Annotated in this window: 54 protein-coding genes (2 of these 54 running past the window's edge); 25 read left to right on the top strand and 29 right to left on the bottom strand. The window is 35.6% G+C overall.

All coding sequences use genetic code 11. The annotated features are described in order from the left end of the window. The 4 genes in view from ACH2AZ_RS02005 to ribB are tightly spaced (at most 21 nt apart) and all read left to right on the top strand, a layout consistent with a single transcriptional unit that may run on beyond the window. Positions 1 to 1,139, top strand: the end of a protein-coding gene (locus ACH2AZ_RS02005) for a DNA translocase FtsK 4TM domain-containing protein (protein ID WP_394906410.1). Its footprint begins 1,306 nt before the window's first position; the window shows 1,139 of its 2,445 coding nt (coding positions 1,307-2,445); the start codon falls outside the window, past its left edge; it ends in the stop codon at positions 1,137 to 1,139. Between the two features lie 13 nt (positions 1,140 to 1,152). Next, positions 1,153 to 1,794: an outer membrane lipoprotein carrier protein LolA gene (locus ACH2AZ_RS02000; RefSeq protein WP_394906409.1), complete on the top strand. Its 642-nt coding sequence runs from the start codon at positions 1,153 to 1,155 to the stop codon at positions 1,792 to 1,794. 21 nt (positions 1,795 to 1,815) lie between these two features. Then, positions 1,816 to 3,324 (top strand): LptF/LptG family permease, encoded by a 1,509-nt coding sequence (locus ACH2AZ_RS01995; protein WP_379044145.1) that lies wholly within the window; start codon positions 1,816 to 1,818, stop codon positions 3,322 to 3,324. Positions 3,325 to 3,343: 19 nt separating this feature from the next. Beyond that, on the top strand, positions 3,344 to 4,486 hold the full coding sequence (ribB, locus tag ACH2AZ_RS01990) for a 3,4-dihydroxy-2-butanone-4-phosphate synthase (RefSeq protein WP_394906408.1): 1,143 nt from the start codon (positions 3,344 to 3,346) through the stop codon (positions 4,484 to 4,486). A gap of 71 nt (positions 4,487 to 4,557) precedes the next feature. Here the strand turns inward: ribB and ACH2AZ_RS01985 are convergent, their stop codons facing one another. Beyond that, complete coding sequence (locus ACH2AZ_RS01985) at positions 4,558 to 5,187, bottom strand: NAD(P)H-dependent oxidoreductase (protein WP_379044151.1); 630 nt, start codon at positions 5,185 to 5,187, stop codon at positions 4,558 to 4,560. A gap of 176 nt (positions 5,188 to 5,363) precedes the next feature. On the opposite strand from ACH2AZ_RS01985, the gene ACH2AZ_RS01980 reads away from it, so the two are divergent. Then, entirely contained in the window at positions 5,364 to 7,310 is a 1,947-nt protein-coding gene (locus ACH2AZ_RS01980) for an endonuclease (protein WP_394906407.1), read from the top strand. A gap of 9 nt (positions 7,311 to 7,319) precedes the next feature. Here the strand turns inward: ACH2AZ_RS01980 and ACH2AZ_RS01975 are convergent, their stop codons facing one another. Both ACH2AZ_RS01975 and ACH2AZ_RS01970 read right to left on the bottom strand, forming a co-directional pair. Further along, positions 7,320 to 7,910: a pseudouridine synthase gene (locus ACH2AZ_RS01975; protein ID WP_394906406.1), complete on the bottom strand. Its 591-nt coding sequence runs from the start codon at positions 7,908 to 7,910 to the stop codon at positions 7,320 to 7,322. Then, complete coding sequence (locus tag ACH2AZ_RS01970) at positions 7,910 to 9,433, bottom strand: helicase HerA-like domain-containing protein (RefSeq protein ID WP_394906405.1); 1,524 nt, start codon at positions 9,431 to 9,433, stop codon at positions 7,910 to 7,912. The genes ACH2AZ_RS01975 and ACH2AZ_RS01970 overlap by 1 nt, the downstream gene beginning before the upstream one ends. A gap of 127 nt (positions 9,434 to 9,560) precedes the next feature. Between ACH2AZ_RS01970 and ACH2AZ_RS01965 the strand changes: the two genes are divergently transcribed. After that, entirely contained in the window at positions 9,561 to 10,409 is an 849-nt protein-coding gene (locus ACH2AZ_RS01965; protein ID WP_394906404.1) for a DUF2911 domain-containing protein, read from the top strand. A 45-nt stretch (positions 10,410 to 10,454) separates the two neighbouring features. Here the strand turns inward: ACH2AZ_RS01965 and ACH2AZ_RS01960 are convergent, their stop codons facing one another. Together ACH2AZ_RS01960 and ACH2AZ_RS01955 are read right to left on the bottom strand one after the other, a co-directional pair. Continuing rightward, entirely contained in the window at positions 10,455 to 12,131 is a 1,677-nt protein-coding gene (locus ACH2AZ_RS01960) for a sodium:solute symporter (RefSeq protein WP_394906403.1), read from the bottom strand. Positions 12,132 to 12,229: 98 nt separating this feature from the next. Further along, positions 12,230 to 14,734, bottom strand: a complete 2,505-nt coding sequence (locus tag ACH2AZ_RS01955) for a PIG-L family deacetylase (protein WP_394906402.1) — start codon at positions 14,732 to 14,734, stop codon at positions 12,230 to 12,232. Positions 14,735 to 14,786: 52 nt separating this feature from the next. On the opposite strand from ACH2AZ_RS01955, the gene ACH2AZ_RS01950 reads away from it, so the two are divergent. Continuing rightward, positions 14,787 to 15,284, top strand: coding sequence for a GTP-binding protein (locus ACH2AZ_RS01950; protein ID WP_394906401.1), 498 nt, complete (start codon positions 14,787 to 14,789; stop codon positions 15,282 to 15,284). On the opposite strand, the gene ACH2AZ_RS01945 is transcribed toward ACH2AZ_RS01950, so the two are convergent. The 5 genes from ACH2AZ_RS01945 to ACH2AZ_RS01925 all read right to left on the bottom strand — a co-directional run bounded on the left by ACH2AZ_RS01945 (position 15,281) and on the right by ACH2AZ_RS01925 (position 18,674). Next, positions 15,281 to 15,829: a mechanosensitive ion channel domain-containing protein gene (locus ACH2AZ_RS01945; protein ID WP_394906400.1), complete on the bottom strand. Its 549-nt coding sequence runs from the start codon at positions 15,827 to 15,829 to the stop codon at positions 15,281 to 15,283. The two genes, ACH2AZ_RS01950 and ACH2AZ_RS01945, sit on opposite strands and share 4 nt — an antisense overlap. 71 nt (positions 15,830 to 15,900) lie before the next feature. Further along, on the bottom strand, positions 15,901 to 16,491 hold the full coding sequence (locus ACH2AZ_RS01940; protein ID WP_394906399.1) for a Maf family nucleotide pyrophosphatase: 591 nt from the start codon (positions 16,489 to 16,491) through the stop codon (positions 15,901 to 15,903). After that, positions 16,491 to 17,420 (bottom strand): geranylgeranylglycerol-phosphate geranylgeranyltransferase, encoded by a 930-nt coding sequence (locus tag ACH2AZ_RS01935; protein WP_394906398.1) that lies wholly within the window; start codon positions 17,418 to 17,420, stop codon positions 16,491 to 16,493. The genes ACH2AZ_RS01940 and ACH2AZ_RS01935 overlap by 1 nt, the downstream gene beginning before the upstream one ends. Next, a complete protein-coding gene (locus ACH2AZ_RS01930) occupies positions 17,410 to 17,928 on the bottom strand; it encodes a KdsC family phosphatase (protein WP_394906397.1) in 519 nt (172 codons plus the stop codon). The genes ACH2AZ_RS01935 and ACH2AZ_RS01930 overlap by 11 nt, the downstream gene beginning before the upstream one ends. After that, positions 17,925 to 18,674 (bottom strand): Rossmann-like and DUF2520 domain-containing protein, encoded by a 750-nt coding sequence (locus ACH2AZ_RS01925; protein ID WP_394906396.1) that lies wholly within the window; start codon positions 18,672 to 18,674, stop codon positions 17,925 to 17,927. Before ACH2AZ_RS01925 ends, ACH2AZ_RS01930 begins: the two co-directional genes overlap by 4 nt. Positions 18,675 to 18,801: 127 nt before the next feature. Between ACH2AZ_RS01925 and ccsA the strand changes: the two genes are divergently transcribed. Further along, positions 18,802 to 22,041, top strand: a complete 3,240-nt coding sequence (ccsA, locus tag ACH2AZ_RS01920; RefSeq protein WP_394906395.1) for a cytochrome c biogenesis protein CcsA — start codon at positions 18,802 to 18,804, stop codon at positions 22,039 to 22,041. A gap of 9 nt (positions 22,042 to 22,050) precedes the next feature. Further along, positions 22,051 to 22,380, top strand: a complete 330-nt coding sequence (locus ACH2AZ_RS01915) for a DMT family transporter (protein ID WP_394906394.1) — start codon at positions 22,051 to 22,053, stop codon at positions 22,378 to 22,380. 100 nt (positions 22,381 to 22,480) lie between these two features. Here ACH2AZ_RS01915 and fumC read toward each other — a convergent pair whose 3' ends face one another. Further along, positions 22,481 to 23,875, bottom strand: coding sequence for a class II fumarate hydratase (gene fumC / locus ACH2AZ_RS01910; RefSeq protein ID WP_394906393.1), 1,395 nt, complete (start codon positions 23,873 to 23,875; stop codon positions 22,481 to 22,483). Between the two features lie 296 nt (positions 23,876 to 24,171). Here fumC and ACH2AZ_RS01905 point away from each other — a divergent pair, with 296 nt between their 5' ends. Further along, complete coding sequence (locus ACH2AZ_RS01905; protein ID WP_147862718.1) at positions 24,172 to 24,351, top strand: hypothetical protein; 180 nt, start codon at positions 24,172 to 24,174, stop codon at positions 24,349 to 24,351. 146 nt (positions 24,352 to 24,497) lie between these two features. Here ACH2AZ_RS01905 and ACH2AZ_RS01900 read toward each other — a convergent pair whose 3' ends face one another. From ACH2AZ_RS01900 to prfB, 5 genes are all read right to left on the bottom strand, one after another. Then, positions 24,498 to 27,002 carry a TonB-dependent receptor domain-containing protein gene (locus ACH2AZ_RS01900; RefSeq protein WP_394906392.1) on the bottom strand — a complete coding sequence of 835 codons (2,505 nt, stop codon included), beginning with the start codon at positions 27,000 to 27,002 and terminating at the stop codon, positions 24,498 to 24,500. 142 nt (positions 27,003 to 27,144) lie between these two features. Beyond that, entirely contained in the window at positions 27,145 to 27,498 is a 354-nt protein-coding gene (locus ACH2AZ_RS01895) for a hypothetical protein (RefSeq protein WP_394906391.1), read from the bottom strand. A 71-nt stretch (positions 27,499 to 27,569) separates the two neighbouring features. Beyond that, positions 27,570 to 27,995 (bottom strand): hypothetical protein, encoded by a 426-nt coding sequence (locus ACH2AZ_RS01890; RefSeq protein ID WP_394906390.1) that lies wholly within the window; start codon positions 27,993 to 27,995, stop codon positions 27,570 to 27,572. Positions 27,996 to 28,058: 63 nt separating this feature from the next. Beyond that, a complete protein-coding gene (gene arsC, locus ACH2AZ_RS01885) occupies positions 28,059 to 28,400 on the bottom strand; it encodes an arsenate reductase (glutaredoxin) (protein ID WP_394906389.1) in 342 nt (113 codons plus the stop codon). A 63-nt stretch (positions 28,401 to 28,463) separates the two neighbouring features. After that, a protein-coding gene (prfB, locus tag ACH2AZ_RS01880; protein ID WP_394906388.1) for a peptide chain release factor 2 occupies positions 28,464 to 29,565 on the bottom strand; the annotation gives its coding sequence in 2 pieces (ribosomal slippage) (positions 28,464 to 29,498 and positions 29,500 to 29,565; 1,101 coding nt in all). A gap of 93 nt (positions 29,566 to 29,658) precedes the next feature. Here prfB and ACH2AZ_RS01875 point away from each other — a divergent pair. Then, positions 29,659 to 30,690 carry a threonine aldolase family protein gene (locus ACH2AZ_RS01875; protein ID WP_394906387.1) on the top strand — a complete coding sequence of 344 codons (1,032 nt, stop codon included), beginning with the start codon at positions 29,659 to 29,661 and terminating at the stop codon, positions 30,688 to 30,690. A gap of 46 nt (positions 30,691 to 30,736) precedes the next feature. On the opposite strand, the gene ACH2AZ_RS01870 is transcribed toward ACH2AZ_RS01875, so the two are convergent. After that, the gene (locus ACH2AZ_RS01870) at positions 30,737 to 31,051 is read right to left on the bottom strand and encodes a YbaB/EbfC family nucleoid-associated protein (protein ID WP_394906386.1); all 315 of its coding nucleotides are present in this window, start codon (positions 31,049 to 31,051) and stop codon (positions 30,737 to 30,739) included. Between the two features lie 111 nt (positions 31,052 to 31,162). On the opposite strand from ACH2AZ_RS01870, the gene ACH2AZ_RS01865 reads away from it, so the two are divergent. The 3 genes from ACH2AZ_RS01865 (at position 31,163) to ACH2AZ_RS01855 (ending at position 35,749) form a co-directional block, all read left to right on the top strand. After that, entirely contained in the window at positions 31,163 to 33,226 is a 2,064-nt protein-coding gene (locus ACH2AZ_RS01865; RefSeq protein WP_394906385.1) for a S9 family peptidase, read from the top strand. A gap of 95 nt (positions 33,227 to 33,321) precedes the next feature. After that, positions 33,322 to 34,362, top strand: coding sequence for a PLP-dependent cysteine synthase family protein (locus tag ACH2AZ_RS01860; RefSeq protein WP_394906384.1), 1,041 nt, complete (start codon positions 33,322 to 33,324; stop codon positions 34,360 to 34,362). 127 nt (positions 34,363 to 34,489) lie between these two features. Beyond that, complete coding sequence (locus tag ACH2AZ_RS01855; RefSeq protein WP_394906383.1) at positions 34,490 to 35,749, top strand: aminotransferase class I/II-fold pyridoxal phosphate-dependent enzyme; 1,260 nt, start codon at positions 34,490 to 34,492, stop codon at positions 35,747 to 35,749. Between the two features lie 62 nt (positions 35,750 to 35,811). Here ACH2AZ_RS01855 and ACH2AZ_RS01850 read toward each other — a convergent pair whose 3' ends face one another. Further along, complete coding sequence (locus ACH2AZ_RS01850; protein ID WP_394906382.1) at positions 35,812 to 36,771, bottom strand: transporter; 960 nt, start codon at positions 36,769 to 36,771, stop codon at positions 35,812 to 35,814. Between the two features lie 97 nt (positions 36,772 to 36,868). Here ACH2AZ_RS01850 and ACH2AZ_RS01845 point away from each other — a divergent pair, with 97 nt between their 5' ends. Genes ACH2AZ_RS01845 through ACH2AZ_RS01830 form a run of 4 tightly spaced genes read left to right on the top strand, consistent with a single transcriptional unit; the run spans position 36,869 to position 42,347 of the window. Further along, the gene (locus tag ACH2AZ_RS01845) at positions 36,869 to 37,123 is read left to right on the top strand and encodes a DUF4834 domain-containing protein (RefSeq protein WP_394906381.1); all 255 of its coding nucleotides are present in this window, start codon (positions 36,869 to 36,871) and stop codon (positions 37,121 to 37,123) included. A 25-nt stretch (positions 37,124 to 37,148) separates the two neighbouring features. Beyond that, entirely contained in the window at positions 37,149 to 39,584 is a 2,436-nt protein-coding gene (locus ACH2AZ_RS01840) for a hypothetical protein (protein WP_394906380.1), read from the top strand. Then, entirely contained in the window at positions 39,577 to 40,869 is a 1,293-nt protein-coding gene (locus ACH2AZ_RS01835) for a glycosyltransferase family 4 protein (protein WP_394906379.1), read from the top strand. The genes ACH2AZ_RS01840 and ACH2AZ_RS01835 overlap by 8 nt, the downstream gene beginning before the upstream one ends. After that, the gene (locus ACH2AZ_RS01830) at positions 40,869 to 42,347 is read left to right on the top strand and encodes a polysaccharide biosynthesis C-terminal domain-containing protein (RefSeq protein WP_394906444.1); all 1,479 of its coding nucleotides are present in this window, start codon (positions 40,869 to 40,871) and stop codon (positions 42,345 to 42,347) included. Before ACH2AZ_RS01835 ends, ACH2AZ_RS01830 begins: the two co-directional genes overlap by 1 nt. Positions 42,348 to 42,360: 13 nt before the next feature. Here ACH2AZ_RS01830 and ACH2AZ_RS01825 read toward each other — a convergent pair whose 3' ends face one another. Both ACH2AZ_RS01825 and uvrA read right to left on the bottom strand, forming a co-directional pair. Then, on the bottom strand, positions 42,361 to 43,158 hold the full coding sequence (locus tag ACH2AZ_RS01825; RefSeq protein ID WP_394906378.1) for a hypothetical protein: 798 nt from the start codon (positions 43,156 to 43,158) through the stop codon (positions 42,361 to 42,363). Positions 43,159 to 43,327: 169 nt separating this feature from the next. Continuing rightward, on the bottom strand, positions 43,328 to 46,120 hold the full coding sequence (uvrA, locus tag ACH2AZ_RS01820; RefSeq protein ID WP_394906377.1) for an excinuclease ABC subunit UvrA: 2,793 nt from the start codon (positions 46,118 to 46,120) through the stop codon (positions 43,328 to 43,330). A gap of 235 nt (positions 46,121 to 46,355) precedes the next feature. Here uvrA and ACH2AZ_RS01815 point away from each other — a divergent pair, with 235 nt between their 5' ends. Together ACH2AZ_RS01815 and ACH2AZ_RS01810 are read left to right on the top strand one after the other, a co-directional pair. Beyond that, complete coding sequence (locus ACH2AZ_RS01815) at positions 46,356 to 46,943, top strand: RNA polymerase sigma factor (RefSeq protein ID WP_379044247.1); 588 nt, start codon at positions 46,356 to 46,358, stop codon at positions 46,941 to 46,943. A gap of 54 nt (positions 46,944 to 46,997) precedes the next feature. Beyond that, complete coding sequence (locus ACH2AZ_RS01810) at positions 46,998 to 47,153, top strand: hypothetical protein (protein WP_379044250.1); 156 nt, start codon at positions 46,998 to 47,000, stop codon at positions 47,151 to 47,153. An 11-nt stretch (positions 47,154 to 47,164) separates the two neighbouring features. Here the strand turns inward: ACH2AZ_RS01810 and nth are convergent, their stop codons facing one another. Further along, the gene (gene nth / locus ACH2AZ_RS01805) at positions 47,165 to 47,827 is read right to left on the bottom strand and encodes an endonuclease III domain-containing protein (RefSeq protein WP_394906376.1); all 663 of its coding nucleotides are present in this window, start codon (positions 47,825 to 47,827) and stop codon (positions 47,165 to 47,167) included. A gap of 30 nt (positions 47,828 to 47,857) precedes the next feature. Between nth and bcp the strand changes: the two genes are divergently transcribed. Further along, entirely contained in the window at positions 47,858 to 48,307 is a 450-nt protein-coding gene (gene bcp / locus ACH2AZ_RS01800) for a thioredoxin-dependent thiol peroxidase (RefSeq protein WP_379044256.1), read from the top strand. On the opposite strand, the gene aroB is transcribed toward bcp, so the two are convergent. Next, positions 48,308 to 49,375, bottom strand: coding sequence for a 3-dehydroquinate synthase (aroB, locus tag ACH2AZ_RS01795; protein ID WP_394906375.1), 1,068 nt, complete (start codon positions 49,373 to 49,375; stop codon positions 48,308 to 48,310). 92 nt (positions 49,376 to 49,467) lie between these two features. Between aroB and ACH2AZ_RS01790 the strand changes: the two genes are divergently transcribed. From ACH2AZ_RS01790 to ACH2AZ_RS01780, 3 genes are all read left to right on the top strand, one after another. Then, on the top strand, positions 49,468 to 50,658 hold the full coding sequence (locus ACH2AZ_RS01790; RefSeq protein ID WP_394906374.1) for a proline dehydrogenase family protein: 1,191 nt from the start codon (positions 49,468 to 49,470) through the stop codon (positions 50,656 to 50,658). A 6-nt stretch (positions 50,659 to 50,664) separates the two neighbouring features. Beyond that, entirely contained in the window at positions 50,665 to 51,633 is a 969-nt protein-coding gene (locus ACH2AZ_RS01785; RefSeq protein WP_394906373.1) for a YihY/virulence factor BrkB family protein, read from the top strand. A 114-nt stretch (positions 51,634 to 51,747) separates the two neighbouring features. Next, positions 51,748 to 52,296, top strand: a complete 549-nt coding sequence (locus ACH2AZ_RS01780; protein ID WP_394906372.1) for a type 1 glutamine amidotransferase domain-containing protein — start codon at positions 51,748 to 51,750, stop codon at positions 52,294 to 52,296. Between the two features lie 50 nt (positions 52,297 to 52,346). On the opposite strand, the gene ACH2AZ_RS01775 is transcribed toward ACH2AZ_RS01780, so the two are convergent. Genes ACH2AZ_RS01775 through ACH2AZ_RS01750 form a run of 6 tightly spaced genes read right to left on the bottom strand, consistent with a single transcriptional unit; the run spans position 52,347 to position 56,852 of the window. Continuing rightward, positions 52,347 to 52,673, bottom strand: a complete 327-nt coding sequence (locus tag ACH2AZ_RS01775) for a DUF6787 family protein (protein ID WP_394906371.1) — start codon at positions 52,671 to 52,673, stop codon at positions 52,347 to 52,349. Continuing rightward, the gene (locus ACH2AZ_RS01770; protein ID WP_394906370.1) at positions 52,670 to 53,035 is read right to left on the bottom strand and encodes a hypothetical protein; all 366 of its coding nucleotides are present in this window, start codon (positions 53,033 to 53,035) and stop codon (positions 52,670 to 52,672) included. The genes ACH2AZ_RS01775 and ACH2AZ_RS01770 overlap by 4 nt, the downstream gene beginning before the upstream one ends. Beyond that, positions 53,035 to 53,787: a septal ring lytic transglycosylase RlpA family protein gene (locus tag ACH2AZ_RS01765; protein WP_394906369.1), complete on the bottom strand. Its 753-nt coding sequence runs from the start codon at positions 53,785 to 53,787 to the stop codon at positions 53,035 to 53,037. Before ACH2AZ_RS01765 ends, ACH2AZ_RS01770 begins: the two co-directional genes overlap by 1 nt. Positions 53,788 to 53,789: 2 nt before the next feature. Next, complete coding sequence (locus ACH2AZ_RS01760; protein WP_394906368.1) at positions 53,790 to 54,749, bottom strand: NAD(P)-dependent oxidoreductase; 960 nt, start codon at positions 54,747 to 54,749, stop codon at positions 53,790 to 53,792. After that, positions 54,730 to 55,815 (bottom strand): 3-phosphoserine/phosphohydroxythreonine transaminase, encoded by a 1,086-nt coding sequence (gene serC / locus ACH2AZ_RS01755; RefSeq protein ID WP_394906367.1) that lies wholly within the window; start codon positions 55,813 to 55,815, stop codon positions 54,730 to 54,732. The genes ACH2AZ_RS01760 and serC overlap by 20 nt, the downstream gene beginning before the upstream one ends. Continuing rightward, complete coding sequence (locus ACH2AZ_RS01750) at positions 55,815 to 56,852, bottom strand: acyl-CoA reductase (protein ID WP_394906366.1); 1,038 nt, start codon at positions 56,850 to 56,852, stop codon at positions 55,815 to 55,817. The genes serC and ACH2AZ_RS01750 overlap by 1 nt, the downstream gene beginning before the upstream one ends. A 67-nt stretch (positions 56,853 to 56,919) precedes the next feature. Here ACH2AZ_RS01750 and ACH2AZ_RS01745 point away from each other — a divergent pair, with 67 nt between their 5' ends. After that, on the top strand, positions 56,920 to 57,270 hold the full coding sequence (locus ACH2AZ_RS01745) for a 4Fe-4S dicluster domain-containing protein (protein ID WP_394906365.1): 351 nt from the start codon (positions 56,920 to 56,922) through the stop codon (positions 57,268 to 57,270). Between the two features lie 75 nt (positions 57,271 to 57,345). Here the strand turns inward: ACH2AZ_RS01745 and ACH2AZ_RS01740 are convergent, their stop codons facing one another. Continuing rightward, positions 57,346 to 57,671, bottom strand: partial view of a hypothetical protein gene (locus ACH2AZ_RS01740; RefSeq protein WP_394906364.1) — the 3' portion only. It continues 160 nt past the right edge of the window; 326 of the gene's 486 nt are visible here — the last part of the coding sequence; its start codon lies off the right edge, out of view; it ends in the stop codon at positions 57,346 to 57,348.

Raw genomic sequence — 57,671 nt, 5'->3', positions numbered from 1 at the left:
TGCGTTCGGTAATCGGCTCGACTAAATTTCAAAATGCCGAGATGCAATTGCCTATTGCTTTAGGAAAAAATATCTCAAACGAGACTTTTGTTGCCGATTTGGCAAAAATGCCTCACCTTCTAATGGCCGGGGCAACGGGTCAGGGTAAATCGGTTGGATTAAACGCTATACTTACTTCATTGCTTTATCAAAAACACCCGGCCGAAGTGAAATTTGTTTTGGTAGATCCAAAAAAGGTTGAGCTTACTTTGTTTAACAAAATCGAGCGCCACTATTTGGCAAAATTACCTAATGCCGAAGAGGCTATTATTACCGATAATACCAAAGTAATTCATACGCTTAACTCGCTTTGTATTGAAATGGATAGTCGCTATGAGCTGTTAAAAGACGCTATGGTGCGTAACATTAAAGAATACAACGAGAAATTTAAAGCAAGAAAATTAAATCCGGAAAACGGACATAAATTTTTGCCTTATATCGTTTTGGTGGTAGATGAATTTGCCGATTTAATTATGACGGCGGGTAAAGAGGTTGAAATTCCTATTGCGCGACTAGCTCAATTGGCGCGAGCAATAGGAATACACCTGATAATAGCCACCCAAAGACCATCGGTTAACGTAATAACGGGTATGATAAAAGCAAACTTCCCCGCACGTATTGCTTTTAGAGTGACCAGTAAGATAGATTCGCGCACCATACTAGATACAGGAGGTGCCGATCAATTGATAGGAAAAGGAGATATGCTGTATACCCAAGGTAATAATTTGATTCGTTTGCAATGTGCCTTTGTGGATACACCCGAGGTTGAAAAAATAACCGATTTTATTGGTGCGCAAAAAGCTTATCCCGATGCGCACATTTTGCCAGAATATGAAGGAGAAGAAAATGGCACAGGTCTTGATATAGATGTGAGCGAGCGCGATAGTCTGTTTAATCAAGCCGCCGAAGTATTGGTTACCGCACAGCAAGGGTCTGCCTCTTTATTGCAACGTAAGTTAAAGATAGGGTACAATCGTGCCGGTAGAATTATTGACCAAATGGAGGCTGCGGGTATTGTGGGTCCTTTTGAAGGTAGTAAAGCCAGACAAGTTTTGATAACCGACTTAAACGCATTGGAAGAATTTTTAAATGAAGCATAAAAAAGTTAACAGCATGAAAAAATTAATGGTTTTTAGTCTAGCATTGCTAGCTATATTTAGTGTTAACGCTCAAAATTCAGCGAAAGCAGAGCAATTACTAAATGAAGTATCGGCCAAAGTGAAAGCTTATGACAATATGGTGATTCACTTCGACTATATTTTAGAAAACACCAATGAAAATATTAAACAAGAAACCCGTGGTGAGGTAAGTTTAAAAAATGAACTTTATCGTTTAAATTTAATGGGGATTACTCGCCTTTTTGATGGTAAAAAATTATATACTATTGTGCCAGAGGATGAGGAGGTTACCATCTCAAATTATAATCCTAACCAAGATGAAGGTATTACCCCATCAAAAATGTTAAGTTTTTATGAAGAGGGTTATACCTACAAATGGGATATTACTCAGAATATAAAGGGTAGAACAATACAGTTTATTAAGTTAACGCCTATTGACAGTCAAGCGGAAGTAAAAGAGATTCTATTGGGTGTTGATAAACAAACCAAACACATCTATAAATTAATTCAAATTCAAGATAACGGCACTAAAGTAACCATTAAAGTAAATCAATTTAATACCAACGAGCCCTTGTCGCAGTCTTTGTTTACCTTTGACAAAAACAAATATAACGGGTATTATATCAACCAGTTGTAAAACAAGCTAAAGCCTTTTTTCTTGAAAATTCTAGATCGGTATATTTTTACCAGTTTTGTACAAACCTTTTTTGCGGTTTTTGTAGTCTTGATGTTTATTTTTGTGCTACAAGGTATTTGGCTACATATATCAGAACTGGCGGGTAAAGACCTAGACTATTTTGTGATTGGCAGGTTTTTGTTTTACATTATGCCTAAAGTAATACCGCTGGTCTTGCCGTTAACTATTTTGGTTACCTCTATAATGACCTTTGGTAGTTTTGCCGAGAATTATGAGTTTGCTGCTATGAAATCATCGGGCATTTCGCTGCAAAGGGCAATGCGTAGTTTGATTTACTTTATCGGTTTACTAAGTATAATTGCTTTTTTCTTTGCGAACAATGTAATTCCTTGGGCCGAATTTAAGTCGATTAACCTGCGAAAAAATATATCTAAGCTTAAGCCCGCAATGGCTATTGTTGAGGGGGCCTTTAATGATATAGGAGATGTAAATATTAAGGTTACCGAAAAATCTGGCGATAACGATCAGTATTTACGAGATGTAATAATCCACAAAAAAAATCAAAAAAACAGGGGTAACTTTACCGTAATAAAAGCCAAAAGAGGAGAACTAGCCAGTAGTGAAGATTCAGACTTTTTGTCGCTGATATTGTTTGAAGGTAATTATTATGATGAAATTCAACCTAACGACTTTAAAGAGCGGCAGCGCAAACCATTTGTAAAAAGTTATTTTGACACCTACACCATAAATATCGACTTATCAAATTTTAATGACGTCGATTTAAACGAAGAGAAATACAATTACAGCTACAAGATGCTAGACAGTCAAGAACTTCGAGTGGCTTTAGATTCGCTTTCGGCGGATTACAATCAAGAGAAAATAAACTTTAATACCAATATCATAAACCGAAGTGGTGTACAGGCATATAGCGATAATTTTGGGGTAAGAAAAACAACCGCCAGTACTTTAAAAAATACCAAGGGTCTAGAAGTAAAGCAAACCGATACCTTGTCTTATCAAATTGATAGTTTAGAAGATCTATATGCGAGTTATAATCCCACCGAAACTCAACAAATTTTAAATATCGCCATAGGTACTGCACGCGGTTCATTGTCTAGTATTAAAGGGAAGAAAAATATTCTAAGACGCAAGTCAACCCGCATCAATAAAACCGAAATCCAATTGCATAGTAAATTTGCCTTGGCCGTTTCGTGTTTTATTTTGTTTTTTGTAGGCGCACCACTAGGAGCCATTATCCGTAAAGGTGGACTTGGGTTACCTATGGTAGTGGCAATTTTACTGTTTTTAACCTATCATTTTATTGGTATTTTTGCCACCAATAGTGCCGAGAACGGAGCTATTAGTCCGTTTTTAGCCAGTTGGTTATCTACATTTATAATGATGCCTTTGAGCATTTATTTAACTTATCGAGCGACTACAGACCAAGGATTTATAAATACAGATGCTATTGTTTTACCGATTAAGCGCCTATCGGCAAAGTTAGGTCTTACGCGTAAACCAAAGAAATAGTAAATTTGAAAAAAAAGCTATGACTAAAGAGAATAAAAAGAAAATTCAACTCGATACCATTCCCGAAGCTATAGAAGCTATTAAGCAGGGTAAAATGGTTATTGTAGTAGATGATGAAGACCGTGAAAACGAAGGCGATTTTATCGCTGCTGCCGAAGCGGTAACCCCAGAGATGATAAACTTTATGGCGAAACACGGGCGCGGACTTATTTGTGCGCCGTTAACAGAAGATCGCTGTGAAGAGCTTAATCTTGAAATGATGGTAAGTAATAATACCGTATTGCACCATACCCAATTTACCGTATCTGTAGATTTGATAGGGCATGGTTGTACTACAGGTATTTCTGTGCACGATAGAGCCAAAACCATAAAAGCCTTAGTCGATGAAAAAACCCAACCACACGAATTAGGAAGACCTGGCCATATTTTTCCTTTAAAAGCAAAAAATGGAGGTGTATTAAGAAGAACTGGGCATACAGAAGCTGCTGTTGATTTAGCACGTTTGGCCGGATTTAAATCGGCTGGAATCTTGGTAGAAATTTTAAACGAAGATGGTACCATGGCTCGCTTACCTCAATTGGTAGAGGTGGCCAAAAAATTTGATTTAAAACTTATCTCTATCGAAGATTTGGTGGCATACCGTATGCGTCATGATTCGCTTATCGAGAAAAAAGAAGATTTTACTATCAATACTCGCTTTGGAACGTACCGCCTAAGGGCATATAAACAAACCACTAACGATCAAGTTCATTTGGCGTTAACCAAAGGAGACTGGCAAGAAGAAGAACCGGTATTAGTACGGGTAAATTCTACCCTAGTGAATAATGATATATTAGGCACACTTACCAATAATGCCGATGAGAAACTCGATGATATGTTTAAAGCAATTGAAAAAGCACGATCGGGGGTAATTGTATTCATCAATCAAGAGCAGTCTACGCTGAATTTATTACATCGATTAGAAGAACTCAAAGAGCAGCAACAGCGCGGTATTATGAAAGCACCTAAACTAGAAATGGACCATAAAGATTTTGGTATCGGAGCGCAAATTCTACACGATTTAGGTATACATAAAATCAAATTACTCTCAAATACCGAGCAAACCAAAAGAGTTGGAATTATTGGTTATGGTTTAGAAATAACCGAATATGTAAACTATTAGTAGATTTTATTCAAAAAATAAAAAAAGCTTGTCGAATAAGACAAGCTTTTTTTTTAAATGATTGCTATAACTTACAACTCGATAATTGTTTCTTCGAGTGGTTTTCTCACTTTGGCCATCTGAGAAAAAGCATCATCATCGGCCCGGTAACCAATGGGTAAAAGCAATTTGGGTTTTAAATCATAGTCTTTTAACGAAAGTACTTCGCTTAGTATTTCTGGATTAAAACCTTCCATTGGGCACGAATCAATTGACTCAATGGCACACACCGTAAGTAAATTACCTAGCGCTAAATATACCTGGTTAGTAGCCCAACGCTCAATCTTTTCTGTAGTTGACTTCTTAAAATCGTCTACTAAAAAGTCTTGAAATGGTTTTAAGACGGCATCAGGAGTTTGTCGTATGCTTTTTACCAAATCAAAATAATTGCGTACAAATTGCTCATCTATGGTTCCAGGTATACCTAAAATCAAAATATGCGACGCCGTATTTACTTGTTTTTGATTAAAACACGCCGGCATCATTTTTTCTTGCAAATCCTTATTTTTTACAATGAGCATCTTTACTGGTTGCAAACCATAGGAGGTTGCCGTTAGGTTAAAAGCATTCTTAAGTAAGTTTATTTTATCGTCTTTCACCTGCTTTTCGGTATCAAATTTTTTAGTTGCATACCGCCAATTCAAGCTTGATAATACGTTCATAAGTTCTAATTTTCAAATAAGGCTAAATTACAAAGATAAAGGCAATCAAGAAACCTTTGGTGATTTATAAAATCTATAGGGCTATTAAAACATTAATTAATCTAAAAATCTAGATTAAGTCTGATTATTCAGCGTTTTTAGGTAAAAAGTGGCTTACCTTTGTAAAAAATATAAATATGCGCAATTTAATATTTGGTATTTCTCTATTACTTTTTTCTCCTTGGGTTAACGCTCAATTGACAATTAATGAGCTAGATTGTGATACCCCCAGTATAGATGACCAGGAGTTTGTAGAGTTAAAGTCGAATACGCCTAATTTTGATTTAACAGGTTTTGTTTTAGTCTTCTTCAACGGGTCTACCTCTGGAGGAAATACAAGTTATCTCACGCTAGATTTAAGCGGCTATACGACCGATGTAAATGGCATTTTATTAATAGGAAGCAGTACAGTTTCACCAGTTCCACAATACATTATTGCACCCAATCTTATACAAAATGGAGCAGACGCAGTGGCTATTTACCAAGCCGCTCCCACCGATTTTCCCGACGGGACCCTAGCTACAACTACCAATTTGATCGACGCTTTGGTGTATGGTACAAGCGACCCAACGGCCACCAGTTTGCTTAATCTGTTGGGCGAAACTACGCAAATAGATGAAAATGCAAATGGCAATAAAGACAACGAATCCATTCAGTTAAACAATCAAGGTGGTTATGATGTTAAAACACCTACACCGAGACAACTGAATGATGGCAGTGGCATTCTACTCAACGGAATACAAATGAGTTTTAGTAAAACTGAATTTCAAGAAGGAGAAAGCATTCAAATACAATTTACTACAGAACAAAATGTTACGCAAACTACTAGTTTTGGTATACAATTAGATCAAGGGGGATTTTCAAGTGCCGATTTCACAGGGAATATCCAGCTTAACATACCGGCAGGGAGCAATACCACGAGCACAACTTTACAAATAATAGATGACAATTTAGATGAAGGCGATGAAATTGCTCGTGTTCGCTTTGTAAATTTACCTCCTGAGTTGTTGGCATTAAATAATTTTATCGATTTGCGTGTTATCGATAATGATTTCAGCATATCTCCTTGGGGAACTCCTTTAAATCCGACTTATAATACGGTAAGCAGTACCGCGCCTTCGGGATATTATTCGAGTATCAATCAACTGGCAGGAAATTCACTAAGAGATGCTTTGCAGGCGATTGTTGCCGACCCTAACCTGGTACGAGCGCATACCTATAGCGATGTGATTGATATTTTAAAACAAGCCGATGAAAATCCTGAAAATAACAATCAAATTTGGCAAGTGTACACCGAGAGCGTAAAACAAAAAATAGATTTTCAGACCAGCTCTATCAACACTGGAACTTGGAATAGGGAGCACACTTTTCCTCGCTCTAGAGGCGGATTTTTTAGCATAGAAGAAGATGAAACAGCCGATGGCATATCGGTGTATTGGACAACCAATGCCGATTCTTTACGTCACGCCAACTCTGATGCACACGGATTGCGAGCAGTAGATGGCCCTGAGAACTCCGCCCGTGGAAATAAACATTATGGACAGTATACTGGGCCTATCAATAACCAAGGGAGTTTTAAAGGTGATGTGGCTCGTAGTGTTTTCTTTTTGGCATTGCGCTACAATGGTTTATCTATTGTTTCTGGCTACAGCCAAATTACGGGTGAATTAGGTGATTTAGACATTTTATTGAATTGGCATAGAAACGATCCGCCCGATGATTTTGAGATGAACCGAAATAATATCATTTATACTTGGCAAAAAAACAGAAATCCGTTTATAGATCATCCCGATTTAATTGAGTACATATGGGGTGATAAGCAGGGGCAAACTTGGAACAACCCGTTATCAAATACCAAAGTCTCTAATTCGGTGATACAGATTTATCCTAATCCGGCGCATAAGGCACTTTTTATAAAAGGTTTACAACAGCGTCGCGAATTTACACTATACTCCAGCTTAGGTAGGCTTGTTCAACAAGGGAATACCCAAGGAGAAATTAAGCTTGATTTGCCAAGCGGCATATATTTCCTGCAACTAGAAAGTGCCGATAAAAGCTTAAGATATAAAATTGTAGTACATTAAATTATAACCTTAGCGGGAAGCAAATTCCGCTTCAAGCGAAGAAGTGATTTCTTGCACCTCACCGGCATCCATCTGCTCTAATTTGGTATTTCCTACCCGTACCCTTACGAGGCGTAGAGTGGGAAAACCAACGGCAGCTGTCATTTTTTTTACCTGTCTAAACTTTCCTTCATTGATACAAATTGACACCCAGCTTGTAGGGCCGTGGCGTTCATCTCTTATTTTTTTTGCACGAGGTGGGAAATTTGGTATTTGCTCCAATTTATATGCTTTACAAGGTAAGGTATCGTACGGCTTTCCCTGAATACTAATACGCACGCCGTTTTTAAGTTGCTCTAATGCGGTGGGGGTAATGAGGCCATCAACCTGAACATAGTATTCTTTTTCTACGTTTTTAGACAAAACAGCAAAACTCATTTTACCATCGGTTGTTAATAAGAGTAAGCCTTCAGAATCTAAATCTAAACGACCAATCGCCATGGTATTTTCTGGGAAATCAAAGAGTTCACCTAGCATCTTTTTCTTTTTAGCTTTAGGCTGATTGGTGATAAACTGACTTAAATAACCGTAGGGTTTGTATAACTTAAAATGTCGATGCATTATTTAAAAGCTTTATTGAGTATACTCATTACCCCACGAATAAAGGTGGCGCTTGTTAGCACTTTTAATACTGCTTTTGTAGTAGCCGATTCGCCGGTTTTTCGAGTTTGCTTTTTAGCCACTTCTTTGCGTTGCTCTTGTGCTTTTTCAAGTTGTTCTTGTTGGCTTGCTTTTTCTATTTTTTGATTTAAAATCTCATATGCACTTTCTCGATTAATTGACTGGTTGTATTTGGCCACCAAACTAGAGCTTTTTACTAATTGTTCAATTTCGTTTTCTTGTAACACATCCATTCGGCTCATAGGGGCACGTAACATAGTAGCCGCTAGGGGAGTGGGTTTACCCTTTTCATCGAGTGCACTAATAAAAGCTTCACCAATTCCCAATTGTGTAAGGGTCTCTTCGGTTTTATAAAAAGAAGAAATAGGGTAATTCTCTGCCGTCAATTTAATGGCTTTACGATCACGTGCGGTAAAGGCACGCAAAGCATGTTGAACCTTAAGCCCTAGTTGACTTAAAATTTCTTTGGGTACATCGGTTGGGTTTTGGGTTACAAAAAACACACCTACTCCTTTAGAACGGATGAGTTTAATGATGCTCTCAATTTGCCCCATTAGTGCATCACTAGCTTCTTTAAAAACCAGATGCGCCTCATCGATAAAGATGGCCAATTTAGGTTTGTCTGCATCACCTTGTTCGGGAAAAGTAGAATATACTTCGGCTAAAAGACTTAGCATAAAAGTTGAAAACAATGCCGGTTTATCTTGTATGTCGGTGAGTCGTATTATGTTGATATAAGCTTCTCCTTTACTGTTAAAGCGCATTAAGTCATTTACATCAAAAGAAGGTTCGCCAAAGAAAAGGTCAGCTCCCTGTTGCTCTAGGGCAACAATTTTTCTAAGCATGGCACCTGTTGATGCTTTAGAAACACTACCATAAATTTCTTCAAATTCGGTTTTTCCTTCTTCGGTAATAAAGCGAAGCATTTTTTTAAGGTCTTCTAAATCCAGCAATGGCATTTTATGGTCATCACAATATTTAAAAATAATAGCCAAAATACCCGTTTGGGTATCGCTAAGGTTTAAAATGCGAGACAATAAAACCGGTCCGAATTCGCTAACCGTCGCACGTAACTTAACGCCCTTTTCACCCGATAGTGATAATAATTCTACAGGAGACGATTTTGGGGTAAAAGGGTAGTCGATTTGTTCGTGACGTCCTTTTAATTTATCGGCTATAGGCGAAGCTTGTGCCAAACCACTAAGGTCACCTTTTAAGTCCATTAGCAAAACCGGAATCCCTTTTTGACTCATATTTTCAGCCAAAATTTGTAAGGTTTTAGTTTTTCCAGTACCGGTGGCACCCGCAATTAATCCGTGTCTGTTGAGGGTTTTAAGGGGGATTTTAACCACAGCATCGGCTATGGGTTTTTCATTTAGCATACCGGCACCTAAAAAAATTGAATCTCCTTTGCAGTTATATCCTTCTTGTATTTCTTGTATAAAGTTAGCTTCGTTGTTCATGGTAGTAGTGAATTGTAAGGCGAGTATACTAAATTTTAAGACAATTTTGATAAGATATCATTAAAAAATAATCAAAAAAAAGCGCTGATTTGAGTATTATTGTAGTTATAACTAAAAAATAAAAAAGATGAAAAAATTATTTTTACTAGCAACCGCTATTTTGCTTAGTTTTCAAGGTCATGCCCAGTTGCAAACCCCTCAGCCAAGCCCAAAGAGTAGCCTAAAACAAAATGTAGGTTTAACCGAATTTAATATTGATTACTCAAGACCCTCGATGCGCGATAGAGAGGTATTTGGAAATTTAGTGCCTTATGGTAAGATGTGGCGAGCTGGAGCTAATCAAAATACGGTCATTAGCTTTAACACTATGGTCAACTTTAACGGTACCGAATTAAAACCGGGTAGTTATGCTATCTATGTAACTCCACATAAAAAATATTGGGAAATCTATCTGTACAACGATACCAGTAATTGGGGGTTACCACAAAATTGGGATGAGAGCAAGGTGGTGGCAAGCTTAAAAGCCGAAACACACAAAACAGCCAACACACAAGAAACTTTTACAATTTACTTTAGCGACTTGCACAATGATGGAGGAAACTTGGTGATGCATTGGGAAAACACAATGGTAAAATTACCTGTGCAACTTCCTACCCAAGAATTAACCATGAAAAACATAGAGAAGACCTTAAACGGACCTACGGCTAATGATTATTATGCAGCTGCGAATTACTATTATGAGTCGGGTAATGATATCAAACAAGCTCTTACTTGGATTGGTAAATCTGTAGAAATGCAAAACGGAAAAGCTCCTTTTTGGGTTTTACGCAAGAAATCTTTAATTGAAGCCAAAGCGGGCCTTAAAGAGCAAGCAATCGAATCAGCCAAAGCTTCTTTAGCGGGTGCTAGAAAAGCAGGTAATGCCGATTATATAAAGATGAATACCGATTCTTTAAAAGAATGGGGAGCTATGTAAGGATAAGCCTTCCTGAAATAATAAAAACAAACTAAGTTCTTTAACTTAGTTTGTTTTTTGTTTTATGGTGGTTTGTAAAAGAATGGCCAATCCTACTACTAGCGCCGCTCCAAATAGGTTGAGCCATAAATAAGGCATCCAATCGAGGTACCAGCCAATCAACACTATAATTTGGGTTATGATTGCAGCGATAAAGGTTGCTTTACTCTGCACATAATTAACAAAGAAAGCCAATAGAAATATTCCCAATACGTTTCCATAAAAAATAGATCCGATAATATTGACCAATTGAATTAAGTTATCAAACAAATCGGCTGTGCAAGCTACACTTATAGCAAAAATCCCCCAAAATAATGTAAATAATTTTGAGGCTAGGAGGTAATGCTTATCGCTTTTTTCTGTTTTTATGTTGCGTTTGTATAAGTCGATTACCGTGGTAGAGGCCAAAGCATTTAGCTCAGACGCCGTAGAAGACATGGCAGCCGATAAAATAACGGCCAGTAGCAGGCCAATTAAGCCTTTGGGGAGGTTATGAAGAATAAAATGTATGAAAACATAATCTTTATCGTTGGTTTGTAATTTTTCGTCACTAGCTTTTATTAAAGCATTAGCACGTTGGCGTATGTCTTTTTCCTCGCTAAGCAATTCATTAAAAACCAATTTATTCTGACCAAAATGCTTTTCATCCTGCGAAAGGGCAAGGGCTACTTGGGCTTTTTCTTGTTCTATAGCTTTTAGCTCTGCTTTTAACTGATTATATTGTGGACCTTGACTTGATTGCAATACCGCTTCTTCGGCAGCTGGATTAAAGTTTAAAGGGGTAGGGTTGAATTGATAGAACACAAAAACAAAAACACCTACCAACAAAATGAAAAACTGCATAGGTACTTTTAAAAACCCATTAAAAATAAGTCCCATTTGACTCTGTTTTACAGAATTAGCCGTTAGGTAGCGTTGTACTTGGCTTTGATCTGTTCCAAAATAGGATAGTGCCAAGAAGGTTCCACCAATAAGGCCCGACCATAAGGTGTACCGGTTTTCAAAATCAAAAGAAAAGTCGAGCACCTCAAGTTTTCCAGCAGCTCCAGCAATATCAAGGGCTTGTGAAAATCCAACAGCATTTGGTAAATAATCTATCAGTAAAAAGAAAGCAGTGAACATACCAATAAAAATCACTCCCATTTGTTGTTTTTGGGTTACCGAAACTGCTTTGGTTCCACCAGAAACTGTATATAGAATTACCAAAATACCAATAATGATGTTAAGGGTATATAAATCCCAACCCATTACAGCAGACAATACAATAGATGGGGCATAAATGGTGATACCTGCAGCCAGACTGCGCTGAATTAAAAACAGGCCTGCGGTAAGGCTACGTGTTTTTAAATCGAATCTACTTTCTAAAAATTCATAGGCGGTATACACCTTTAAACGATGGTAAAGTGGCACGAAAACCATACTTATAATTACCATGGCAAGGGGTAAACCCAAATAGAACTGCACAAAACCCATCCCGCTGTGAAAAGCTTGACCAGGAGTAGACAAAAAAGTTATGGCACTGGCTTGTGTTGCCATCACCGAAAGGCCTACCGTCCACCAGCGTGCTTGATTTCCTCCCTTTAGATAATCATTTACATTTTTACTGCCTTTGGTTTTAAAATAACCAAAAAGTACGATAAAAGCTAAAGTACCTACCAGTACGGTTATATCTAATGGATGCATACTAACTAAAAGATTTCATAAAAACATAAAATAGGATTACGTATAGCAAATTTGCAAGCAGCAATAAACTATATTTTTGTTTCCAAACATATTTAGGTTTAGTTTTCTTCATTTTCTAAGGCAATTAAATTAGCTAATAATCTGTAGGCACCGGGCACTCCAGCAGGCAGTTCTCTAAATAAACTCAAACCGGTATAAATATAATAGCCCTTACCATAAGGTGCTACCAATAAAGCACCCTGTGTTTGCGACTCGTTGGGGTCTCCCATACTAAGAATTGGCGTAAAACGATCAGACCAAGTATTGGGGAAGTATAATCCGCGTTCTTGTACCCAGTTGTCAAAATCACTTTTTTCTAAGACATTGGGGGTATTTAAAACCGGATGGTTTTTATCGATAAAAGTTACTTTGGCATTTTCATCGGTTACTCGATCTCTACTTAATTGCAGCGGATAAGGTGCTAATTCCTCGGTCACTAATCCGCGGCTAGTGTTGTATTGCACAATTAAGTTACCACCGTTTTTTACATAATCAAATAACCAATAATTTTTAAATTTTAATTCGGGTAAAACATTAAATGCTCTAATCCCCAATAGAATAGCATCATATTGCTCAAGTTTTTGCGCGCTTGTAAGCTGATCTAAATGTAACAGATCAACCTTATAATTCATTACTTTTAAAGCTTCGGGTACGGCATCGCCAGCACCAACAAGATAGGCTATTTTTTCAGCTTTTGTTTTTAAATCTAAACGATTAAGCTTCAATTCGGCTGGTTCTAACAAGACTTGTTTAGGAATATGCGGATAATCGATAAACGAAACCGTGTAGGGATAATTTTTATTTTGGTGCTTAAATGATATCTTTAATTGCGCTTGCGCGGAATGCTTTGGAGGAAATACGCGTAGTTTTACGGTTTTGATTTCACCCTTTTCTTTAAAATGAAGATTTTTATTTTCGCTGGTATATTTCCAGTTTTCGGGTAAATCAAAGATAAGTTCGCCCGTTATATCTTTGCGAAAAGCCTTTAATTCAACTTGTATGTCCTTAGGTGTATTTTCGGCAAAAATAAGCTGTTTATTAGGTAAGCCTATACTAATAGGCGGCACAACATAAAAAGGTTCAAAAACTTCGCCTGCAATTGGATCATTGTATTTATAAAGTACAGGAACTTTGTATTGAATTGTCTCCTGTTTAATTTTAAATTGATAAGTCACTTCAAAAGCTGCATTTGTTTCGGGTAAACCGATTAAAGAGTCATTCGGAACTTTATACAACCCAAGGGATGGCTTTTTATTTAGCCAATAAGGGTTACTATAGGCCGTTTTTGCGGGTATCTTGGCGCTTACCGTAGTATGAAAGGGTTGGTTGGTGCTTAGTTGATGATTTAAGGTTTGATTTACCCCCAAACCTTTAATCCAAAACTTTTCAAGGGTAAGCGGAGAACCGCTTCGTTGTGTAACCTCAAATCGTAAATTAAGTTTGTCTTGTGGTGTAGCCAATGCCTTTTGGGTTACATTCTCTAAATATAGCCCTGCACAAGCGGCAATAATATTATCTAAAGCTTTTAATTTTATATCTTTCCAATGTTTGTTTTTTACCGTTTTAATTTTTTTTCTTAGGTCTATTAATGCTTCAATACTTTTTTCAGGGGCGGTGAAATCATAATTTTGAATGATTTTATCGAGTTGTTTTTGAACCGATTTCCCATTTTCTAAACCTGACCAATGCGTATTTATATCCTCAAAAATATCGTTTGACTGCAAGGGCTTACCATAAACCAGTTCAAGGTATTCGGGTTGCTGACCTCGAATAGGTGTGTTTCCAAATCCTTGAGATTTGTGCTGACTTCGGCTTTGTGATGCAATCTCTGTATTAGATTTCCCTGTAATGGATGAATATAATCCTTTATCAAGTTTAATCATATTCGATTTATCAGCTGCATCAAATTTTTCTTGGCTTCCATAAAACCACCAAGAAGTATTAAAAAATACGCGTTTCACATGCCAAGTCGGAAAATTAAAACTAGATTTTAATTTATAGTGTGGGTCTGCAGCTTTTTTTACCGCTTCTAAACTCAAAATTGCCGAGGCCGTATGGTGACCGTGAGTGGTGCCTGATGTACGGTGGTCAAAACGATTGATAATAATATCGGGTTTAAACCTTCTAATGGCTAATACCACATCGTGTAAAATTTCGGGTTTGTTCCAAAAGGAAAAAGTTTCTTCGGGTGTTTTTGAATAACCAAAATCATTTGCCCTTGAGAAAAACTGCTGTCCGCCATCAATGGAACGCGCAGCAATTAATTCTTGGGTACGAATTAAGCCTAATTTTTCTCGAAGTTCAGGACCAATCAAGTTTTGCCCACCGTCACCTCGAGTGAGCGATAGGTATGCCGTTTGCACTTTTTTATGATTAGCAAAATAACTTATTAAAGCGGTATTTTCATCATCGGGATGTGCTGCAATGTATAAAACACTGCCTAATACGTTAAGTTGTTGTATTTTTTGATATATTTCGGACGAATTTAAAGCAGATTGGTATTGCGCAAAGCTTTTACTTAGCAATAGTAAAAAGACCAATAAACAAAGTTTGCCTTGTTTCATAGCGTTTTTTTTGCTCGAATATACTATTTTTTCGCTTTTATTACAGAAGCCTATGGAGTTAAACAACCAAATTGTTTTACGTCCTCGATTTAAAGAGACGATAAAATTACCGCTGGAGGAGGTGATTAAACGGTTTGTTGAGCAAAAAACTAAACAATCTCGTTATAAAATTGTGTATTTTGATGAACATGTTTTTATTAAATTACCTAAAAAAGAACAGCATTTTTGGTCACCGCAATTGCATTTAGAACTTAATAAAGATGAAGAAAAAACCTCAATTCACGGTTTTTTTGGTCCCAATCCTTCGGTTTGGACACTTTTTATGTTTGCTCATCTCATACTGGCTACCGCCTTTTTGGGTTTATTAGTATGGGCTTACACCCAGTACAATCTAGGTAACTCTTATTTTTGGCAGGTTTTTTTAATGATACTCATCGTATTCTTTTGGGTGGTTTTATACTTTGGTGGGCGTTTAGGCCGAATGAAGGGAAGACCCGATATGGAAGCTATGTTTCAGTTTTACCAAAAAACCTTGGGTGTAGCTGGTTAATCCACAAAATCGGAATTGTTTTTATCGAGTAACGCGTCTTTTTGAATGAGCGAAACCGGTTTTTGTAAAATCAAGTTATTTGGATACGTAATCAATTCGCCGTTCTCGAGTCTTAGGTAAAGATGAAAAGCTTTTATATCTTCAATAATTGCGGGTTCAGCAATAAAATCTTTATCGTGAATTTTGATGCGATCACCAATGCGGTAAGGAAAGGAGAAAAACATAATTATACCCGAAGTGATATTGCTTAAAATAGACCAAATAGCAAAAAGCGCAATACCAATAACTGCAAAAATAGACGAGAACAACAACGAAATCTCTTGGATCTTAACACCCCAAGCAACCATCAATAAGAAGATGGCTAAAAAAACAATGAACACATTGATATAGCGAATAATAAGTCTAAAACGAGCCTGATGGATCGCCTCTTTTTGGTAAATTTTATGCGTAGCCTTGTTGAATAAGTATTTTAATATTCCTAAAAAGATAAGAATACCAAGGGTTATAAAAAGCTCTCTTTGGTAGGTGTTAATATAGTTGTGCATGCCGTTAATCATTTAACCAAAGGTATTGCATTCAGTTCAACTACAAAATAGAATTAATACTTCGCTAACAATTAAAATTGCAACAAGTTTTTATAAAGTAAATGTACCGGTAAACCTAAAACAGTATAATAAGAGCCTTCTATACCTGTAATACCTATTTGTCCTATCCATTCTTGAATACCGTATGCTCCCGCTTTATCAAAAGGTTTAAAAGTATTCACGTAAAATTCAATTTCTACGGACGTAAGCGATTTAAAATTTACCTGTGTCATGGCAGAAAAACAGCATGATTTTTGGTTTGATTTAAGAAAAACAGAAGAAATAACTTGATGTTTACGACCCGAAAGTAATTCTAACATTTTGATAGCCTCTTCTTTATCTTTGGGTTTTCCTAATATTAACTGATCGATGGCTACTACAGTATCTCCAGTAATTAGGATCTCTGAATCTTTTAAATGGTCAAAAGCATTTGCTTTTAATTTTGCTAAGTATTCTGCAGCCTCTTTTGGTGGAAGATGATCTGGAAATATCTCTTCTACGGGTTTTAATTCAATCCGGTAAGGTAGACCTAAATCGGTTAAAAGCGCTTGTCGGCGTGGTGATCCCGAGGCCAATATTATTTGCCTATCTTTTAGTTTTTGTTGTAAACTTAAATTAGCCATTAGCTGTTGTGTATAAATCCGTAAAGTAATAAAGATAAAACACCTAAGCCCATGGTTATTTTGAGCAGTAAACTCAGTTGTCTAAAATCCTTTTTTGAGTTGGCAGAAGGAACCTTAACTACAAAAAGTAAAAGCGGCAAAACTAGGCCAATAAGGCTGTAGGTTAAAACAAGTGTATTTTCATAAAAATAAGTTAGCACATAATATACCAAACCAACTACTGCGAGACATCCCAATGCAAACAATATTATATTGGTTCGTTGTTTGCCCAATACCAAAGGTAAAGTTTTAAACTTCATTTTATGATCACCTGCTATGTCTTCTTGGTCTTTTACGATTTCTCTGATTAGGTTAACGACAAAAGCAAAGACTGCGTAATCTGTTAATATAGAGAAGAAAAATTTTTGTAAACTTTGGTTTTGAGGAGTTATAGCCGGCATTAAATCGAAAATAGCCGGTAAAATAAAGACCAGAGCTACCAGGGCGCTTATTAAGATATTGCCAATTAACAAATACGATTTTAACGTAGTGGCATATAAGTAAAGCAAGCCCGAACTACCAATAAAGAGCATGGTAAATATGGGTTTGCCAATAAGATTAGCTAAATAAAATCCTAACAGAATCCCGAGAACATTAAAAAGCAGAAACCAATTGAATGCGGTTTTCTCAGAAATTAAACGCCCCACGATTACGTGTTTGGGTTTATTTACTTTATCGGCAACAACATCTTGTATATCATTAATTATATTACCGGCCGCAGCAATAAATACGGAAGAAGCGATTAAAAGGCTATATCCGAACCAATTTAGCGTAATAGCTACAGGGTATGCTTCTATAGAAAATAAGCTGAACTTAATAATAAATAAACACGAGGCAATTAACAATAAATTGGGCCAACGAATGAGGTTGAAAAAAGCTTTAATTGGCATGTTGGTCAATTTTAATCCATTTGTTTTGTACCTTCATTACCTGTTCAATTAAGTCGCGTACGCATCCTTGGCCGCCATTTTTATGAGAAATATATTTTGCAATGGATTTTACCTCGGGTACTGCATCTTGTGGGCAAGTTGGTAAGCCTACGCGTTGCATAGGAGATACATCGGGTATGTCATCGCCCATATAAGCCATTTGATTTAAGTTCAGTTTATATTCTTTTGCTAATTGTTCTAACACCTCTACTTTATTCTCAATTCCTAGATAAACTTGTTTAATGCCCAAACCATTTAGCCTTTTCTTAACTGCCTCATTTTTACCACCAGAAATTATACAAACTTGATAACCGGCATCTATTGCTCTCTTTAATGCATAACCGTCTTTTATATTCATGCTCCTTAGCAATTCACCGTCGTGAGCAATATGTACAGTACCATTGGTAAGTACGCCATCTACGTCTAAAATAAAGGCTTGAATATGATTTAAAATTTCTTTGTAGTTCATAATTTATGCGTGTTTTGAATGGCCCGTGAAAGCAGGCTATAAATTTCTTTTTCTTCTGGTGTGCTTAAAAGTTTTAAGTGTCTTTGCATGGTTTGAGTATCTTGTCTAAGAGCAGGTCCGGTTTGTGCTTCTATAGCAGGCGTAGTTTTAATCTTTGTCGCTGTTTCTTGAATTAACGGATGCAATATTTCGAAATCTAAATTATTCGCCTGGCAAATTTTTTGAGCCATAGCATACATTTGATTCGTGAAATTATTGGCAAAAACAGCCGCTAGATGCAAATATTTACGTTGCTCTGTTGTTACGCTATAAACCTGGGTGCTTATTTTTTTTGCCAGATTTTCAATGGTATCAAAAGTTTCACGATTATCAGCTTCTAAACATAGTGGTACTTGATTAAAGTCGATTTCTTTTTGACTAAAACTTTGCAGCGGATAGAATACAGCATTATTTTGCCCGTGCTTTTGCAACCCTAAGCTACCCGATGTATGTGCGATGGTAGGAAAAATAGAGGCAATACTAGAAATAAGTGGAGCAATGGCATCGTCTTTTACCGCTATTAAGGCTAAATCGGCACTTTTTAAATCGCTAATTTCAGAAGTGGTAGGAGCAATAGATTCAAAAGCCTTTAGTTTTGTTTTTGTTCGGTTGTAAATCTGCGTGATTTTTACGCTATTTGTGTGCGATAAAACCCTAACAAGTTGACTTCCAACTCTTCCCGTTCCTATGATGCAAATTTCAAGCATGGGGCTAAAATATTAAAAGTTTCTTGCATTAAAAAATTAAAATAATGCCTACAATAAGTTATGAAAAAAGCAGTAAAAATAACTTTAAAGGTGGTAAATTTGCAGTGTTTATAAAAAAATGACTGCTATGCAAAATAAACTGGCCAAAATTCTTTTTTCTACACGTACAATGGCCTTCCTCTTTATCGCATTTTCTGTAGCCATGGCTGTAGGTACTTTTGTTGAAAATTCATATTCTACTGCTACAGCTCGAGCATGGATTTACAATGCTTGGTGGTTTGAAGCTATGATGCTGATTTTTGCCTTGAATTTTATCGGTAATATTAAGCGTTATCGCTTGCTACGAAAAGAAAAATTAAATACGCTACTGCTACACCTCTCTTTTATTTTGATAATAATTGGAGCCGGGGTAACAAGGTATATTGGTTATGAAGGTGTAATGCCCATTCGTGAAGGCGAGACAAGTAATATAATGTTATCTGAAAAAACCTATCTTTCTGTCTTAGTAGATGGTGAGGTAGAAGGAGAGCATCTTAGACGAACCGTTAATTTACCTTTGACTTTAGCCCCGAAGGTAGATAATAAGCAAACATTGAGTACCGATTTTAAAGGTCAGCATATTGAGTTTGCAGTGACAGATTTCATTCACGGTGCCGAAGAAGGGCTCATTGAGGATGAAAATGGTAAGAATTACTTAAAAATAGTTGAAGCTGGAGGTGGCGATCGACACGATCATTATTTAGAAGAGGGCGAAATTACCTCAATTCATAATGTACTTTTTACGTTGAACAAGCCTACCGACGGAGCCATTAACATCATTATCAATGATCAACAACAAAGCATCTCAACTCCTTTTGAGGGGACTTATATGCGCATGGCCGACCAGAAGCAAGGAAAAGTTGTAGTAGATTCTGTACAGCCGCTTATGATGCGTTCATTATACCAGATGGCGGGAATGCAGTTTGTTTTTCCGGATCCCATGGTAAAAGGAAAGTATGATGTTAAAGCCTCAGAAAAAAGAGTAGATAACCAACAAGATGGTGTGGTTTTAAATGTAAGTACCCAAGGTGAAACCAAAGAGATTAAGTTATTAGGGGGTAAGGGTTACCTGAACGATTATAAAAAACTAGAAATTGGTGATTTAGAGGTTTATTTGCGTTATGGAAGCAAAGAATATCAGTTGCCTTTTTCGCTTAAGCTGAATGATTTTATTGCTGAAAAACATCCGGGTACTGAGGATAATCCAACTCCTAGTTATGCTTCTTTTAAAAGTAAGGTAGAAGTGATAGGTGAGGACGAAAGATTTGATTATGATATTTATATGAACCATGTGCTCGACTATGAAGGGTATCGCTTTTTCCAAGCTTCATTTAATCCAGATGAAAAAGGCACCATTTTGTCAGTGAACCATGATTGGTGGGGAACTTGGATTACCTATATCGGTTACTTCCTGCTTTATTTAGCCATGATGATTTTATTGTTTGAACCAGGATCTCGTTTTGGAGAGTTAACTAAAAGATTAGAGAAGTTAAAAGCCAAAAAGGCTAAAATAACCATAATCGCTTTGCTATTTGGTTTAACCTCATGGGCACAAGAAAATCATACGCACCACGAGGCAGATTTAGATAGTATAGCACAAGCAGCTGCTGAGGCTACACCGCCCAACGAAGAACATAGCCATATGGATATGTTAGAAGCTATGATGCCTAAAAAGCGAATTGACTCTATCTTAAAAGCTACACAAGTTTCTAAAGAGCACGCCGATAAATTCGGGCATTTAGTAATTCAGGATGCGGGTGGTAGGATGAAACCTGTAAACACTTTTTCTTCAGAATTGCTTAGGAAACTCAGTAAAAGCAACAATTATGAAGGTCTAAATCCAGATCAAGTGTTTTTCTCCATGACCGAGAACCCAGCTTTATGGTATAATGTTCCTCTAATAGCTATAAAAGCCAAAAACGATAGCTTGCATCACGTAATAGGAATAGAAGAAGGTGCCTCTCATGTACGTTTAGCACAATTTTTTGATGCAAGAGGTAACTATAAATTAGCTCCTTTTTTAGAAGAAGCCTATCGCGCTAGCGTTAAAAACCAATTTCAAAAAGATTACATCGCTGCCGATGAAAAAGTAAATTTATTATATAGTGCCTTAGAAGGCAGGATATTACGTATTTTTCCGATACCCAATGCAGAAAATAATAAATGGGTTTCTTACCCAGAGGCTATTAAAGGTGAAGGCATGTTTACTGGGGTAGATAGCTTGTATGTTACCAATATATTGCCCCTTTATATGCAAACCATTCAAGTGGCTAAGAAAACCAAAGATTACTCCAAAGCTAATGAAGTTTTAGAGAGTTTAGTAGGGTTTCAGAAAAAATTCGGATCAGAGGTATTACCCTCCGAAAATAAAATTAAAGCAGAGGTACTTTATAATAAATATGATGTATTTAGGAACTTGTTCTGGATGTATATGATTGCAGGTATGGCGATGTTTCTATTTGTGGTAATTGCAATTTTCAAAAAACATAAGGCTTTACCAGTACTCATAACCGTATCTAAAGTTGTAATTGTTTTATTGTTTTTGCTTCATACCGCTGGCTTAATAGCCCGTTGGTACGTTTCGGGTCATGCTCCGTGGTCTGATGCTTATGAGAGTATAATTTATGTAGCCTGGGCAACCATGTTTTTTGGCTTGGCTTGGGGCCGAAAGAGCGATTTAACTACTGCTTCAACGACATTTGTTACTGCAATGATTTTAATGGTCGCCAATTTAAACTGGTTAGACCCAAGTATAGCTAATTTACAACCTGTATTAGATTCTTATTGGTTGATGATTCACGTGGCGGTAATTGTCGCCAGTTACGGTCCATTTACCTTGGGTATGATTTTAGGTTTGGTGGCCCTCTTGTTAATGATTTTTACCAACGAAAACAACCGTAAGAAATTAGGCATAAATATAGAGGAAATAACGATTATTAATGAGTTAGCACTTACCGTAGGCTTAGTATTATTGACCATTGGTAACTTTTTAGGTGGTCAATGGGCCAATGAAAGCTGGGGTAGATATTGGGGTTGGGATCCTAAGGAGACTTGGGCTTTGATAAGTATTATGGTTTACGCCTTTGTAATACATATGCGCTTGGTTCCTGGTTTGCGCGGTAGATTTATATTTAACTGGGTGGCTGTACTCGCGTTCGGTTCTATTTTAATGACTTATTTTGGTGTTAATTTTTATCTTACAGGATTACATTCTTATGCCAGCGGAGATCAAATTATTAGTTATCAATTTATAATTGGTGCTTTCGTAGCTTGGCTCATTTTAGGCCATTTTGCTTACCGGAAGTATAAAAAGTTCTATAAAAAATAATATCAATAAGTGAGTTGGATATTTTTAATTCTAGGTGGCTTGTTCGAGGTGGGTTTTGCTTCGTCTTTAGGCAAGGCACAACAAAGTAGTGGTAACGAGGCCATATATTGGTATGGAAGTTTTGTTATTTGCTTGTGCTTAAGCATGCTATTATTAATAAAAGCAACACAAGAATTACCAATAGGTACTGCCTATGCAGTTTGGACAGGTATAGGCGCTGTTGGGACGGTATTTGTAGGAATTTTTTATTTTAAAGAGCCTATAGATTTTTGGCGTATCTTTTTTATTAGTACGCTAGTGCTTTCCATTGTTGGACTTAAATATGTCTCAAACACTTAACTTTAATAAAAAATACCGCTGAAAATTTCAGCGGTATTTTTTATTAGTTTAGCTAATAAATACTTTTTCCAAAAGTGAAAAAGTCCTGCTCACTATTGGATTATATTTCTCCAACCATATCTTCCGGTTTTACCCAAGCGTCAAACTCTTCGGCTGTGGTATATCCTAAATTAATGGCTTCTTCTTTAAGTGTTGTGCCATTTTTGTGGGCGGTATTGGCAATTTCTGCAGCTTTATAGTAACCAATTTTTGTATTAAGGGCTGTTACCAGCATTAAGCTATTTTGTAATAGCTCATCTATTCTTGCTTGGTTTGGCGTGATGCCACTAACGCAATGTTCTTCAAAAGAAACACAAGCATCTCCCAATAATTGAGCGCTTTCTAACAAGTTAGTCGCCATAACAGGTTTAAAGACATTCAGCTCAAATTGACCTTGCATACCGCCAACGCTCATTGCCACATCGTTACCAATTACTTGAGAACATACCATTGTTAACGCCTCACATTGGGTAGGGTTTACTTTGCCTGGCATGATTGAAGAACCTGGCTCATTAGCTGGGATATTGATCTCGCCAATTCCACTTCGAGGTCCCGAAGCTAACATTCTAATATCGTTGCCAATTTTGTTTAATGAAACGGCCAATTGTCTTAATGCACCGTGTGTTTCTACGAATGCATCATGAGCTGCTAAGGCCTCAAATTTATTTTCAGCCGAAGTAAACGGTAATTCGGTAAAATCGGCGATGTATTGAGCTACCTTTTCAGCATAGTTTTTAGGTGTATTTAATCCGGTACCAACCGCAGTACCACCTAAAGCTAATTCACCTAAATGTGACAGGCTATTATTCAATGCTTTTAAACCATGGTCCAGTTGAGAAACGTAACCGCTAAATTCTTGCCCTAGTGTTAGGGGGGTAGCATCCATAAAATGAGTTCTACCAATCTTTACAACTTTTTTAAACTCTTCTGCTTTTGCATTTAAAGTGTCGCGTAATTGTTTGATACCAGGTAGGGTTACCTCTATAATTTTTTTATAAGCGGCAATATGCATCCCTGTGGGGAAGGTATCATTCGAAGATTGAGATTTGTTAACATCATCATTTGGCTGCAGTGTTTTCTCACCTTCACCTATAGTTTTACCGGCCAATTGATGTGCTCTATTAGCAATTACCTCGTTTACATTCATGTTGCTTTGCGTTCCCGATCCAGTTTGCCAAATAACTAAAGGGAATTGATTGTCGTGTTTTCCTGCTAAAATTTCATCACATACTTGAGCAATTAAATCTCTTTTTTCTTCTGATAAAACACCAGCTTCTGCGTTGGTGTAGGCAGCGGCTTTTTTTAGATAAGCAAAACCATATATAATTTCTAATGGCATTGATGCAGGTGCGCCAATTTTAAAATTATTTCTTGAGCGCTCTGTTTGTGCTCCCCAAAGTTTATCTGCGGGTACTTGCACTTCGCCCATCGTGTCTTTTTCGATTCTGTATTTCATTTGGAAGTATTTTGAATTTTGCAGCACAAATTTAATCAATTCAGACTTGATTTACCTTTGTTTTTTTAAATAAAGCCTTTAAGCTTGACAAATAGACAAAGTTTTGTAGAATGCTTAAACTTTTATAATTGAACCAGTTTTGCTCAATATAATTAGACTCATTTTGTGGATAATCAAACCTACTATATTTGGGTTGATGCCAAAATTAGCAGGTCTATTTATTTTTTAACTTTTTGTTGGAAATAATTTGTAATTATATGTATCTTTGAAAAAATTCTTGAAATTTAGAAATTATGATGTTCGAATTCGACCAGTGGTTAGGTTTTTTAGCGTTTGCGGTTATTGGTTTAATCGGTTTTTGGTTAATGCTATTTTTATTAACTTTTGTAGTACCTTATTGGATAGGAGGTTCTCTTCTAGAGCGTTTTAAAGAGAAAAAAGAAGCAAGGAAAAACAGAGAAATGATTGAGGAGTAAATCGCTCTAAAAATCTTTATTTTATATCAATGAGCTTGTCTTTTAAAAAGACAAGCTTTTTTTATGGTACGTGATGAAATACCAATGAAAATAATAAACCCCTTAGTTTTGCTAAGGGGTTTTATGTTTTTTAGAAAGTTGGAAACTTAAAATCCGCCCTCCTCGTCCATATCCATTCCACCTGAGTTACGTTGACCGTTTCTGCGCCCGTTTTTAGGCTGATTGAATCGGTAAATTAAACCTAAGGTAATTTGTCTTTCCCTCCATTGAAATTCAGAATCAGATGTGAAATAATTTGTATCTAAACTATTTTCTTGGGTGTTGGTGAAAGACCTTCTTTTGCGACTATTGAGTAAATCGCTAACATTTAAAGAAAGTGTAGCTTTGTCTTTGATGATTTCTTTACTAAAGGCCAAATTTAGACTAAAGATACCATCGGTTTCGATAATTGCTGTTTCTCTGGGACCAAAATAAAACCCTGTAGTTTGCCATTCTATATTCGCAGGTAAGGTAACTTTAGAGCTAAAACGCGCAAACCAGCTGGTGTTTTTGGCATCATAATTTACTCCATTAAAATCTCCTTTTGTATCGGATGCAAATAAATTAAAACTTCCATTTAATCTCAACCATCTTTCTGGATTGTATATTACGCCTAACTCTCCACCAAAGCGCTGTTCGGTTGATAGATTAATTGGTAGTGTTCGAATAATTTTTACTCCGTCTTGAGTAGTTTCGCCCGTTTCTTCCTGAATTCTGTTGAATGCTCCAGTTTCGCGTTGGTAATATACAGAAGAAGTTAACGTAAGTTTATCCCATTGCTTAAGGTAACCTAAATCGAAAGCATCTGAAAAAGCTGGATCTAAATCAGGATTACCTTGAAAAATATTGGTTCTACTAGAACGAGAAGGGAAGGGGTTGATAAACCAACCGCGCGGTCTGTTAATCCTACGGTTATAACCTAAAGATATGTTTTCATTTTCCCCTAATTCATAAATAAGATTAATGGTAGGGAATAACTCTAGATAATCTTTTTCAAAATTGGTATCTACGTTTATTCCTAGCGCTTCTTCTAAGGCTTGTTCGTCGCCAAACTCAGAAAAAACTTCTCCTTTTAATAAGGTATGCTCTAAACGCAAGCCAAGCAAGAATGAAAAGTCACCAAATTTATTTCCGTATTGTGTGTAAATGGCGTTTACATTCTCGGTATATTTGAATAAGTTGGTTAATCCTTTGTCAATTTCGAATTGATTGGTGTCAAAATTAAAACGCTCTAAATTATAATCTGTATCGGTGTTTTCAAAAGTTCCTCGGTAACCCGCTTCAAATTGTGCTTCCCCCATAGGGAGCACATAATCTACTTGAGCTAAGAATTGATTTTGTTTTTCGTTTTCAAAGATTCTCTCTTGGTCTAGAATATCTTCATTGGGTTCTAAGATATTTTCTATAATACTTGTAGGTTTATCTTCATTGTCAAAAGAATATTGAAAATCGGCGGTTAATTTATGGCCCTTATCATCAAATTTATTCTGATAATTTAATGAGAACTGGTAACTAGCATCTTCTTCCTTTTCAATTTCTTTTCGTTCGGTTCTATTCACTAAATTGTTTTCGAAAAATCGTGAAGTTTTATTGGTGCTAATGTCTTTGTCGTCGCCCCAACGCATAAAAGCGCTACCAGTTATAGATGAACTTTCGGTAAGAAAATATTCCATACCAATATTGGTATTGATTCCTTTTCTTCTACGGTCATACTCTCTATCTTCTAGTGTGTTATCTACGCTTACATCATCGCCAAAATATCGGTTATTAAAGTTGGCGTTTCCTGGTGATTCTCTATAGTAAACTCCCGTGGTATTAAACACATTAAACTTATCGGTTCTTAGGTTTACGTTGGCCGATAGGTTACTATTTGTTGGATAACCTACGTTTGCTGTGATTGATCCATTAAAACCTAGGGTTTTTTCTTTCTTCAAAATAATATTTAGAATACCTGCACTTCCTTCGGCATCGTAGCGGGCAGAGGGGCTTGTAGTTACCTCAACACGCTCAATCGCATCTGCAGGTAGTTGCTGAAAAACATCGGTATTTCCAAATCCGGCCATAGCCGATGGTTTACCATTAATTAAGATTCGAACGTTTTCATTTCCGCGTAAGCTGATACCCCCTTCAACATCTACAGATACAGAAGGAACGTTATTTAATGCATCGCTTACAGTAGCTCCCTGGGTAGTAAGATCTTTACCTATATTGTATATTTTTTTATCTAACCGAATATCTACTTGGGTAGTCTCGGCGCGAACGACTACCTCATCGAGCGAATCTGATTTAAGGCCTAAACTTACCGTACCCATTTTTGTATCTTTATCAATGGTACGGTTGTTATATTTTTTGGGTTCAAAAGAAATATACTCAACCACTATATCATAAGTACCTTCTTTAACCTCAAACTTAAAATTACCATCATAATCGGTTACACCACCTTGGGGGGGTAGGTTCCCTTTTGTATCTTTAAGAGTAATAGTAGCATATTCTAGTGGTATCCCGGCATCCTTATCGACTACCTTTCCTGAAATCTGATAATTTTTTTGTGCATAACCTAAGCTACAAGCTATTATAGCAAATAAGGTTAGTAATTTTTTTTGAAGTTTCATGAAGTTACAATTAGCTGTTTATTGTTTTGTTTATGTGTGTAAGACCTTTTAAGCATTGAAAGGTTTAATTATACTTTCATAAAAAAATCATAAAGCCACTCGAAGTGGCTTTATGATTTTGCAAATGAACTATTTAAGTAATTTACTTTTTATTTTTTTCTAATATCATTGATACATATTGGTTGTACTGAGCATCGGTTAGAATATTACGCATTTCGAGTACTTCATTTTGTTTTAAAGCCAATATGGCTTTTTTCTTTTCTTCTGGACTAATTGAACTCTTAATAATTTCTTGTTCTCTAACTCCAAAATTTTTAAGTTTTAAAGTTATGAGGCTTTCTTGTTTCCCAGTTAGCGCCAATTTGTTTTTCAAGATTTGTACTTCCTTTTCAACTTGTTGCTCAATTTGTGGTGTTACTTCACTTGCCAATACTTGCTGCGCTTGCATATTAAATGCCAAAAACCCAATTAGTAATAAACTAATAATATTTTTCATAATTTAAATTTTTATGGTAATTTAATAAAATACAGGCGCTTAGCTCGTTAAAACTCCGTTAATTCCATTGGTCAAAGTTTATTCATTTGTCCCTGGGTTCTTATTTTATCGGCATTTTCAACTCCTTGCTGTTGGCGCAGTTTTTGGCGTTGATCTTCTTGATAGCGCATGAAAAAATTAAATTGATATCGCGTGAGAATATTGGCAAATTCGCCCGTCAGGGTTGCGTCAATCCTATCATACATGGCTTTTTTTCGTGCAGCACTCCAAGTAGTTTTTTCAATTTTTTGCTTCTGTACTTCGTGTACCATTAAAGCATTGCGAACCATTAGGCGTTCATCTGGACCTAAAGCTAAGAGCTTAGCAATTTTTTTAGACTCAGCATCGGCCTTTTTTTTTATCTTAGGAGTAGCCTCCATTAATAAAAGATGATGCTGAGCTTGTAAGCCAAGACTTAATAAACCGAAGAATAGAAAAAATGCATACTTTTTCATCATAAACATTTTAAATATTAAACGCTTAAAGCTAACAAGTTTTGTCCATAAAATTTACTAAAACAATTATAAAAATTCTTTTATTTTTTCTGGTGGTCTAGCAATTATCGCTTTGTCTTTTTGCATAACAATTGGTCGTTGAATTAGTTTCGGGTTATCATGCATTGCTTTGATAATTTGATCTTTACTTAATTCTTTACCTTTAAATTCTTCTTTCCAGATTTTTTCGTTTGTTCGTATTAGGTCGATAGGATCACAACCTAGAGCTTGTAAAAGATCTTTAATTTCTTCTTCACGAAGGGGTTGGTTTAGGTATTTTACAATTTGAAAATCTTGACCAGATTCCTGTAAAATGGCTAAGCCTTCTCGAGATTTACTGCATCTAGGGTTATGGTAAATTTTAATCATTTTATTTTTTTTATAAAAATTATATAAGTCTGATAGGGGGAATATAATAAGAATTTTGCTTTATTACAATTTCTCTTTTTGCCCCATAAGCATAAGATATGCTTTTAGAAAGGCATCTAGGTCACCGTTCATCACCGCATCAACATTTCCGGTTTCCTCTCCCGTTCGCACATCTTTCACCAGTTTGTAAGGGTGCATTACATAATTACGAATCTGCGAACCCCATTCAATTTTTTTCTTGCTAGCCTCAATACCTTCTCTTTGCTCTAACTGTTTTTGTAGTTCAAGCTCATACAATTGTGATTTCAGCATTTGCATTGCTCTTTCACGGTTATCATGTTGCGATCGTGTTTCTGAGCAACTTATCTGTATTCCCGTGGGGTGATGAACCAGCTGCACCTTGGTTTCTACCTTATTTACATTTTGTCCGCCTGCTCCACTAGAACGTGCAGTTGTAATTTCAATATCGGCGGGATTAATGGTAATTTCAATAGAATCATCTACCAACGGATAAACGTAAACCGATGCAAAAGAAGTATGTCTTTTCGCATTACTATCAAAGGGAGAAATACGAACTAAACGATGTACACCATTCTCACCCTTGAGCCAACCAAAGGCAAAGTCGCCTTCAATTTCTAGAGTAACGGTTTTTATTCCGGCTACATCACCATCTTGATGGTTCAGCTCTTTAATTTTGTACCCGTGCTTTTCTGCCCACATTATATACATCCGCATAAGCATTGAAGCCCAGTCGCAACTCTCTGTTCCGCCTGCTCCTGCTGTTATTTGCAATATAGCGGTGAGATCATCGCCTTCATCAGAAAGCATATTTTTAAATTCTAAGGTTTCAATTTTATCAAGACTCAACTCATATTTTTTAAGTAACTCATCTTGGTTTGCTTCTCCTTCTTTATAGAACTCAAATAAAATTTCTAACTCTTCGGTTAATTCTTTTATTTCTTCAAAATCTTGAACCCATTTTTTTTCTTGATTTAAAGCTCGAACCACTTTTTGAGCTTCTTGGGGTTTGTCCCAAAAATCTGGTGCAAAGGTTTTTTCTTCTTGGTTGCTTATTTCAATTCTTTTGGCATCTAAGTCAAAGATATTGGTTTAAGGCGGTTACACGTGTATTGAGTTCTTTTATGTTGTCTTGGGTAATTTGCATGACTTTACGGATTTATTTTTTTTCAAATTTAAAATTTACCAAGCTTTTTAAAAATGTTTTCATCACAATTCTTACTTTTAACTAAAAATAACGATGCGAATAGATTTGAAAAGCGACACGGTTACCCGACCAACGCCTAACATGTTAGAATACATGCTCAATGCTCGGGTAGGAGACGATGTATATAAAGAAGATTACAGCGTAAATGAGTTAGAAGAAAAAGTGGCGGCACTTTTTGATAAAGATTGTGCTCTATTTTTTCCTAGTGGCACTATGGCCAATCAAGCCGCAATAAAATTACATACCCAACCTGGTGAACAGCTTATTTGTGATAAATGGGCCCATGTTTTTAATTATGAAGGAGGAGGGGTTGCTTTCAATAGTGGAGTTTCGTGTAAATTAATAGGTGGCGATCGCGGAATGATCACTGCCAAGCAAGTAGAAGAAAGCATAAATCCACCCGATTTTTATCACAGTCCACTTAGCGCTTTGGTCTGTCTTGAAAACACTACCAATAAAGGGGGAGGTGCTTGTTATGATCTAGATGAAATAAAAAAAATTAGAAAAGTTTGCGATCAACATCAATTAGGTTTACACTTAGATGGCGCTCGCTTGTTCAATGCCTTAGTAGCCACTGGTCAACAGCCAACCGAGTATGGGAAATTGTTCGACACCATTTCAATTTGTTTGTCAAAAGGATTAGGTGCGCCTATGGGTTCGGTTTTGGTTGGCGATGTAAAATGGATGAAAAATGCTATTCGAGTACGTAAAGTTTTAGGCGGAGGTATGCGCCAGGTAGGTTATATGGCGGCTGCAGGAACTTATGCATTAGACCATCACGTAGCTCGACTTGCAGAAGACCATAGGCGAGCCAAAGAGTTGGGTGCTTTGCTGTTAAAAGCTAGCTATGTAGCTAGAGTTGAACCGGTAGAAACCAATATTGTTATCTTTTACCTAAAAAACTCAATGCCTGAACAAACCTTTTTGCAAGCCATGAGAGAAAAAGAAATAGGTCTTAGTTCCATGGGCCAAGGTAAACTCCGTTTAGTAACGCACCTAGATTATACCCAGGAGATGCACGAGTTTGTTCTGCAAGAACTCGAAAGTTTGAATACAAGGGTTTAATAAGAAAAAGAGGCGCTAAGCGCCTCTTTTTTTGTTTTCTAGTTTATTATTTGAACATATCCATTCCTGGAATATTAGGCATACCTTGTTTGGCTACTGCAGCAATCTCGGCCTCGTGCATATCGTTTGCTTTTTGAATTGCCTTGTTAAGCGTAAGAATAAGATAATCTTCTAATTGCTCCTTGTCTTCAACTAATTCATCAGCAATTTCGATTTGTTTAATTTCTCTAGCTGCAGAGATGGTTACCTTTAACAAATCATCTGTAGTAGACTCTTGTAAACTAACATTTTTAAGACGCTCCTTGGTCTCTTCAACTTTTTTCTGCGTTTCCTGCAGTTTATTCATCATATCTCCAAACATAACTTACTTTTTTTATGTGGTGCAAATTAATAAATTTAACCTAATAATATGATTAAGAATTTAATAAAATACGTGGGATAGTTTAATTTTGCGGCGTTTAAAAAATAGCATATGATCTCTACGAAAATAAATCCGCCACGAGCGAAACAGATAGCTAAAACTTTAAGTATTCATGGGAACGAACGTATTGATAATTATTTTTGGATGAATGAACGTGATCATCCAGATGTGTTAGCTTATCTTGAAGCCGAAAATGAGTACTATAAAACGCAAACTGAGCATACTTCATCGTTTCAAGAAAAGTTATTTCAGGAAATGAAATCGCGTATTAAAGAGGATGATGCTTCTGTGCCGTATAAAAAAAATGGATATTGGTATTATGTACGCTTTGAGAAGGGAGGTGATTACCCTATATATTGTCGTAAGCTAGGCGAGTTAGATGCAGATGAAGAAGTGCTGTTTAATTGCAATGAAATGGCAAAAGGGAATAGTTATTTTCATTTGACCGGCATAAATGTAAGTCCGAATAACAATTTGGTGGCTTATGGAGTAGACACTGTAAGCCGACGTAAATACACCCTATACGTGAAAGATTTAGTTACAGGAGAAGTTTATCCCAGTCAAATAGAATCTACCACCGGAGGATCAATTTGGGCCAACGACAACAAAACCCTTTACTATACCCGAAAAGATGAGAAAACATTACGATCAAATCAGATTTTCAAGCATGAATTAGGTACATCGCCAAATTACGATGCTTTGGTTTATCAAGAAGACGATGAAACTTTTAACACCTATATCTATAAAACAAAATCACAAGCCTATCTGGTTATTGGGAGTAGCAGCACTTTAAGCGATGAGTACCGTATTTTAAATGCCGACACCCCTAATGATTCATTTAAACTATTCGCACCAAGAAAACGGGGTGTAGAATATGGTTTGGCTCATTTTGGAGATCATTTTTATTTGTTAACCAATAAAGATGAGGCTTACAATTTTAAATTAATGCGAACACCCATTACACAAACAGGTTACGATTATTGGGAAGAAGTTATTGCTCATCGTGAAGAAGTTTTGCTTGAAGATGTAGATATTTTCAAAGATTACTTAGTGGTAACCGAGCGTTTTCAAGGATTAAACAAATTGAGAGTGATGCGATGGGACGAGCAGGAAGATTTTTATGTGCCCTTAAAAGGAGAAACATACACTGCAAATACTGGAGCAAATCCAGACTTTGACACCCCGGTACTTCGATATAGTTATTCGAGTTTGACCTCACCAGCGGCTGTTTTTGATTTTAACATGCAAGCAAAGACAACTACTTTAATGAAAGAGCAAGCTGTTTTGGATAAAAGTTTTAATAAAGATAATTATATAGAAGAACGTATTTGGGCCATTGCCGATGACGAGACTAAAATTCCGATATCTTTAGTTTATAAAAAAGGATTAAAAAGGGATGGCAGTGCACCATTACTTCAATATGCTTACGGAAGTTATGGACATACCACAGACCCTTATTTTTCTAGTAATCGTTTAAGCTTATTAAATCGTGGTTTTGTATATGCTATCGCCCATGTAAGAGGCGGGGAGTATATGGGGCGTAATTGGTATGAAAATGGTAAGTTACTTCATAAAATGAATACCTTTACCGATTTTATTTCGGTTTCAAAACACTTAATCGCCAATAAATACACTTCAGAAAAACACCTTTATGCTTACGGCGGATCGGCAGGAGGTATGTTAATGGGTGGGGTGGCCAATATGGCTCCAAAATTGTATCACGGTATTATTGCAGCGGTACCCTTTGTAGATGTGTTAACCACAATGCTCGATGATAGTATACCATTAACAACTGGCGAGTATGATGAGTGGGGAAACCCTAATAAAAAGGAGTATTATGATTATATGAAAAACTATTCACCCTATGATAATGTGAAAGAACAGGACTATCCGCATATGTTGATCACTACAGGTTACCATGATTCTCAGGTGCAATATTGGGAACCCGCTAAATGGGTTGCTAAGTTAAGAACCCATAAACGTAATGCGACCAAATTATTTTTAAACACCAATATGGATACAGGCCACGGCGGTGCTTCAGGGCGATTTGAAAGCTTAAAAGAGCTAGCCGAAGACTATGCATTTTTATTAGACTTGGAAGGAATTAACCAATAATTAAAAAAAAACATGTAAATTTGCCTTGTTTTGCGAATTCCTTAATTTTTTGGAATCAAAACACGAAAGGAAAGTTAATAAGAACTTCACATTTTATGAAAGAAGACTTAAAGGTTTATAATGACGCTTTACAGCTAGTAGGAAATACACCACTCATTAAATTAAACCGAATAACTAAAGATTTAACTGGAGATTTTTATGCCAAAGTAGAAGCATTTAATCCCGGTCACTCAACAAAAGACAGAATAGCCCTTTATATTATCGAAGAAGCTGAGCGCAAAGGGATATTAAAACCAGGAGATACCATTATTGAAACCACATCGGGTAATACAGGATTTAGTATTGCAATGGTTTCGGTGATCAAAGGGTACGAGTGCATTTTAGCGGTTAGTTCAAAATCATCTGCAGATAAAATAGATATGCTTAAAAGCTTAGGAGCTAAAGTATATGTTTGTCCAGCTCACGTAAGTGCCGATGACCCAAGATCGTATTATGAGGTAGCAAAAAGGTTACATCAAGAAATTAAAGGTTCTGTTTATATCAATCAATATTTTAATGAATTAAATATTGATGCGCATTACAACACCACTGGTCCTGAAATATGGAAACAAACTGAAGGAGAAATAACCCATTTGGTGGCGTGTAGTGGGACAGGAGGAACCATTTCTGGAACCGCAAGATTTTTAAAAGAGCAAAATCCCAATATTCAAATTATAGGTATAGATGCCTACGGATCGGTATTAAAAAAGTACCACGAAACGCGTGAGTTTGATGAAAATGAAATTTATCCGTACCGTATTGAAGGTTTAGGTAAAAATTTGATTCCGACAGCGACAGATTTTGATGTTATAGATCGTTTTGTAAAGGTTTCTGACGAAGAGAGCGCCCACACAGCCAGAATGATTTCTAAGACCGAGGGTCTTTTTGTAGGGTACACAAGTGGTGCCGCTTTTCAAGGAGTTAAGCAATTGGCCGATGAAGGAATTTTTGATGCTAATAGCAAAGTAGTTATTATCTTTCCCGATCATGGCTCTCGCTATATGAGCAAAATCTACAGTGATGATTGGATGCAAGAACAAGGTTTCTCAGATTCTGAAAACTTAGTTGATGCTGAAAAAATTCAATATATTAAGTAATTTAAAAGCATCCTTATCGGGTGCTTTTAAATTTATTCTATACAGTTAAATCCACGAATTGCTTTTTAAATAATCAAATTGATATTTATTTGATTATTTTTGCATTCTGTTTTATAAAAATTATTCTATGAAAGATTTATTTGATAAAATATATAAAGATAAGGGGCCATTAGGAAAATGGGCAGACCAAGCTGAAGGTTATTTTGTATTCCCTAAACTAGAAGGAGAAATAGGTAACCGAATGAAATTTCAAGGTAAAGAAGTAATTACTTGGAGTGTGAATGATTATTTAGGCCTGGCTAATCACCCTGAAGTTAGAAAAGTAGATGCCGAGGCAGCCAAACAATATGGTTCTGCTTATCCTATGGGAGCAAGAATGATGAGTGGTCATACCAATTTGCATGAACAACTTCAAAATGAGTTAGCCGAATTTGTTAATAAGGAAGCGGCTTATTTGTTAAATTTTGGTTATCAGGGTATGGTAAGTACCATTGATGCTTTGGTGGGGAAAGATGATGTAATTGTTTATGATGTAGATGCGCACGCCTGTATTATTGATGGGGTACGCTTACATATGGGTAAACGTTTTACCTACAAACACAATGATGTAGCAAGTATTGAGAAAAACTTACAAAGAGCCGAAAAAATTGCACAACAAACCGGAGGCGGAATTTTACTGATTTCTGAAGGTGTATTCGGTATGCGTGGAGAACAAGGAAAACTAAAAGAAATTGTTGCCTTAAAAGAAAAGTACAACTTTAGATTATTTGTAGATGATGCGCACGGTTTTGGTACCTTAGGTAAGACTGGTGCTGGTGCTGGTGAAGAGCAAGGAGTACAAGATCAAATTGACGTTTACTTTGCTACTTTTGCAAAATCTATGGCAAGCACAGGGGCATTTATAGCTGGTGATCAAGAGGTAATAGATTATTTGAAATATAACTTAAGATCGCAAATGTTTGCAAAATCTTTGCAAATGCAATTAGTAGTAGGGGCGCTTAAGCGTTTGGATATGCTGCGAAGCATGCCTGAATTGAAAGAGAAACTTTGGGAAAATGTAAATGCCTTGCAAAACGGACTTAAAGAAAGAGGTTTTGATATTGGTACAACGCAAAGTTGTGTAACTCCAGTTTATTTAAAGGGAAGTATACCCGAAGCAATGGCCTTGGTTAAGGATTTGCGCGAAAATCACGGTGTATTCTGCAGTATTGTAGTATACCCTGTAATTCCAAAAGGTTTAATACTACTTAGAATGATACCTACAGCTTCACATACTATGAAAGATATCGAAGAAACTTTAGAAGCCTTTTCATCTATTCGTGAGCGTTTAGAAAATGGTACTTATAAAAGATTATCTGCAGGAGTTGCTGCTGCAATGGGTAATTAATATAAACAGAATTTCATTAAGAAAAAAAATCCGCTTAAAGCGGATTTTTTTTTATTCAATATTTAATCTAGGTCGTTTTCTGGATCAACTAATTCACTGTTTTTTACCTTTTTATTTTTCTTTTGCTTAGGTTGTTTCTTTTCCATTATTATTTCATCTTCATGCTTACTATCCAAACGGTAAGAAAGACCTAAACCTACTTGCCAACGAGCAGGAGTGTCTTTAAAATTAGTTAATCCGTAAAGGTCTAGCTGCAAATCCTTAGAAAATAAATAGGCGCCACCCAAGCGTACTAAATCATCTGCGTAGAAATCGTTTTTTATAGCCTGGTACTCAGCAAATACAGAGAACTGAGCGTTAAGGGTATGCGTCATTGTGAAAATTCCTGAATAATAAGGATCATCGCTAGTAAATCTATCCGCAATAAAGTTCATAACAAATACCCATTTTCCCCAATTGTTTTGCGTAACTAAAGCGGCGGTAGGGGTAAGTTTGCCCACACCAGGCGCTAAATAAGGATTGTTTTTTCCTAAAAGTATATTGGCACCTGCATAAATTGAAACCGCAGGAATTAAATCACGCCATTGAAAGCTATTGTTAGCTTTCCAGCTGTAAATATTAGGTTTTTCAAAAGCTCGTTTTTTATAAGGGTCATAGACCAAATACTTTATCGCCAAGGTGTTCGATTGAAAGTTGCTATAACTGTTTTCTATATTCTGGCCACCTTGAATATATTCTTCGGTTGTGCTTAAGTATCTACCTTTTAAATTGAGTTCAAGTTGCTCCATTATGATCCCGAAACGGAATTCGTAATCTACACCCCATTGTGTTGCATCAATCTGCGTTAAATCGTGTTGGTTTTGTTCATATAGGCCACCCATTTCGAACTGTATGACCTTGTGACCTACAGAAAATGCTCCTTGAGAGGCTCCAGGTCGGTTTGAGTTTATGGTTTCTGTATACTGAGCAAATCCGTGAAAACATAACAGGCTCAAGCTAATCGTTAAAAATAGTTGCTTCATAGTATTTTGTTAAACACCCAAAGGTATATATTTTTGGTAATTTTTAATTAAATAAATAGGCTTTAATAGAACAATCCCTAATTTTGCACTAAAAAAAATGGCTTACGCATCATTTATGGGCTTATTGAAGACTGTATTAATTATTTTATTGGTTTATTTTGGACTTAAAATAATTTTTAAGTGGCTTAAACCGTTTTTACTGAAGTATATACTGAACAAAGTAAATCAGAAAATGCAGGATCAGTTTAAACAACAAGCAGATTTTAATCGACCACAACAAGCAAAAAAGGAAAATTTAGAAAAGTCTGAAAAGAAAGTAGGAGAGTATATCGATTACGAAGAAATTGATTAGCTTGTGAGCTCCAAAATACTAGTTTATGAATTTAGCATTGAAGCGGTTTTTACCCCATTTAAGTGCCTTGGCTCTGTTTATAATATTGGCCTTGGCCTATTTTAACCCAGTTTTACAAGGTAAGGTTATTCAGCAAAGTGATATTGTGCAATATATTGGGATGGCTAAGCAGCAGAAAGATCACATCAAATCTTTTGATGAAGAGCCTTACTGGACAGATTCTGCATTTGGCGGTATGCCAACCTACCAACTTGGAGCTAATTATCCTTATAATTATGTAAAGCAAGTAGACCGTCTCGTTCGATTTTTACCTCGACCTGCCGATTATCTATTTTTATACTTTATAGGGCTGTATATTTTATTATTAGCGTTAAAAATAGATTATAAATTGGCTATTTTAGGTGCTCTTGCTTTCGGTTTTAGTACTTATATGATTATTATTTTGGGTGTTGGGCATAACGCCAAGGCACATGCTATTGCTTATATGCCTTGGGTGCTTGCCGGGATTATACTAGTCTTTAGGGAAAAGTATTTTTGGGGTAGTTTACTTTTGTTTGCCGGTATGGCCCTGGAAATTAACGCCAATCACTTTCAAATGACATACTATTTGTTAGCCTTGACCTTAATTTTAGGAGTGGCCTACCTTATTGATTTTTATAAAAAAAATAAACTTAAATCTTTCTTTAGTCGGGTGGGAATAATGATTGTACCTGTTTTACTGGCAATAGGAGCTAATGCCACTAATTTGCTAGCCACTAAAGAGTATACAGATTTTAGTACGCGAGGCCCATCTGTGTTAACTTTAAATCCTGATGGTAGTGAAAAAGAAAATTCAGGCTTAGATTACGATTATATTACTGAATATAGTTACGGAATTCTTGAGAGTTTTAATTTGTTTATTCCGCGTTTTATGGGCGGTGCTAGTGCCGAAAAGCTCAGTAATGATTCGGCTACCTACAATAGTTTATTACAGATGGGAGCTTCACCTGCCCAAGCAAAAGAATTTGTAAAACGAGCACCAACCTATTGGGGAGATCAAACTTATATCGGCGCACCAGCCTATATTGGTGCTAGCGTACTTTTTCTATTCGTTTTCGCCCTATATTTAGTGAAAGGTAGATTAAAATGGTGGCTGTTAGGAGGTAGTATTTTAGCATTATTGCTTTCTTGGGGTGATAACTTGGCTTTGCTTACAAAGTTTTTTGTAAATAATGTACCCTTGTACAATAAATTTCGTGCCGTTTCGAGTATTCAAGTGATTCTTGAATTATGTGTCCCCGTATTGGGAATTATAGGACTTTCGGTTTTATTTAAACAAAAAGGCCGTCGAACAGAAATGCTTGAAGCTCTTAAAAAGTCAACTTTTATTACAGCTGGTATAGCCTTAGGGTTTTTACTGCTCAAAGGCTTGTTTTTTGACTTTTCTGGTGCTCAAGATAGAATTTTTTTAGAACAATTTGGACCAGATTTTGTTCGTTCTTTAAAGGAAGATCGCAAGCGTATTTTTAATGAAGACAGCTTAAGAAGCTTAATTTTAGTTCTGGCCGTTGCCGGAACAATATGGTTGTTTTTGAAGCAAAAATTGCAAAGAAATACAAGTATTTTGATACTCGGGATTATAATTGTATTTGATTTAGTAGTTGTAGATAGGCGATATGTAAATAATGATGCTTTTGTTTCAAAGCGATTTATGGAGCAACCATTCCAACCTAACTCCGCTAATCAACAAGTTTTGCAAGATGAAACACACTACCGTGTTTTAGATCTTGCTAATAGTCCATTCAACTCCTCGGTAGCTTCTTATTTTCATCATTCTATTGGCGGATACCATGCAGCCAAGCCTCAAAGAATGCAAGATTTATTTGAATATCACATTAGTAAAGGAAATCAGGAGGTATTGAATATGCTAAACACCAAATATATTTTAATGAATAACCAAGGAGAAGATTTAGCACAACTAAATCCGGATGCAAACGGTAATGCATGGTTCATTAAGGAGGTAGTTGTGGCTCAAGATGCGGATGCTGTGATAAGGATGCTCGACACGCTGAATACTAAAAATACAGCTGTGATTCACAAGGAATTTGCAGCACAATTGAAGAAAAATTCATTTAAGCCCTCCACACAAGATACAATTTATTTAAAAAGCTATAAAGCCAATGAGTTGATTTATGAATATAAAACCAATAAAGATCAATTGGCAGTATTTTCTGAAATTTACTATCCTTACGGATGGAACGCTTATTTAGATGGAAGGTTAGTACCACATTTTAGAGCAAATTATACGTTGAGAGCAGCAGAGCTTCCTGCAGGTGAACATGAACTTATTTTCAAATTTGAACCAGAAGTTATTCAAAAAGGTAGTACCTATACTTTAATTAGTGGCGTATTGTTTTTACTTCTACTCTTAGGTGGAATTTATTTTAAATGGATGAAGAAAAAAAGCGCTTCAATTGACTAAGGTTCTCATTGTATTATATTATTGGCCACCTGCTGGAGGTCCGGGTGTTCAACGTTGGTTGAAGTTTGTAAAATACCTGCCAGATTTTGGGTATGAACCTATTGTTTTTGCACCAGAAAATCCTTTTTATCCTTTGGAAGATGTTGAGTTACTAAAAGAGGTTTCTAATGATGTACAGGTGGTTAAATATCCTATTCGTGAGCCTTATGCCTATGCTAAAATATTTAATAAGGACAAAACGCAAACCATTAGTAGTGGTATTATTTCAGAAAAGGATAAACAGGGATTCATAGAAAAATTGTTACTATTCATCCGTGGAAATATTTTTATTCCAGATGCACGAGTAGGTTGGGTGAAGCCAGCAACCAAATTTCTCGAGTCTTATCTAAAGGAAAATAACATTACAAAAATTATTACTACAGGTCCGCCGCATAGTTTGCACCTAATTGGTTTAGCTTTAAAGCGTAAATTGAATATAACCTGGTTGGCCGATTTTAGAGATCCTTGGACGCATATAGGGTATCATAAGGACTTATTTTTATTACCCGCATCTCAAAAAAGACACCAAAGATTAGAAACAACTGTATTGCAGCAGGCCGATGCTATTATTACTACGAGTTATGGGACTGCGGAAGAATTTAAAAACAAAAGCAGTCGTCCTATTCGGGTCATTACTAATGGTTATGATGGGGATATAAAAAAACAGATGCCGCTTAAAAAAGATAAATTTATTTTGGCCCACGTAGGGTCCCTCTTAACCAATCGTAATCCTCAAAATCTTTGGCAGGCTTTAGCCGAATTGAGGCAAGAAAACGATAAATTTTTAGAATATTTTGAACTTCAATTAAGTGGTAAAGTAAGTGAAGAAGTAGTAAAATCTATAGTTGAATCAGGTTTAAGCGATTGTTTAATTAACGAGGGTTATGTGTCTGTAAAAAAAGCATTTAGATTTATGAGTGAAGCACACTTGTTAAGTTTGATTGAAATTAACTCTCCCCAACATGCTAGTATTATTCCAGGCAAATTATTTGCTTATTTAAAAGCCCAACGACCTATTTTGGCAATAGGACCTCAGAACTGGGATGTTAATAAAATATTTGAACAATTAGGGTATGAGCCAGCCTTTGAATACACAGAGAAGGCTAAAATTAAAGCTTATATTCGCAATCAATTTAATTGTTTTTTACAAGGCAAAACCGATTTTAACTCTACCAATAAAATAGAAGATTTTCATCGCAGAAATCTTACCCGAAATTTAGCTTGTTTTTTAAATGAACAAGAGTGATGGGAGTGGTTTTAAAACAATCTTTACAGAACACCCTTGTAACTTATTTTGGCTTTGGTATTGGGGCTTTTAATGTATTAATTTTATATCCGAAAATTCTAAGCCCTCAATACTACGGATTGGTTACTTTTTTGCTATCGGCCGGAACTTTGTTATGGCCCTTTCTAGGGTTTGGTTTAAACAATACTATAATTCGATTTTACTCTTCCTTTAAAAAGCGTGATGAGCAAAACCAATTGTTAAGTATGGTATTGTTTTATCCTTTAGGAGTAGCCCTAATATTAGGGATTACTACTGCTATTTTCAAGGATCAATTTATACTTTTAATTACCGAAGACTGGATAAAACCTTATTTCTGGTTAATTTTTTTAATTGCTTTTGCTATCGCTTATTTTGAGTTGTTTTTTGCTTGGAGCAAGCTCAAATTAAAAAGCGTTTTCGGTAATTTTATGAAGGAGGTTTTTCATCGTGTTTTAATCAGTGTTTTATTGTATATGGTATATATTAAATTACTCAATGTTACGCAGTTTTTATATGCCTTAACAATCGTCTATTTGCTGCGCACCCTAATAATTAAGTTATACGCTTTTTACCTGCTACCTCCAAAAATTGATTTGCGTTTACCCAAAAATCATAAGAAAATTTTCACCTATTCGGCTTTGATGCTTTTAGCTAGTTTTGTGGCTTCTGCCTTATTGGATTTGGATAAGGTAATGATAGAACATTTTATGCCTATTGAGCAAGTTTCTATTTATGGAATTGGTGTATATATGGCCTCAGTGATCGCCGTACCTTCTCGAGCGATGCATCAAATTACTTTACCGCTTACGGCAAAGTACTTAAACGAAAATCAAAATGAAAATTTAAAAAGCTTGTATACTAAAAGCAGTATAAATTTATTGGTTATAAGTGGTTTTATTTTTTTATTGATTTTGGTGAACGCAAGCGAAATATATCGGTTACTACCACCGGTTTATACCTTAGCTTTCGAGATTTTATGTATGCTTAGTAGTATTAAATTATTAGATAATCTTTTAGGCATTTCTAACAGCATCATTTTAAATTCTCGGTTTTATAAATTGCTTTTAATCACAGGGGTCTTTGTAATTTTATTAGCTATTGGACTTAATATTTATCTTATTCCGCGCTTTGGTTTAATTGGAGCAGCAGTCGCATCACTCATTGTTTTTTTGATGTACGATTTAGCAAAAATTTTTATGGTTTATAAATTTTACAAGCTTCATCCCTTTAGCAGGAAAACATTTTATGTTATTGTGTTTATCTTTAAACTATTGTTTATTTCAAGGTTTTTAACGTTACCCTTTAATCCTTTTATAAATCTTATTATTCAATCTATAAGTTTGGCTATAGTTTATTTTATAGGAATTTTATTTTTAAAGCCATCAGAAGAACTGAGCTTATTTCTTAAAGGGATTAAATATAAATTAAAACATTTTCAAAATAAAAAAAGCTCCTAAATGGAGCTTTTTTTTAGCGATTACTTCTAGTGCTAGCACCTAAAGGTCTTTTTTGATGGTAGCTTCTTTTCCGTACGGTATTGGGTTTATTATCTATTTCTTTGCGGAAATTTTTAGTTGGTGCCTTGCGACGATTCAATGGCTTTCTATTAGTTTGAGCATCACGTCTAAGGTCTTTCTGTTTTTCTGCTCTATAATTGTTCCGGTTGGTAATTCTCCCTTTATTTCCCTTTATTCTCGGTTTTCTGTATTTAGGATGCTTAGCTCTAGGATCACTAATTGGTAATCTATAATCAGGATGATGAGCATACTTTGGTCTTCTAAAGTTTCGATGCCAAGGTCTATAAGTATAGCTTTTGTTATACCTATTTATAAATCCGTTAAGGTAATAACGATTAAAATGCCTATTATAACGAATGTGCATATTGCCAATTCGTTTTAAATAACCGAAACGATTATATTTTAAATTTATCTGCCCAATTTGGGTTACTCGACCATAGAAATCGTAGAAAATAGGAGTGTTTCTAATTTGAATTATACTTCCGTAACGGTTAACCCGAATATGTGGAATGTAGTTATAGCCTCCGTTGTAAGTTATATTAATGTGCTGGTTAAAATAGCTGTATCTTCTTTTATTTGGTAAGTAATTAAAATCAAATTGCCCATCTTGAAACACCGCAAATTCGATGTTGTTTTCGATAAAAATAATTGGACCTTGATTGTGATAGAAATTAGGATGAACTTTGTTTGTAGCAAAAGCCAAGCCTATGGGTAATAAAAATGCTATTGTAAATTTAATAAGTGTTTTCATGGCTTGTAGTTTTATGATTCATTAGCAGAAAACCAATTAACGTGCCAAAATTTTAACAATAGGGTGCATAAGATAAAAAAACAAGTGCAGATTTCACTTGAAATTACACTTGTTTTCTATAACCAACTAAATAAAATATTATGAAAATATAATTTATAAAACACAATTTCTATGCCATTACTAGTTTGTCTTTTAAATACTTAGTGGTAAATCCTTCTTTGTTTCTAATTATTTCTTCGGGTGTACCTGCTGCCAATAAGTAGCCTCCATGTTTTCCCCCTTCTGGGCCTAGATCAATAATGTAATCTGCACATTTTATGAGATCTATATTATGCTCTATAACCACTATGCTGTGTCCCTTTTCAATCAATGCTTGAAAAGACTTGAGTAATTTTTTAATATCGTGAAAATGTAATCCTGTGGTGGGCTCATCAAATATAAATAGCACTTTATCTTTACTCGTAGCTTTTCCCAAAAATGAGGCTAGTTTTATTCGTTGTGCTTCTCCACCCGATAAAGTGGATGAACTTTGTCCTAGACGGACATACCCCAATCCTACATCTTGTAAAGGTTTTAATTTTTTAGCGATTTTGCTTTGTTTTTTTGCAGTGAAAAAATCAATCGCATCATCAATGGTCATATTGAGTATATCGTCAATATTTTGTTGCTCGAATTTAATTTCTAAAATTTCTCTTTTAAACCGTTTTCCTTTACAAGTTTCACATTCTAATTGAACATCTGCCATGAATTGCATTTCAATGGTAACTTCGCCTTCTCCCTTACAGGTTTCGCATCGACCTCCGTCAACATTAAAACTGAAATGTTTGGTTTTAAGATTTCTTGCTTTAGCTAAAGGAAGATCTGCAAATAGACTTCTAATGGCGTCATAGGCTTTTACATAGGTTACAGGATTTGAACGAGAAGAACGACCAATAGGGTTTTGGTCAATAAATTCTACATTTTTAATGTTTTCAAATTTTCCCGAAACCTCGGTTAATTGTCCAATTTTCGCTCCATATCCTCCGGTTTCTTTTAAAATAGCTGGGTATAGTAAATTTTTAACCAAGGTACTTTTTCCGCTGCCCGATACTCCGGTAACGCAGGTGAAAACCCCTAATGGAAAGCGCACATCTATATTTTTTAGGTTATTATGCCTACATCCTTTTAAATCGATATAATTTTTATAGCTACGCCGGTTTCCTGGAATTTCAATTTGTAGTCTTTGACTTAAATATTTACCTGTTAGCGAATCACTTTTGAGAATGCTTTTAAAATTACCGGTTGCCACCACTTGTCCGCCATGGGTTCCAGCCTCTGGACCAATATCGATAATTTCGTCGGCAGCCTTCATAATATCTTCATCGTGTTCGACAACAATTACGGTGTTACCCAGATCGCGTAGCTTTTGTAACACACCAATTAAACGCTCGGTGTCTTTGGCGTGTAAACCAATAGAGGGTTCATCTAATATATACATAGATCCTACTAGGCTGCTTCCTAATGAGGTGGCTAAATTGATTCGCTGCGATTCACCCCCAGAAAGACTATTTGATTTTCGATTTAAGGTTAAATAACTCAACCCGACATCACATAAAAAATTTAATCGGTTTTGAATCTCTTTTAGAAGGCGCTTGGCAATTTTCTTATCGTTAATACTAAGGTTTAAATTTTCAAAAAATTCGCGTAATTCGTTTAAAGGAAGTTCAACCAGTTCCGAAATAGGAGTGTGGCTAACCTTTACATAATTAGCCTCTGGTCTTAAACGCAATCCATTGCAGGTTTTGCATTTTGTTTTTCCGCGATAGCGAGACAATAAAACCCTGTTTTGAATTTTATAAGCTTTCGCTTCTAAATGGGCAAAAAAATCATTTAGGCCCTCAAAGTATTTATTACCCTCCCAAATCAACTTTTTATGCTTATCTGACAGTTCAAAATATGGTTTGTGAATAGGGAAATCAAACTTGCTTGCGTTATTTACCAGTTGGTCTCTATACCAGCTTAAACTATCTCCACGCCACGGGAAAATTGCATTGTCATAAATAGATAAGGAGGTGTTGGGTATAACTAAATCTTCATCTATACCTATTACATCACCGTAACCTTCACAAGTAGGGCAGGCACCGAATGGATTATTGAAACTAAATAGGTGTATATTCGGCTCTAGAAAGGTTTTCCCATCTAACTCAAATCGATTGCTAAATTGTCTACGCTTGTTCGATTTGACATGCTCTACAAATAGTTCTCCTTTTCCTTCATAAAATGCTGTTTGAATCGCATCTGCTAGTCGATTGTAAAAATCTTCATTATCCTTTTTTACCACACGGTCTACAACCAATTCAACTTTGGTCTTTGAATTTAGATTCTCAACTTCATCTATTCGCAATACGTCTTGATCTATTTTCACTCGGCTAAAACCTTGTTGCAGAAGAATTTTTAATTTCTCTTGAATGCTTCTACCTTCTTCGACAAAAACCGGACTTAAAAGCAGCAATTTTTCGCGTTCTTGTAAACTTTTTATGTATTCAACTACATCAGCCACCGAATCTTTTTTAACTTCATTTCCAGAGATAGGAGAGTAGGTTTTGCCTATTCTAGCATAAAGCAGTTTGAGGTAATCGTAAATTTCTGTAGATGTACCTACGGTAGAACGAGGGTTGGTAGCATTTACCTTTTGTTCTATTGCAATGGCGGGTGCTATCCCCTTTATGTCATCTACTTTGGGTTTATCTAAGCGGCCTAAAAATTGCCTCGCGTAAGAAGATAAGCTCTCTACATATCTTCTTTGACCTTCGGCATAAAGGGTGTCAAAAGCCAAACTTGATTTACCAGAGCCAGAAAGACCGGTGATAACCACCAGTTTGTTTCTAGGAATTACAACATCTATATTTTTTAGATTATGTAGTTTGGCTCCTTTAATGATGATATTTTTCTTTAGGTCTATTTCTTGGTTTGATTTTCTCATGCAGTATTTGAATAAAGGGTCAAAGTTAATTAAACCTAAACGAGAAAAAAAGCAAGCACTCCATTCAAAAAGTGTTAAAAAGATTAACTTTTATGGGTGGGATTAAAATTCTTTTATATATTTACACAAGTAAAAACCAATAATATCTGCCTATAGCATACTGTTACTTACAACTAAAATAACTTAATAATCAAAATAAGCTTTCTTCTGATGGCTTATAACTAAAGTAACACGTATGAAAAGGAATAATACTACCAGTGATGCTGTTTTGGTAAAGGAGTATATTAATGGCGATGAGACGGCTTTGTCTCATTTAATTGAAAGGCATCAAGTTAGAATTTACAATTTTATTTTCTCTAAAGTTTTTGATCGTGATTTAACCGAGGATATTTTTCAAGATACCTTTATTAAGGTAATTCGCACCCTAAAACGAGGTAAATACAATGAAGAAGGGAAGTTCTTACCCTGGGTTATGCGTATTGCTCACAACTTAGTTATAGATCATTTTAGGAAAAACAAACGAATGCCTAAGTTTGAAGGAACGGGAGATTTTGATATTTTTGACGTTTTAAAAGATTCAAGTTTAGATGTTGAGAATGCACTAATCAAAGATCAAATAGAAAGAGATGTTACTGATTTGATAGCTGAATTACCTGAGGATCAAAAAGAGGTTTTACTTATGCGAATTTACAAGGATATGAGTTTTAAAGAAATTGCTTTAAAAACTGATGTTAGCATAAATACAGCACTAGGAAGAATGCGTTATGCTTTAATTAATCTGAGGAAGGTTATAGAAGCCCATAATATTATTTTGACCAACTAATACAATAAAGAGATAATATTGCCGTTTTTATCTAGAACAAAACCAATAAGATAAATGGCGCAGCTTTACCTCAATAATCCAAAAAAAAATAACGAAAATACTGGCTCACGTAAGCCAAAAAAAGAAACAATAGCTTTTTTATTGAATTATTCTAAGGCCTTACGGGTTTTAGATAAAGAAGATAAAAAGTATGAGTTTATATTAAATTAAGAGCAGTAAATTTATTTTTTACTGCTCTTTTTATAATAATCCTGGATAACACTTTTTCTTCCTATCGTTTTAGTAATAATATCTTTTTCAAGTTTCCACCCGCGTGCGGGAGAATATTCCCGACCATACCAAATAATTTGCAAATGTAGATCATTCCATAAAGATTTAGGAAATAAGCGTTTTGCATCACGTTCGGTTTGTACAACATTTTTTCCCGTGCTCAGATTCCACCTGTACATGAGCCGGTGAATGTGTGTATCTACAGGAAATGCAGGAATTCCAAATGCCTGAGCCACTACTACACTAGCCGTTTTATGGCCCACTGCAGGCAATTTTTCTAAAGCTTCAATGCTTTTTGGTACCTTTCCGTGATATTCATCAATTAAAATTTTTGATAATCCAAATATGCCTTTTGCCTTCATAGGAGAAAGTCCTACAGGTTTAATAATTTCTCTAATTTGTTCTACCGATAAGCGTACCATATCATAAGGGTTATCTGCATAGGCAAATAGTTGGGGGGTTATTTCATTAACTTTCTTATCGGTGCTTTGCGCAGAAAGAAGTACCGCTATCAATAAGGTGTAAGGATCTTTATGATCTAAAGGAACCGGAATGTTTGGATAGAGTTGCTTTAACGTATTTATAACAAATTCAACCTTCTCTTGCTTATTCATTTTATCTATTTTTAAGCAAAAATAACAAATATGAATACATTAAAAGTAGGAGATAAGGCTCCAGATTTTAAAGTTAAAGATCAAAGTGGTAATCTCCACGAATTAAAAGATTATAGCGGTAAAAAACTAGTGGTATTCTTTTATCCAAAAGCAAGTACACCAGGTTGTACCAATGAGGTTTGTAATTTACGTGATAACTTTGAAGATTTTACAAATAAAAATTACGCTTTATTGGGCGTGAGTGCCGATTCGGCCAAACGTCAAGAGAATTTCAAACAGAAACATGAGTTGCCATTTCCTCTTATTGCAGATGAAGACAAAAGTTTAATTAATGCTTTTGGTGTATGGGGACCAAAAAAATTTATGGGGAAAGAATATGACGGTATTCACCGAAAAACTTTTATAATCGATGAGAACGGAGTTATAGAGAACATCATAGAGAAGGTGAAAACCAAAGATCACGCAGCACAGATTCTGTAATTAAACTTGCAGATAAAAGGTGAAAGCTTCTTTTAATAAGTTTTTAGGAATTTTACAATCTATTTGAGGTTGTGCAATTTGGCTTAATAAAACAAAAAGTACCTTTCCGTGGCTGTTTTTTTTATCGTGTTTTAAAAGGTCTAGGATTTCTGGCACGTCTTCCTCTTTAATTGAAAGAGTGCCATAGTATTTCTTAATCACTTTACTCAACTCTTCTAAATCTTCTTTTGGGAATTGTGTAAGCTTATGCGATAAAAAAGCAGCCATTATCATACCTGCGGCAACGGCTTCACCATGTAAAACATTTTCATTAGGTTGATTTAAATAATGAGCTTCAATCGCGTGCCCGAGAGTATGCCCAAAATTTAATGTTTTTCGAATTCCATCTTCAAATAAATCTTCAGTTATAATTTTATTTTTTATTTCAATGCTTCTGTAAATTAGCTCATTTAAATGTGTTAGATTTAATTGAGACAAATCGGTCATTTTTTTCCAATAATTTTTATCAGCAATGAGTCCGTGTTTTAGCATTTCGGCAAGACCGCTACGCATCTGGTTGGCGGGCAGGGTGGCTAGAAATTTAGGATCGATCAACACCATTTTAGCATCATTTATCACCCCGATTTGATTTTTTAAATTTCCCAAATCAATTCCGGTTTTACCGCCTATAGAAGCATCAACCATTGCTAATAAGCTAGTTGGTATATTAATATATGCTATACCGCGCTGATAAGTAGAAGCAACAAATCCGCCAAGGTCGGTTACTACACCGCCACCTAAATTTATTAATATAGACTTTCGATCTGCCCCTAAATCGGCTAAAGCTTCCCAAACTCCTTTACAGGTTTGCAAATTTTTATTTTGTTCACCACTGTCAATTTCAATCACTTCAATGGTGATATTGGTTTGTAGTAGAGGCAAAAATTGGGGTAAACAATTTATCTGGGTTTGTGTATCCACCAATATAAAAACCTTAGAAAAGCAATTTGTCGCTAGACAATCGTTTAGTTTTTGATAGGCTTCTTCAACAAAATAAACTGTGTTATTTACCGAGGGAATGGCTTTCATTATAAATGCATGTTAATTATGGTTCGAAATTAATGAGAAAAATATATTATTCCTAAATCGAAAGCTATATTTGCAAAAATTAAATATCTGTAATGGTTACAAAAATCTTCAATAATACCAAGAGGGCTTTTGCATTAAAAAGTGACAAAGACTTAAAGAAAGCGCTCTTTATTTTTAAATTAATGAATCAACCCGCCTTAGTTAGTGTAGGCACAAAATTAACTAAACTAGGACTTGCTTTGCATTTACCCATTGAGGGATTGATTAAGAAAACTATTTTTGAGCAATTTTGTGGAGGAATAACCAAGGAAGACTGCTTGCCTACCATACGTAAAATGCATGAAAAGAATGTTTTTAGTATTTTAGATTATTCAAGCGAAGGTAAAGATGAAGAAGCCGAATTTGATAAGGATTTAGAAATTAAAAAAGACCTTATAGCCTTTACTAAAGAAAATGATGAACTTCCTTTTGCCGTTTTTAAACCTACTGGCATTGGGAGGTTTGCAATTTGGGAAAAAGTTTCGGCCAATGAGCAGCTCTCACAAGAAGAACAAAAAGAGTGGGAGCGTATAAAGAATAGAGTAGATAAAATTTGTGCTTTAGCACACGAATTAGATGTTGTGATATTGGCTGATGCCGAAGAGTCTTGGATGCAAGATGCAGCGGATGATTTGATGGAGGAAATGATGGCTAAATATAACAAAGAAAAAGCCATCGTATTTAATACCCTACAATGTTATCGTTGGGACAGGTTACAGTACATTAAAGATCTTCACGTGCGAGCTCAAAATAAAGGTTTTAAGGTTGGCGCTAAATTAGTGCGTGGTGCTTATATGGAAAAAGAAAATATAAGAGCATCAAAAATGAATTACCCCACGCCAATATGCGAAGATAAAGAAGCTACAGATGTTAATTTTAATGCCGCACTTTATTATGGTATTCAAAATCTAGATGAAATTAGTTTATATATAGGTACGCATAATGAGGTAAGTACCTACTCTGCCATGCGTTTAATGGAAGAACGCGGAATAGAAAAAAACGATCCGCGAATTTGGTTTGCTCAATTGTACGGTATGAGCGACCATATTTCCTATAATTTGGCACTAAACGGATACAATACGGTCAAACTAGTGCCTTATGGACCTATTCGAGAAGTTATACCTTATTTAATTAGAAGAGCAGAGGAGAACACCTCTGTAGCCGGTCAAACGGGAAGGGAGTATGCTTTACTTATGGAAGAAAAACATCGTCGAGAAGGTAATTTTGTTAAACGTGTAAAATAGCGTATTATGAAGGTAACGGTAATGAAAAGATTAGCCTTGTTAAAACAAACCTATCAGCGTTGGATGGGTAATAACCCCTTCGAACAAAGTGCGGTTATCGCTTATTATGCGTTATTTTCATTACCCTCCTTGCTGGTAATTGTTATAAGTATTACTGGTTACTTTTTTAATAGAGAAAGTGCAGAAGAAAAAATTTTAAACGAAATCGCCAATTTTATAGGATCCGATACTGCGGAAGCTATAGCGGATATGATTGAAAAAGCACAATTGAGTCAAGATAAGACCTTGATGATTATTATTAGTTTAGGATTGCTGTTTTTTGGTGCTACAGGTGCTTTTTTTCAACTTAAAAGAGCGATGAATAATATTTGGAGTGTTCGCACTAAAAACGATAATCTAAAAGGAATTATTTTAGATCGAGTAATTTCATTGGGTATGGTGTTTTTTATTGCTTTTTTACTTTTAATATCTCTTATACTTAGTTCTGCAATTTCATATTTAAGTGAGTATCTGGGGCAGTTTGCACCGCAATTGACAAGTTATACAGTAGAGGTTTTAAATTTTTTATTGAGTTATGCCTTTATCGGATTTTTATTTGCGAGTATATTTAGATTATTGCCAGATATAATAATTAAATGGCGAACTACTTTCATAGGCGCTTCACTCACTACCTTGTTGTTTTTACTAGGTAAATACGCATTAGGCTATTATTTTGGTCAATCTAATCCTGCATCTATTTATGGAGGCGCTTCTTCGGTAGTGCTCATATTGTTGTGGATTTATTATTCTTGCTTAATCTTATTTTTCGGAGCTGAATTTACCGTACAATACGCTTTGTTTAAAAACGATACCATACAGCCAAATAAATTTGCTGAACCTGCCTATTACCAAGAAATTGAAGAATTGAAGGAAAAGAAGCGAATCATTGAACAAAACAAAAAAGATTTAGATGTATTGTCTGATTCGAGCACTTAAAAACTTATTTTAATAGTATTTAACTTCTTTGGATTGTTTTTTAAAATAGCTTTAATAGCCTTTTCCATACATATTCTCTAATTTAGTGGTGAATCAAAAAAAAGAAAAATTATTATGGAAAAGAAAGTAGCTATTTTAGCAACAAACGGGTTTGAAGAAAGCGAGTTGGAATCTCCTTTAAATGCCATGAAAAATGAGGGCTTTAATGTGGAAATTGTAAGCTTAGAGGAAGGGAGCATCAAAAGTTGGAAAGATGGAAATTGGGGCAAATCTTTTGATGTAGACAAATCGTTAAAGAATGTTAGTGCAAAAGATTATCACGCCTTGGTTTTACCAGGTGGAGTTATTAATCCAGATTTGTTGAGAGTAGAGGAGGATGCTCTTATCTTTATTCGAGACTTCTTTAAACAGAGCAAGCCTGTCGCTGCTATCTGCCACGGAGCTTGGCCTTTAATTAATGCAGATGTGGTTGAAGGTAGAACAATGACCTCTTACAAGTCAATTAAAAAAGATTTAGAAAATGCAGGTGCCCTTTGGGTTGATCAAGAGGTTGTTGTAGATGAAGCACTCGTAACTTCTAGAAATCCAGGAGATTTAGAAGCCTTCAACGCTAAGGTGATTGAAGAGATTAAAGAAGGAAAACATGATCTTCAACACGCTTAATTAACAGAATTGACAATAAAAAAACATCCCGAGTTTTCGGGATGTTTTTTTTATTCTTTCTCAAATAAAAAGCCGAGTCCCAAACGCTTTAGCATTTTTTTCTCGAAAGCCCAAAAGAACTTAAATTGTCCGAATAGGCTGCCCAGAACAACTAACAATACTTGATAAACTGGGAAAATTAGTAAAATACGTAAGGTATAATAAAGTAATCCACCCCAAATAAAATTGTCTGGAAAATTCTCTCTGCTTAAGTTTAAGAAATCTAAAATGGGTTTGGCCACATATACAGCAGTTGAACCTGTAAGTCCAAAAACAATAAAAATAATTACCAATTGAAAATTTGAAGTAATTCCCCAATGCTCTTTCAGCTTTCTCATAATGTAATGTTATGCTTCTTTTCAAAATAAATCAAGTATAGATAGATCACAGAATCTACCTCTTGACTGTACGTTTTGTTTTTGAAATAATTTATGTTTTGTGGTTTTTCAAGATTTGATTTGACCCAAATTCTATAATTAGATAATTTCTTCAGAAGCTCATTTCTCATATTAGACACTTCCATATTTTGAAAGTTTGTTTGCGTCTGCATCCATTTCTTGAATTCGGAATCGTTAATGACAACTTCATAACTAAAATCTTGATTGACTGACTGAGGATCTTGGGTTGGCTTATTTAATGATGTACAAGCAAATAAAGATAAAGAAAGCAAAAACTTCAAACCAAAAACCAATCTACGCATTAGTTAAAAGCTTTAAAATCTACAATAAAACTTCCAGGATACTTTTTCTGCACTTTATCTCTAAATCGCTCAGCCTTATCTCTTTGCGAAAATTCGCCTAATACCAAAGTGTACACCTTTACTTCTTGTATAGTTTTTACCTGTACGACCACATTTTTTTGATAACTAGCTTTTAAGTTCTCGGCTAATCTTATCAGATTGGCTAATTCTTGAAAACTTCCGATTTGTACACCATACCAATCGGGTTGTACCCTTTTTATGGATAGCTCATAAAATTCTAGGGCCTCTACCTTATCTGAGGTGTCAATCACTTTAGAAGTATTTGTAACTGCACTTTCAATCTCTTCCATTTTCACAGGCTCATCATTACTCGCAACAATAGGCGCTGTAACCCTGGCATCTTGTTGATCAATTACCTCAATTGCTACATCAGTCACACCTTCATCTATAAAACCCAACTGTGTTGCTGCAGACTTAGATAAATCTATAATTCTATCTTTAACAAAAGGCCCTCTATCATTAACTCTAACAACAATTGCCATATTATTGGCGAGATTAGTTACCTTTAAATGTGTGCCGAAGGGTAAATTTCTATGTGCAGCAGTGGCTTTGGTATGGGTGTACTTTTCGCCGTTGGCCGTTCGTCTTCCTTCAAATTTATCGGCATAAAAAGAAGCTTTTCCCGTTTGTACTTGTGCGAAACTGTTTAAGCCAAATAACAAAAAACCTAGTAAAATTAAAACTCTATTCATTTTTACTTTTTTAAATTCTCAAATATATTAATAATTTGTTGGGTAGCCATTTTTGAAGCCAAGTAATCTGCTTGTTTAGAATGATTAGCTATATTAGGACTTAGCGATATTCTAGGTTGCATAAGTAACTGGATTTCGGGTTTAGGTTGATTTTCAAAAACATCGAGCGCGGCAAATCCAATTTTTTCATCATTTAAGGCATCGATCAGAGCAACTTCATCAATAACTCTAGGATGATAGGTATTAATTATACCTGCAGTCTTTTTCATTAGATTTAAACTCGATGCATCAATCAAATATTCGTCATCATCATATTTGTGAACACTTATAATATCCGCTTCACGGTAAAGCGTTTCTTCAGAACAAGATTTAGGCTCGATAGAAGATTCTTTATTCTGCCCTTGAGAATTGTTTGTAGTATAAGGTTTAGCTTCGCCTGCGACCATAAATTTTACTCCCCAGTTTTGTAATAATTGTACTACGCGTTCTGCCACCGCATCAAAACCTAAAAAGCCCCAAGTTTGACCCCATAACGAGTCTCCCTGACTAAATAGTTTATGCATTTGATTAAATCGAATATCTCCTTCTAAAGGCATTTCTCTATTACAGTCTTTTAAATTCCTTAAACAACTAAGGCTGTGAGCAATAATAAGCTCTGCCTCGGTTTGAATATAGGCTTGCTCGGTAGTATAAATTTGTATACCTAGTTTTTTTGCATATTCAAAAGGGATATGCGCTAAACTTTTACCCACTACGATAATAAATTTTAAAGAATTCAGTTGGTCGAGTAGTGTAGTAGTAATCTTATAATTTGCGTCAACCAATAAGCCGTCAAAATCATGATTGGCACAATAATTCACGATTTGATTATGGGAAACAGTTTTGGTCACCACTTCAATACCTAAAGATTGTAGTGAGCGTTCTTGGTTTTCTTGTAAAACCTTAAGATTTAATATTTTCATAGTTTTCTTCAAATTGTTGCAAGCAAGACACTAAAACTTTAACGCTATCTAATTCTAAGGCATTATAAAGTGAAGCGCGATAATCACCCACACTGCGATGTCCTTTTAGTCCAATGATATTATGATGCTCTAAAAATCTATCAAAATCAGAAGTTAAATCAGGCTTATTTAAAGCGAAAGTAATATTCATATTTGATCGCGAGTTTTTCTTAACTAAAGGGGTGAATAGATTTGAGGCATCGAGATAATTATACAGTAAATTTGCTTTTATTTCGTTACGTTTTTCAACGGATTTAATTCCGCCTTGAGCTTTAAGCCAACGTAAATTAAGTAAAGAAACATAAATGGAGAAAACGGTTGGCGTGTTAGCTAAACTTTCTTTCTGTATTAAATAGTCGTAGTTTAGCAGGCTTGGTATTTTTCGATTTGCTTGAGAAAAGGCCTTTCTATTGATTATTACTAGGGTTGTGCCCGCTGCGCCTATATTTTTTTGCGCTCCGGCATAAATGAGTTGAAACTGCGAAAAATCTAAAGATCTAGAAAAAATATCGCTACTCATATCGACCACTACCGGTACTTTTTGTTCAGGGAAATTTTTAATTTGTGTTCCGTAAATGGTGTTATTGCTCGTGTAGTGAATATAGTCTAGATCACTTCTATTTTGAATAGTATTTTCAGGAATATAGGAAAAGGCCTGGTAATTTGAACTGCCTATATCAACTACTTCACCAAAGAAACGAGCTTCGTGAATGGCTTTTTGCGACCATACGCCCGTATTTAAATAACCTGCTCGTTTGCTTAGAAAATTAAATGGGATTTGGTGAAACTGTGCGCTGGCGCCACCGTGTAAAAATAAGGCAACATAATCTTTAGTATTTAGCCCTAAAAGTTCGAGCACCAATGCTCTGGCTTCTTCAATAATGGCTGTAAAGGCATTACTTCGGTGCGATATTTCTAAAATAGATAAACCGCTTTCGTTATAGTTTACCACAGCTTTACCAGCTTGTTGAAAAACAACATCTGGTAGCTTGGCGGGACCTGCACAAAAGTTATGCTTAGACATCATTATAGTTGTTTTAGAAAATTAAGTGTATCTACATTATCAGCATAGTCTCTTAGCGATGGCCTTTGTGTTTGGCCATAAGCTATGTGGTTTTTTTCTAGCTGATTAGATACGATGCATTGAAGTTTTTCTTGATGTTCGTTTAATAAATCCTTTACTTGTTCAAGCTGATTGTAACGCTCAAAAAACAGTGTACCTATAGGTGAAGAAAAGTTAGTATCTTCTTTTAACAATAAAAAGCCGTTATCAAAAATTGAAAATTCACTCATCAGGTAAATCGCTTTATTGTAATCGTAATTATTGGCGTATTTATGATTGTCTAACAAATTTTGCCAAGAAAAAATAGCCTCATAAAACTTATCAATTTTAAAATCGTGAGGAATATAAATTTTAGAAACATTTCTACAGCCTAAACCGTAATATCTAAAAATGTCTTCTCCCAGTTTTTTAAGGTCTTCTTTGGTGTCATCCCGAGAAATTAAGGCTACACTGTTTCGGTTTTTACGTATGATATTTGGTTTTTTAGAGAAATAGTATTCAAAATATCTTGCTGTATTGTTACTACCTGTGGCAATAACGGCGTCAAAAAATTCTAGTTTCTCCCTTGTGAACTCAATTTTAGAACTCCAATTATCATTATTTGAAATAAGATATTCAGACAAAACCGGAAGTAATGTTTGGTCGTTACTTGATTGCTTTACTAAAATGTTATTTCCACTTAATAGCACACACAAAAAATCATGAAAGCCAACCAACGGAATGTTCCCTGCCATAATCACCGCTATGGTTTTAGGTTGGGTAGGAGTATTTAACTGGTAAGAATCAATCCATTGTTTCAATTTTTCCTGCGTTAACAAGTCGGCCCAATTCTTTAAGGCAAATTTTATATTTTCTTCTGTAAACCAGCCGTTGTGATGAATGGCTGAACTTACCGTTTGATCTAATTTATCGTGTAATTTATGTTGTGCTCTACCGTTTAAGTAATCATTTAAAAATTTACCCAGTTCAACAAAAGAATTTATTCGAGTTTCTAAATCCATATTTATTTGGTTATCTATGCCAATGGCTTTATTTTTGTGCAAAGTTACGTAATATAAACTATTAATTATGGCTATTATAATCACCGATGAATGCATAAATTGTGGGGCCTGTGAACCAGAGTGTCCCAATACCGCTATATATGAGGGTGCAGATGATTGGCGCTATGCAGATGGAACCGACTTGTCTGGAGAAATTGTTTTACCTGATGGTAAAGAGGCTAATGCCGAAGAAACCCAAGAACCTATAAGTGATGAATTCTATTATATTGTACCCGATAAATGTACAGAATGTAAAGGGTTTCACGATGAACCACAATGTGCCGCTGTTTGTCCCGTAGATTGTTGTGTTCCTGATGAAGATCACGTAGAAAGTGAAGAAAAGCTTTTAGAAAAACAGAGTTTTATGCATGGGAGCTAAATTGTATATCATAAAAAACGGATAGTAAAGTACTATCCGTTTTTTTCAATTTTCTTTTTCTCTCAATCTTTTTAGTTATCGTTTTAGTTTGTATTTTTTAAGAACAACCGCATCGGTATTGTCATCGTAACTACCCACAACAAAATTCCCCGATAAATCAAAATATCCTACTGCGTCAAATTTTGGTGTGTGTAATAAATAAAGGTCTTTATTCGGTAATTTTCTAATAACTCCATAGTTTACCATCTTACCATCGGTTTGCTTTTTTATAACATAGCCTTTGTCATCTGGTTCTATACTAAAGTTGATATCGTTTTCAATAAATAAAGTAGATGATTGGATTACTTTATCACCTCGCATAAGCATCTGGTTGGTTGCACCAGTTTCAGAGAGTTTTAGGT

This window comes from uncultured Mesonia sp. (assembly GCA_947499595.1).
GTDB lineage: Bacteria > Bacteroidota > Bacteroidia > Flavobacteriales > Flavobacteriaceae > Mesonia > Mesonia sediminis.
This window is presented reverse-complemented; position numbering and strand designations above follow the sequence as displayed.

Coding starts and splice junctions, on each gene's coding strand:
- ACH2AZ_RS02000 (WP_394906409.1), top strand. CDS start 1,153: ATGAAAAAATTAATGGTTTTTAGTCTAGCATTGCTAGCTATATTTAGT.
- ribB (WP_394906408.1), top strand. CDS start 3,344: ATGACTAAAGAGAATAAAAAGAAAATTCAACTCGATACCATTCCCGAA.
- ACH2AZ_RS01985 (WP_379044151.1), bottom strand. CDS start 5,187: ATGAACGTATTATCAAGCTTGAATTGGCGGTATGCAACTAAAAAATTT.
- ACH2AZ_RS01980 (WP_394906407.1), top strand. CDS start 5,364: ATGCGCAATTTAATATTTGGTATTTCTCTATTACTTTTTTCTCCTTGG.
- ACH2AZ_RS01975 (WP_394906406.1), bottom strand. CDS start 7,910: ATGCATCGACATTTTAAGTTATACAAACCCTACGGTTATTTAAGTCAG.
- ACH2AZ_RS01970 (WP_394906405.1), bottom strand. CDS start 9,433: ATGAACAACGAAGCTAACTTTATACAAGAAATACAAGAAGGATATAAC.
- ACH2AZ_RS01965 (WP_394906404.1), top strand. CDS start 9,561: ATGAAAAAATTATTTTTACTAGCAACCGCTATTTTGCTTAGTTTTCAA.
- ACH2AZ_RS01960 (WP_394906403.1), bottom strand. CDS start 12,131: ATGCATCCATTAGATATAACCGTACTGGTAGGTACTTTAGCTTTTATC.
- ACH2AZ_RS01955 (WP_394906402.1), bottom strand. CDS start 14,734: ATGAAACAAGGCAAACTTTGTTTATTGGTCTTTTTACTATTGCTAAGT.
- ACH2AZ_RS01950 (WP_394906401.1), top strand. CDS start 14,787: ATGGAGTTAAACAACCAAATTGTTTTACGTCCTCGATTTAAAGAGACG.
- ACH2AZ_RS01945 (WP_394906400.1), bottom strand. CDS start 15,829: ATGCACAACTATATTAACACCTACCAAAGAGAGCTTTTTATAACCCTT.
- ACH2AZ_RS01940 (WP_394906399.1), bottom strand. CDS start 16,491: ATGGCTAATTTAAGTTTACAACAAAAACTAAAAGATAGGCAAATAATA.
- ACH2AZ_RS01935 (WP_394906398.1), bottom strand. CDS start 17,420: ATGCCAATTAAAGCTTTTTTCAACCTCATTCGTTGGCCCAATTTATTG.
- ACH2AZ_RS01930 (WP_394906397.1), bottom strand. CDS start 17,928: ATGAACTACAAAGAAATTTTAAATCATATTCAAGCCTTTATTTTAGAC.
- ACH2AZ_RS01925 (WP_394906396.1), bottom strand. CDS start 18,674: ATGCTTGAAATTTGCATCATAGGAACGGGAAGAGTTGGAAGTCAACTT.
- ccsA (WP_394906395.1), top strand. CDS start 18,802: ATGCAAAATAAACTGGCCAAAATTCTTTTTTCTACACGTACAATGGCC.
- fumC (WP_394906393.1), bottom strand. CDS start 23,875: ATGAAATACAGAATCGAAAAAGACACGATGGGCGAAGTGCAAGTACCC.
- ACH2AZ_RS01905 (WP_147862718.1), top strand. CDS start 24,172: ATGTTCGAATTCGACCAGTGGTTAGGTTTTTTAGCGTTTGCGGTTATT.
- ACH2AZ_RS01900 (WP_394906392.1), bottom strand. CDS start 27,002: ATGAAACTTCAAAAAAAATTACTAACCTTATTTGCTATAATAGCTTGT.
- ACH2AZ_RS01895 (WP_394906391.1), bottom strand. CDS start 27,498: ATGAAAAATATTATTAGTTTATTACTAATTGGGTTTTTGGCATTTAAT.
- ACH2AZ_RS01890 (WP_394906390.1), bottom strand. CDS start 27,995: ATGATGAAAAAGTATGCATTTTTTCTATTCTTCGGTTTATTAAGTCTT.
- arsC (WP_394906389.1), bottom strand. CDS start 28,400: ATGATTAAAATTTACCATAACCCTAGATGCAGTAAATCTCGAGAAGGC.
- ACH2AZ_RS01875 (WP_394906387.1), top strand. CDS start 29,659: ATGCGAATAGATTTGAAAAGCGACACGGTTACCCGACCAACGCCTAAC.
- ACH2AZ_RS01870 (WP_394906386.1), bottom strand. CDS start 31,051: ATGTTTGGAGATATGATGAATAAACTGCAGGAAACGCAGAAAAAAGTT.
- ACH2AZ_RS01865 (WP_394906385.1), top strand. CDS start 31,163: ATGATCTCTACGAAAATAAATCCGCCACGAGCGAAACAGATAGCTAAA.
- ACH2AZ_RS01860 (WP_394906384.1), top strand. CDS start 33,322: ATGAAAGAAGACTTAAAGGTTTATAATGACGCTTTACAGCTAGTAGGA.
- ACH2AZ_RS01855 (WP_394906383.1), top strand. CDS start 34,490: ATGAAAGATTTATTTGATAAAATATATAAAGATAAGGGGCCATTAGGA.
- ACH2AZ_RS01850 (WP_394906382.1), bottom strand. CDS start 36,771: ATGAAGCAACTATTTTTAACGATTAGCTTGAGCCTGTTATGTTTTCAC.
- ACH2AZ_RS01845 (WP_394906381.1), top strand. CDS start 36,869: ATGGCTTACGCATCATTTATGGGCTTATTGAAGACTGTATTAATTATT.
- ACH2AZ_RS01840 (WP_394906380.1), top strand. CDS start 37,149: ATGAATTTAGCATTGAAGCGGTTTTTACCCCATTTAAGTGCCTTGGCT.
- ACH2AZ_RS01830 (WP_394906444.1), top strand. CDS start 40,869: ATGGGAGTGGTTTTAAAACAATCTTTACAGAACACCCTTGTAACTTAT.
- ACH2AZ_RS01825 (WP_394906378.1), bottom strand. CDS start 43,158: ATGAAAACACTTATTAAATTTACAATAGCATTTTTATTACCCATAGGC.
- uvrA (WP_394906377.1), bottom strand. CDS start 46,120: ATGAGAAAATCAAACCAAGAAATAGACCTAAAGAAAAATATCATCATT.
- ACH2AZ_RS01815 (WP_379044247.1), top strand. CDS start 46,356: ATGAAAAGGAATAATACTACCAGTGATGCTGTTTTGGTAAAGGAGTAT.
- ACH2AZ_RS01810 (WP_379044250.1), top strand. CDS start 46,998: ATGGCGCAGCTTTACCTCAATAATCCAAAAAAAAATAACGAAAATACT.
- nth (WP_394906376.1), bottom strand. CDS start 47,827: ATGAATAAGCAAGAGAAGGTTGAATTTGTTATAAATACGTTAAAGCAA.
- bcp (WP_379044256.1), top strand. CDS start 47,858: ATGAATACATTAAAAGTAGGAGATAAGGCTCCAGATTTTAAAGTTAAA.
- aroB (WP_394906375.1), bottom strand. CDS start 49,375: ATGAAAGCCATTCCCTCGGTAAATAACACAGTTTATTTTGTTGAAGAA.
- ACH2AZ_RS01790 (WP_394906374.1), top strand. CDS start 49,468: ATGGTTACAAAAATCTTCAATAATACCAAGAGGGCTTTTGCATTAAAA.
- ACH2AZ_RS01785 (WP_394906373.1), top strand. CDS start 50,665: ATGAAGGTAACGGTAATGAAAAGATTAGCCTTGTTAAAACAAACCTAT.
- ACH2AZ_RS01780 (WP_394906372.1), top strand. CDS start 51,748: ATGGAAAAGAAAGTAGCTATTTTAGCAACAAACGGGTTTGAAGAAAGC.
- ACH2AZ_RS01775 (WP_394906371.1), bottom strand. CDS start 52,673: ATGAGAAAGCTGAAAGAGCATTGGGGAATTACTTCAAATTTTCAATTG.
- ACH2AZ_RS01770 (WP_394906370.1), bottom strand. CDS start 53,035: ATGCGTAGATTGGTTTTTGGTTTGAAGTTTTTGCTTTCTTTATCTTTA.
- ACH2AZ_RS01765 (WP_394906369.1), bottom strand. CDS start 53,787: ATGAATAGAGTTTTAATTTTACTAGGTTTTTTGTTATTTGGCTTAAAC.
- ACH2AZ_RS01760 (WP_394906368.1), bottom strand. CDS start 54,749: ATGAAAATATTAAATCTTAAGGTTTTACAAGAAAACCAAGAACGCTCA.
- serC (WP_394906367.1), bottom strand. CDS start 55,815: ATGATGTCTAAGCATAACTTTTGTGCAGGTCCCGCCAAGCTACCAGAT.
- ACH2AZ_RS01750 (WP_394906366.1), bottom strand. CDS start 56,852: ATGGATTTAGAAACTCGAATAAATTCTTTTGTTGAACTGGGTAAATTT.
- ACH2AZ_RS01745 (WP_394906365.1), top strand. CDS start 56,920: ATGGCTATTATAATCACCGATGAATGCATAAATTGTGGGGCCTGTGAA.